Origin of the sequence: Micromonospora sp. NPDC048868, from assembly GCF_043198195.1 — a bacterium.
GTDB lineage: Bacteria > Actinomycetota > Actinomycetes > Mycobacteriales > Micromonosporaceae > Micromonospora > Micromonospora reichwaldensis.
On the sequence record NZ_JBICUN010000023.1, the window covers coordinates 1 to 55,345 of the forward strand.

Consider the following 55,345-nt stretch of genomic DNA (forward strand, 5'->3'; position numbering starts at 1 on the left):
GGGGGGGCCCCCCCGGCATCGCCCCCCCCCCCCAGCTTCCCCCCCCCCCGGCGGCTAAAACCGCCCCCCATCGTACGAACGGTGCGCTTTTCCCCCCCCCCGCGGGGGGCGCGGGGCGGGGGGCCCGGCCCCCGACGGGAGAGCGGAACGCGGAGGGGTTGGTCAGGAGGCGTGCGGGGTGCGGGGGCGGCGCGAGCGGCGGGGCCGCCCCGAGGCGCGGTGCGGAGCCCGGGCGCCCTCACCGGCGCGGCCGGCCGACCGGCCGCCGGCAGACCCGGCGGAGGCGGCCTGCGGCGCGGGCGGCGCGATCGTCACCGGCACGCCGGACGGCTCCCGGGCGCCGGTCACCCGGGCCAGGGCCTCGTCGCCGGGGCGCACCTGGACGGACTCGGGACGGATGCCGGCGGTCGACATCAGCCGGGACACGTCCCGGCGCTGCTCCGGCAGGACCAGGGTGACGACCGTGCCGGACTCCCCCGCCCGGGCGGTACGCCCACCACGGTGCAGGTAGTCCTTCGCCTCGGTGGGCGGGTCCACGTTGACCACCATGTCGAGCCCGTCGACGTGGATGCCCCGGGCCGCCACGTCGGTGGCGACCAGCGCCGTCACCTGCCCGGTGCGGAACTGCTCCAGGATCCGGGTGCGCTGCGGCTGCGACTTGCCGCCGTGCAGCGCGGCCGCGCGTACCCCCTTGGCCAGCAACTGGCGGGCGAGCCGGTCGGCGCGGTGCTTGGTGCCCATGAACAGGATGGTGCGGCCCTCGCGGGCGGCGATCCAGGTCAGCGCGGTGGGCTTGTCCACCGCGTCGACGTGCAGCACGTGGTGGGTCATCGCGGTCACCGTGGCGGTGCCCGGGTCGACCGAGTGCGAGACCGGGTTGCTGAGGAAGCGGCGCACCAGCTTGTCCACGCCGCCGTCGAGGGTGGCCGAGAAGAGCATCCGCTGCCCGTTCGGGGCGACCTGCTCCAGCAGCTTGGTGACCTGCGGCAGGAAGCCCATGTCGGCCATCTGGTCGGCCTCGTCGAGCACGGTGATGCCGACCTGGTCCAGCCGGGCGTCGCCGCGGTTGATCAGGTCGTGCAGCCGGCCGGGGGTGGCCACGACCAGTTCGGCGCCGGCGCGCAGGGCGTCCGCCTGGCGTTGCAGGGAGAGCCCGCCGACGACGGTGGCGCAGCGCAGCCCGACGGCGCGGGCGTACGGGTCGAGCGCGGTGGTGACCTGCTGGGCCAGCTCACGGGTGGGCACCAGCACCAGGGCCAGCGGTCGGCCCGGGCGGGCCCGGCGGCCGGCGATGCGGGACAGCAGGGGAAGCCCGAAGGCGAGCGTCTTGCCGGAGCCGGTGCGGCCCCGGCCGAGCACGTCCCGGCCGGCGAGCGAGTCCGGCAGGGTCGCCGACTGGATCGGGAACGGCTCGGTGATGCCCTGGGCGGTCAGCTCGGCGAGCAGCGCCGGGGCCAGCCCGGTGAGGGCGAAAGAGGGTACGACAGTGGTCATGCGGAAGCCTTCCTCGACGCGGCACGTGTCGAGGGAGGGCGCCGGAGGCGGCGCTGTCACCGGCGGACCAGCCGCGGGTGACTCACAAGCACGAACCGAAAGGGGTACGGGCCCCGGCCCGCCGCCGTTCGCCGCCTGCTCACGCAGGTCGACGGTGCGGCGGGCCGGTCCCGTCACCACACCCGGAGGGCGCGATGGGTGTTACTGGACGATCCGAAGATCAGAGCGGGCGGATGTTCTCCGCCTGCGGGCCCTTCTGGCCCTGGGTCACCTCGAACTCGACCCGCTGGTTCTCGTCCAGGCTCCGGTAGCCGGAGGACTGGATCGCCGAGAAGTGGGCGAAGACGTCGGCGCCGCCGCCGTCCGGGGTGATGAAGCCGAAGCCCTTGTCAGCGTTGAACCACTTGACGGTGCCAATAGCCATTTTTGTTTCGTCTCCTTGACGGAACGTCGAACCCGCACTTGTTGCGGGCTCGAAGAGGAGCGCGCCACGCGGAACTGCCTGGCTCGCTTGTCGCTTCTGGTCGCCCCGCCCGGAGAACTCCGGACACAACAAAGAGCGCCTGGGCCACAATCCTCCAGGCGCACACAGAGTCTCTGGGAACCATAACTGCAACGCGACCAACCTATCACGGATTCGTCCCGGCACCACCGTCTGCCGGGATTTCCGGTACGGAGGCGATCAGCGCGGTCAGCCCGTCCGCGTCGAGCAGGTCCGTCGGGCGGACCGTGACCCCGTCCCGCACGTAGTGGAACGCCGCGCCGACCCGCTCCACCGGCACGCCGGCCAGCTCCGCCCAGGCCAGCCGGTAGACCGCGAGCTGCACGGCGGCCACCTCGGCGGCGGCGCCGTCGGGCTGCCGGCCGGTCTTCCAGTCGACCACGTCGAACCGCCCGCCCGGCCGGGCGAAGACGGCGTCCATCCGCCCCCGGACCACCACTGCGGCGATCGCTGTGGCGAAGGGCACCTCCACCTCGACCGGCACCCGCTCGGCCCACTCGCTGGCCAGGAAGCGCTCCTGGAGCTCGGCCAACGCCTCGTCCGGCGCCGCGTCCGCGTCCGCCGCACCCGGCAGCTCGTCCAGGTCGAGCAGCCGGTCGGCGCCGAACCGCTGCTCCAGCCAGGTGTGGAAGGCGGTGCCCCGGCGGGCGTACGGATTGGGTTCGGTGGGCACCGGGCGGCGCAGCGCGCGGGCCAGCGCCGCCGGATCCCGGCGCAGCGCCACCAACTGGGTCACCGACAGCTGGCCGGGCAGGGCCACCTCGACGGCGCCGGACTGCCGGGTCAGCTCGGCCCGCTCGGCGAGCAGCAGGTCGGCCTCCCGCCGCCACCGCGCCACGTCCGCGTCGTCGGCCGTCGGGTCCGCGCCCACCCCGGCGGTGTCGTCGTCGCCGGACGGCGCCCGTTCGGCGGTCTCGCCGTCGGACAGCGGGCGGGCGGCCGGGTCGCCGTCGGTGAGGAAGCGGCGGACCAGGGCCGCCGCCTCGGCCAGCGCCGGCCGGCGGGCGCCCAGCGGGTCGGCCGGCCACTCGGCGCGCAGCACCACCTCGGTCGTCGGGTTGACCGCGTCGCCCGGCGGCTCCGGCGCCCACTCGTCCACCAGGTGCCCGGCGCGGGCGTCCAGGCAGGCGTCGTGCACCTCCCGCAGCAGCACCGACGGGCCGCGCGGCCGTTTGGTGCCCTCCCCCCACCAGTAGCCGGAGCAGAGCAGCAGCCGCCGGGGGCGGGTCACCGCCACGTACGCCAGCCGGCGCTCCTCCCGCTCGTCGTGCGCCCGCCAGGCGTCGGTGAAGTCCTCCAGCGCCCGGGCCACGCCCCGCTGGTCCTCGGCCTCGTCGAGGCCCAGCTCCGGCAGCCCGTCGGCGTCGCCGCGCAACGGGAACGGCAGCACGCCCAGCCCGCCGAGCCAGTGGTCGGAGTTGCGCACCGGCCCCGGCCAGACGCCCCGGCTCAGCCCGGCCACCGCGACCACGTCCCACTCCAGGCCCTTCGCGGCGTGCGCGGTGAGGATCTGCACCGCCCCCTCGACCACCTCCACCTCGCCCGGCGTGAGGCCGCGCTCCTCGTCCTCGGCGGCGGCCAGGTAGGCCAGGAACCCCGACAGGGTGGCGCCCGGCGTCTCCCCGCTGAACCGGGCGGCGACGTCGCCGAGCGCGTCCAGGTGGCCCCGCGCCAGGCCGGCGTCCCCGGCCCCGTCCCGGCCGGCCCGCACCGCCACCTCCACGTCCAGGCCGATCGTCCGCTCGATGTCCGCGATCAGCTCCGGCAGGGACTGGTCCAGCCGGTAGCGCAGCAGGCCCAGCTCCCGGGCGTACGCCCGCAGCCGCGCGTAGCCCTCCGCCGAGTACGCCTGCGCCGGGCCCAGGTCGGCCAGCGCCTCCACCAGGGTCGCCTCGTCGAGCAGGTCCGGGCTGATCTCCGGGGTGCCGTCGTCGGCGAGCCTGCGCCGGGCCGCCGCGATGGACTTCGCCCGGCGGTGCAGGGCCACCAGGTCACGGGGCCCGATCCGCCAGCGCGCGCCGGTCAGCAGCCGCAGCAGCGCGGCCCCGTCCGTCGGGTCGGCCAACACCCGCAGCGTGCACACCACGTCCCGCACCTCGGGGGTGTCCAGCAGACCGCCCAGGCCCACCACCTCGACCGGCAGGCCGCGCTCACGCAGCGCCGACTCGATCGCCGGGATCTGGCTGCGCAGCCGCACGAGCACGGCGGTCGTGGGCCGCAGCGGCACCGGGATGTGCTCGGGCAGCACGCCGGGCATCCCGGCCGCGCCGCGCCAGGCGTGCAGCACGCTGTCGGCGATCCAGTCGGCCTCGTCGGCGTACGTCCGCAGCAGGGCGCAGTGGACGGTGCCGCCGGCGGCGCCGCGGGCGCTGCGGTGCGGGACCGGCTCCTTGACGCTCATCGCCGCGCGCAGCTCCGGCACCCGGGCGCCGGCGGCCCGCAGCGGGGTGGCCAGCGCGTTGGCGACACCGAGGATCTCGGGCCGGTTGCGCCAGCTCGTGGTGAGGCCGAGCACCTCGGCCGGCGCACCGCCCGCGCGGGCGAACTCCGTGGGGAACCGGTCCAGGGTGCCGGCGCTCGCCCCGCGCCAGCCGTAGATCGACTGGCAGGGGTCGCCGACCGCCGTCACCGGGTGCCCGCCGCCGAAGAGCGCGTTGAGCAGCACCACCTGGGCGTGGCTGGTGTCCTGGTACTCGTCCAGCAGCACCACCCGGAACCGGTCCCGCTCGATCTCGCCGACGCCCGGATGGTCGCGGGCGACCCGGGCCGCCCGCGCGAGCTGGTCGGCGAAGTCCATCGCCTCGAAGTCCTCCTTGCGCCGGGCGTACGCGCGCACCAGCGGAAGCAGCTTCAGGCGGATCTGCTGGAGTTGCAGCGCCTTGCGCACGTCGGCGTAGACCCGGCCGGGACGCGCCTGCACCTCGGCGAAGAAGCGGCCCGTCCACGCGGCCAGCGCGTCGGGGTCGACCAGGTGCTCGTCGAGTTCCCCGGCGAGCGCCAGCACCGCGTCGGTGACGGTGCTCGGCATCCGGTCCACCTCGGACATGTCGCCGTCGTAGTTGCGCACCAGCAGGTCGACCAACTGCCAGCGGGACGCCTCGGTGAGCAGCCGGGTGGACGGCTCGTAACCGGCCCGCAGCCCGTGCTCGGTAACGATCCGGCCCGCGTACGAGTGGTAGGTGGAGACCGTCGGCTCCCCCGCCAGCGGATCGTCGAGCGGGTCGCGCCCCCGCCGCCCGAGCCGCCGCACCAACTGGTCCAGCCGCGTACGCACCCGGTGCGCCAGCTCTCCGGCGGCCTTGCGGGTGAAGGTGAGCCCGAGCACCTGCTCCGGCCGCACGTGCGAGTTGGCGACCAGCCAGACCACCCGGGCGGCCATCGTCTCCGTCTTGCCCGACCCGGCGCCCGCGACCACCAGCAGCGGCTCGACGGGCGCGGCGATGATCGCGGCCTGTTCCCGGGTCGGCGCGGGCAGCCGCAGCAGCTTCGCCAGCTCCACCGGCGTGTAGCGGGGGCCGGCGTCGGCGACCCGGGGCGTCGGGGTCGCGCTGCTGAACAGGGCGGGCTGCGTCACTGAGTGATCTCAGTTCGCGACTGCGGGGCTCGCAAGCTCACTCCTCACGCTCACGGGCGCTCCGGACGACGGGTGGTCGGCGGCTCGACCACCTGGCGGCCCTGCCCGGACACCGGGCAGCTCGTACGCACCGGGCAGACCCGGCACTTGGAGTTGGCGACCGCGGCGAAGGTGGCGGCGGCCATCGTATCCGCGGTGCGTCGCACCAGCGCGGTCGCCCAGCCGGCCTCCGGGCCCTCCCCCGCCGGCGCCTGGCTCTGCTCCTTCGCGTCCTTCGCGCCGGTGCCGAGCTGCACCAGGGCCGCGCCGCCGGACTCCTCGCCGAAGTCGGCGAAGGCCCCCGCCTCCACCGCCGCCTGGTAGGCGCCGAGCTGCGGGTGCTCGGCGAGGTCGTTGGCCGTGACGGCGGTGGACTTGCCGGTCTTCAGGTCGATGACGACCAGCCGGCCGTCCTCGTCGACCTCCAGCCGGTCCACCCGGCCGACCAGCTCGACCGGCCGGTGCGGGTCGTCGAGGCGTACCGCGAACTCGTGCTCGATGGCGAGCAGCCGGCGCGGATTCGCGGCCAGCCAGCGGAGCAGCTTGTCCACCATCGCCTCGGCGCGGCTGTGCTCCGGACCGACCATCCAGCGGGCGGCCAGCTCGATGACGTCGAACCGGGCGGCGACGTAGTCCAGCAGCGCGCCCCGGTCCGCACTGGCGTCCTCGGCGAGCATCGCGGCGGCGTGCACCAGGTTGCCGACGCCCTGGGCGGCGCTGGCCGGCGGGCTGCCGCCGTGCCGCTCCAGCAGCCAGCGCAGGCTGCACCGCAGCGCGCTCTCCATCGCCGACGGGGTGACCCGGACCGGTTCCCCCTCGTCGACCAGCGGGCGGTCGTCGGAGAGCTGCCGCAGCCCCCACCAGTCGTCCGGGTGCGCGCCGGCCACCCCGGCGGCGGCGAGCCGGGCCAGCTCGGCAGCCGCCGCCTGCCGCCGGGCGTAGGACACGGCCGGGTCGCTGACGGCGGTACGCAGCTCCGCCACCAGCGCCGGCAGGGTCAGCGCCCGGGGCGGCCGGCTCACCGGCAGGGCCCCCGGCCGATCCGGCTCCTCCTCGGCGGAGGGACCACCTTCCTCCGGACGCTGCGGCGCGTTCCCGTCCGGCCGCGCTGCGACGCCGGCCGGGCGTCGGCTCCCCGGAGGCGGTGGACCGTCACCCGGCACGGAAGGCGCGGTGGAGCCGGCGCGGCCGGTCGGGGCGGTGGGATCCGGCGGACCGGACGGGTCCGGCGGACCGGACGGGTCCGGCGGGCCGGACGGGTCGGTGGGGTCGGTGGGGTCGGTGGGGCCCAGCTCGTAGAGGAAGCGGCTCGGCTGCTCCTCGTGGTCGTCGCCGCCCACCGCGGCGGAGGCGACCGCGCTGACCAGCAGCCATCGCCGGGCCCGGGTGACCGCGACGTGGAACAGCCGGCGCTCCTCGTCGAGCAGCGCCGAGGTCTGCCCGACCAGGGCCGCCACCACGCCCGCGCCGGCCGTCCGGCCGGCGAGCACGTCGACCAGGCGCTCCGAGCCGAGCAGGCTGCCGCGCAGGCGCAGGTCGGGCCAGACGCCCTCCTGCACCCCGGCGACCGCCACGAGATCCCACTCCAGCCCCTTCGCGGCGTGGGCGGTGAGCAGCCGTACCGCCTCCCCCCGGTCGGCGGTCGGGGCGAGGGTGTCGGCCGGCAGGTCCTGGCCGAGGACGTGGTCGAGGAAGACCTCCGTACGCGCGCCGGGCAGCCGGTCGGTGAACCGGGCCGCCGCGTCGAAGAGGACCATCACGGCGTCGAGGTCGCGGTCGGCCGCCTCGGCGCGGCGGCGCCGCGCGACGTCGCCCTCGCCGGTCACCGTCTGGCCGCGGCCGGTCGCCGCGGACCACAGCTCGGCGAGCCCGCTGGCCCGCCACACCGCCCAGAGGACGTCCTCCGCCGTGGCGCCGGGCCGCGCGGCGGACTCCCGGGCCACGGCAAGCAGACCGGCCACCGTCTGCGCCGGCTCCGCCCAGTGCCGCTCGATCCCGGCCAACCCGGCCGGGTCGCGCAGCGCCTCCACGATCAGCTCGCCCGAGGGCCGGCGGTCGCCGCCGGCCAGCGCCAGCGCGCGCAGCCCCTGCCGCAGCCGCCGCTCGGCCAGCGGATCGGCGCCGCCGAGCGGCGAGTGCAGCAGCGCCACGGCGGCCTCCTCGTCGAGCCGCTCGGGCTCCAGGGCGCAGCGCAGCAGGAGCAGCAGCGGCGCGACCGCCGGTTGCAGGTGCAGCGGCAGGTCCTCGCCGTGCACGACGGTGGGCACCCCGGCGGCGTGCAGGGCACGTTGCAGCGAGGGCAGCTGCCGCCCGGTGGAGCGCACCAGCACGGCCATCTCCGACCAGGGCACGCCGCCGAGCAGGTGCGCCTCGCGCAGGGCGTGCGCCAGCCAGGCCGCCTCGCTGGTGGCCGAGCGGAAGGTGCGTACCTCGACCGCGCCGGGGGGCGCGTCGGGCAGCGGGTGCAGCCAACGGTGCGCCGCCGGGCCGCGCAGCCGCCGCGCCAGCCGGCCGGACGCGGCGAGCAGCCGGGCACCGGCCCGGTAGGACGTGGTGAGCACCACCTGCGCCGCGGGCGCACCCGAGGCGGTGCGGAAGCGGTGCGGGAACGTCGCCACCCCCGCCGGGTCGGCGCCCCGGAACGCGTACGTGGACGAATCCGGGTCGGCGAACGCGACCAGGGGCTTGCCACCCCCGGCCACCGTCGCGAGCAGGTCCTGCTGGGCCGGGTCGGTGTCGGCCAACTCGTCGACGTAGACGTACGCCAGCCGCCGGCGCTCGGCCGCGAGCAGCTCGGGGTCGTCGAGCAGCATCCCGGTGGCGGCGCGGACCAGCTCGGCCGGGTCGTACGCGACGGAGCCGCGGTTGCTGACGTCGCGCAGGGCGAGCACGGCCACGTACTCCCGCAGGAAACGCGCGGCGGCGGGCCAGTCGGCGCGGCCGAGCTTCTCGCCCAGCCGGGCCAGCTCGACGGGGCCGACGCCCCGCTCGGCGGCGCGCATCAGCAGGTCGCGCAGCTGCGCCGCGAAGGCCCGGGTGCGCAACGCGGGGCGCAGGTCCTCCGGCCAGCCGACCGGGTCGTCGTCGGGCGCCTCGCCGACCACGTCGAGCAGCTCGCGGATGATCAGATCCTGCTCCGGCCCGGTGAGCAGCCGGGGGGACGGCTCGCCGCGCTCGGCCGCCGCCCGCCGCAGCAGCCCGAAGGCGTACGCCGGAAGGGTGCGCACCAGCGGCTCGCGCAGCACGCGGTGCCCGCCCTCGGCGACGCGGGCCTCGATCCGCTGACGCAGCGCGGTGGCGCCCCGGCGGCCGAAGGTGAGCACCAGGATCCGCTCCGGGTCGACGCCCTCGGCCACCCGCGCGGCGACGGCCTCGACCAGCGTGGCGGTCTTGCCCGTGCCGGGACCGCCGAGCACCAGCATCGGCCCGTCGGTGTGCGCCACGATCTCGACCTGGCGCGGATCGGCCAGCCGCGCCGCCCCAGGGTGCGCGTCCCCGTCGGCCGGCCCCCCGGACCGCCGCTCACCCCCGGTCGGCCCCCCGGACCGACCGTCCCCCCGGGCCGGCCCGCCGGGCCGGTGGTCCCCCCGGACCGCCTCGGCAGGCCGGCGCACCAGCCGGTACGCCTGCATCCGTCCATCCCACCACGCCGGTACGACACCCCCGCCCCGCCACCCCGCCGGGGACCAACCCACACTCCCCCGTCAGAGGAGCTGGAGTTCCAGGGTGTCCAGGGCGGCGGGGACCGTGTCGGTCACGGTGAGCAGGCCCAGGCCGGCGGGCTTGAGGAAGGTCTGGTCGGCCAGCGCGCCCAGCCAGTCGAGCACCGGACGGTAGAAGCCGTCGGTGTCGACCAGCACCATCGGCTTGGCGTGCAGGGCCAGGGTGGCGGTCGTCCAGACCTCGAACAGCTCGTCGAGGGTGCCGAGCCCGCCCGGCAGGGTGAGGAACGCGTCCGACTTGTCGATCATGAGGGTCTTGCGGCTGGCCATCGAGTCGGTGACGAGCAACTCGTCCGACGCCAGGTCGGCGACCTCCAGGTCGACAAGCGACTGCGGGATCACCCCGACCGTCCGGCCGCCGGCCGCCCGCGCCCCGTCCGCCAGCGCGCCCATCATGCCGACGCACCCGCCGCCGCTGACGAGGGTGTGCCCGCGCCGGGCGATCTCCGCGCCCGTCTCGGCCGCGAGGTCCAGCCAGCGCTGGTCGAGGGTACGGGAGGAGGCGCAGAACACGCAGATCGCCGCCATGTCAGCGCTTCCGGTTCTCGTCGCCCGCCTCGGCGGCGGCCTGCTGGTCGGCGGCGGTGACGGCGACCGCCTCCTCGCGGACGGCCTCCTGCTCGACGTTGAGGGCGGCCTCGGCCTCCACGATGTGCCGGACCGCCGCGTCGACGTCGTCGGTCACGCAGATCAGCTCCAGGTCGACGGGGCCGATCTTCCCGTCGGCGGCCATCGTGTCGCGCAGCCAGTCGAGCAGGCCGCTCCAGTAGTCGGCGCCCATCAGCACCACGGGGAACCGGGTCACCTTGCCGGTCTGCACCAGGGTGAGCGCCTCGAAGAGCTCGTCCATGGTGCCGAACCCGCCGGGCAGCACGACGAACGCCTGGGCGTACTTGACGAACATGGTCTTGCGGGCGAAGAAGTAGCGGAAGTCGATGGCCAGGTCGACCCAGTCGTTGAGCCCCTGTTCGAAGGGGAGCTCGATGCCGAGGCCGACCGACAGCCCACCGGCCTCGCTGGCGCCCCGGTTGGCCGCCTCCATCACGCCCGGCCCGCCGCCGGTGATCACCGCGTAGCCGGCCCGGGCCAGGGCAGCGCCCACCGCCTCGGCCAGCTGGCACTCGGGGCTCTCCGGGTGGCTGCGGGCGGAACCGAACACGCTGACCGCCGAGGGCAGGTCGGCGAGGGTGTCGAAGCCCTCGACGAACTCGGAGAGGATGCGCAGCGCCCGCCAGGCGTCCTTGGTCTTCCAGTCCTCACGCCCCCGCGAATCGAGCAGGCGCTGGTCGGCGGTGCTGCCCGTCAACGCCTGCCGACGCAGCGTCACGGCCCCCCGGTGCCGTTCCTGTCCCGGCTCGCGGCCGGCCTCCCGCCCGTTGCTCTGACCCATGGGAGCAACCGTAGTGGAGCCGCACCCGCCAGGTGCACGCACCGTTAGCCGGGCCGCCGCAGGTGACGGCCAAGGCGACGAACGACACGCCCCCGGGCGGCGGAGGACGCGGCCCCGGGCGGCGGACGGCACGGCCTCGGGCGGCGGGCGGAGACGGGCCGGGCGACGATCGGAAATATTTTTCCGGATCTTGGGCAACTAATTCGGTCGCACGGGCGTCTTACTATTCACATACCGGGTATGCCCCGGCGCGCGCCTTCGGGGGAGGAGTCAGCGTGATCAGCAACAGCGAGATGATCCGGATCCGGCGGCAGATGCAGCGCCGCATCCGCGACGTGGTGGCCGAGCGCCGCCGCGCCCGCCTGATGGAACCGTCCACCGACCAGGGCAGCCAGACCGACGCCCGGCCCGCCGCCGACGCGTCCACCACCGTCTGACCGCACCGACGACACCGGGAACACCGGAAGGTCCGCGTCGTCCGACGCGGACCTTCCGTCATGCGGGGGGCGCCCCGCGCGGGAGCGTCAGGAGGAGGCGAGCCAGCGGCGCAGGGTGACGGCGCCCTCCCGGATCTTGCTGATCTCCACGTGCTCGTCCGGGTGGTGGGCCAGGTTGGGGTCGCCGGGGCCGAAGTTCAGCGCCGGGATGCCCATCGCGGCGAACCGGGCCACGTCCGTCCAGCCCAGCTTGCCGATCGGCGCGGCACCGACCGCGGCGAGGAACTCCTTGGCGGGTGCCGCGTCCAGCCCGGGCGGGGCGCCGGCGGCCGAATCGGTGACCCGCACGTCGAAGCCGGCGAAGACCTCGCGCAGGTGCGCCTCGGCCTCGGCCGGGGTCCGGTCCGGCGCGAACCGGTAGTTGACCTCGACCTCGCACCGGTCGGGCACCACGTTGCCGGCCACGCCGCCGTGGATACGGACCGCGTTCATCCCCTCCCGGTAGTCGCAGCCGTCGATGGTCACCCGCCGCGCCTCGTAGTTGGTCAGCCGGTCGAGCACCTCGCCGGCCGCGTGGATCGCGTTCACCCCGTGCCAGGAACGGGCCGAGTGGGCGCGTACGCCGGTGGTGGTCACGACCCCGCGCATGGTGCCCTGGCACCCCGCCTCGACGATGCCGTGCGTCGGCTCCAGCAGCAGCGCGAAGTCGGCCTCCAGCCACTGCGGGTACGCGTCGGCGACCAGGAAGAGGCCGTTGTACTTCGACTCGATCTCCTCCGCCTCGTAGAAGAAGTACGTCACGTCGTAGCGCGGGTCCGGCAGGCTCACCGCCAGGTTCAGCGCGAAGGCCACCCCGGACTTCATGTCCGAGGTGCCGCAGCCGTACATCAGGTCGCCGCGCATTGTCGACGGGAAGTTGTTGTTCAGCGGCACCGTGTCCAGGTGACCGGCGAGCACCACCCGCTGGTCGCGGCCCAGGTCCGTCCGCGCCATCACCGTGTTGCCGTGCCGGTACGTGGTCAGGTGCGGTACGCCCCTCAGCACCTCCTCCACGCAGTCGGCGATCGCCTTCTCGTTGAGGGACACGGACTCCATGTCGACCAGTGCGCGGGTCAGCGCCACCGGATCGGCCAGGACCTCGGGGGTCAGCGGGTTCTCCATGGTTCGCACGGTACCGTCAGATCCGGCGAGCGCGTGGAGCGAGCGTTCCGGGGCGGCCCGCGCGGGACGCGGGACGCGGAGGGCTCGCCGGCCCGCAGCACGAACGAGAGGTAGATCAGTGACGTCCGAATCCGCCTGGGGCATCGGCCTGGCCACCGTTACCGCTGACGACCAGGTGCTCGACACCTGGTATCCGACGGGCAAGCTGGGCCTCGGCGAGCTGCCGCTGGTCGCCGGCGAGGACGAGGCGGACGTGCTGGACCTGCCCCCGGGGGCGGTCGGCGACCGGGCGCTGCCCGGGCTGCGTACCGTCCAGGTGGTCACCGTGATCGGCTCGCTGGACGAGCCGATCAAGGACGCCGCCGACGCGTACCTGCGGCTGCACCTGCTCTCCCACCGCCTGGTGCGCCCCAACGAGCTCAACCTCGACGGCATCTTCGGCAAGCTGGCGAACGTGGCCTGGACCTCGGCCGGGCCGTGCCCCCCGGAGCGGGTCGACGAGCTGCGGGTCATCGAGCGGGCCGCCGGCCGCCACCTGGCCGTCTACGGGGTGGACAAGTTCCCCCGGATGACCGACTACGTGGTGCCGTCGGGCGTGCGGATCGCCGACGCCGACCGGGTGCGCCTCGGCGCGCACCTGGCGGCCGGCACCACCGTCATGCACGAGGGCTTCGTCAACTTCAACGCCGGCACGCTCGGCACCTCGATGGTCGAGGGCCGGATCGTGCAGGGCGTGGTCGTCGGCGACGGCTCCGACATCGGCGGCGGCGCCTCGATCATGGGCACCCTCTCCGGCGGTGGCACCGACCGGGTCCGCATCGGCGAGCGCAGCCTGGTCGGCGCGAACGCCGGTGTGGGCATCTCGCTCGGCGACGACTGCGTGGTGGAGGCCGGCTGCTACATCACCGCCGCCTCCAAGATCACCTTGCCGGACGGCCGGGTGGTCAAGGCCCGCGAGCTGTCCGGGGTGGACAACCTGCTGTTCTGGCGCAACTCGGTCACCGGTGCGCTGGAGGCGAAGCAGCGCAGCGGCAGGGGCATCGAGCTGAACGCCGCGCTGCACGCCAACGACTGACGGTCGCCCCGCCGGGCCCGCGGTCGGCCGCGGACCCGGCGGGGGTACGCCTCAGCGCAGGCGGTACGCCTGGATGACGCGCTGGGTGACCGTGTTACCGGCGGTGTCCCGGGCGGTGGCCCGCAGCGAGACGTGTCCGGTGCCGGCCGGGTGCTGCACGGTGGCCGTCCAGCCGTCCCCGCCGCCACGGATCCGAGCCCGCTGCCAGGTCTTCCCGCCGTCGTAGGAGACGTCGACGGTCAACGCGGCGACCCGGGCCGGGGGCGCGCCCGGCTGCCGCTGCACCGCCACCGGGATCACGAAGCTCCGGCCCGCCGGGGCGGCGTTGTCCCGGTCCAGTCGGGGCGCGAACCGGATCGCCGACGCCGGCAGCGCGGCCGGGTCGTCCCCGGCGACGTGCCGGGACCGGAACGTCCAGGTGGCCGACACCTCGGTCGAGAGGTCGGTGAAGCTCCGCTTCGACGAGGTCTCCAGCCGGTAGTCGGCCGCGCCCGGCGGCACGTCGAACCCGCCGTACGCCGGCTCCTCGTGCTCCCCTACCAGCTTCCCGTTTCGGTAGAGGGCGGTGCGGGCGGTGTCGGCGACCGAGCCGCCGGGGTGCCCCTCGGCGTCACTGTGCAGCGGCAGGCCCACCTCGATGCGGTCGCCCCGGCGGACGATCCCCGCCTCCGGGAACGACGGCCCGTACGGCGCGCTGTTCCAGCTCTCCCGGTAGTGCCGCCCGGCGCGCAGGCTCCGCTCCTCGGAGAACAGGATCGCCTTGGTGTCGAGCCAGCCGTCGTCGGTCGGCACCCCGAAGTCCAGCTCGGAGGACCAGCGCACGCCCCGGGTGTTGTAGTGCTCGACCCGTTGCCCGGGGGTGGCGGTGCGCAGGCCGACCGCCCAGCCGCCGAGGTCGGGTTCCCGGTGCGCGAAGACCAGGCGATCGGTGGCCAGCCCCGGGCTGCCGCCGTTGAACCGGTGGGTGACGGTGGCCAGGTCGCTCGCCCGGTAGTGCCGGACGAAGCCGGTCGGCATCCGGCCCGGCACGCCCTCACTCAAGGCGTAGAGGTAGGGGCTGCTCGCCGCCTTCAGGTCGGCCCACTGGCCGCTGACCGTGGCGACGAACCGCTCTGCGGGCACCGGCTTCCCGAGCCCTGCGGTGAAGAGACCGTCGAAGTCGGAGTCCAGCAGGCCGAAGGTGTAGCTGCCGTTCTCGGCGATGAAGCCGGCGTCGATGACGGCGAGCGCCGGGGTGGCCGAGCGCTGCGGGACGCTCATCCTGACCGGCTTGCCCCGTCGGGCGTCGAGGGTGATCCGCGTGTCCCCGCCGACCACCAACTCCGGCTGGACGAGCTGGGTGGCCGCGGTGTACTCGTCGCCGTCCACCTCGAACACGTAACTGACCAGCCCGTACCGGCCCTTGGGGACCCGCAGCTCGGCGGTGCCGTCCGGGTCGTACAGGTCGTACGGGTTCAGCTCGTCGAGGGAGACCAGCGTGGTGCTGTGCTCGCCGGCGGGCGCGCCGGCGCGGTTCAGGTGCCGGGCGGTCACCGTGTAGCTCTCCACCTCCCGGTGCACCGCCAGCGGGATGCCCGCCGGGAAGTTGTCGCCGCGGACCACGATCCGGCCGGTGTAGTGGCCGTCCGGGCCGTCGACACGGGTGTTGGCGGTGACGGTGGTGCTCGCCGTGCCGCCGGCCGGCACGCTGAGCCGGGTCGCGCCGAGAGTGAACATGCCGGCCGGGGCCGGCCTGCCGTCCGGGCCGGTCGCCTCGACGGCCAGCTCCAGGTCGGTCGCGGTCCCGCTGTCGTTACGCCAGGTCACCGTGCGGGTGACCGGGGCGTCGTCGCCGTGCGGCCAGAGCGTCCGCCCGAACGACACGCTCGGCGGGTCGTTGGTCAGCGACTGCCAGGTCGCCTTGGCCAGGTCGACCCGCCCGGCTCCCTGCTCGTATGCGGTCAGCTCGGGATCCGGCTTCGCCGAGGACATCAGGAGTGCCTTGATCTCGCCGGCCTTCGAGCCGGGCCGCATCTGGGCCATCAGTGCCGCCGCGCCGCTGACGTGCGGGGCCGCCATCGAGGTGCCCGACATCGCCACGTACCCGGTCCCGGCCGGGTCGCCGATCACCCCGTCGCGGCTGCGCGCCGCCACGATCCCCACCCCCGGGGCGGTGATGTCCGGCTTCAGCGCGTCGTCACCGGTGCGGGGACCACGGCTGGAGAAGTCGGCGAGGCTGTCGTCCCGGTCGACGGCGCCCACTGAGAGGGCGGCGTCGGCCGTGCTGGGGGAACTGACAGGCGCGAACCTGCCGGAGTTGCCGGCGCTGATCACGAACAGGGCGCCGGTCTGCGCGGTGAGCGTGTTGACGGCCGCCTCCAGCGGGTCGACCTCCGGGGTGTCGAAGCCGCCGAGACTGAGGTTGATCACGTGGGCCCGCTGCTCGACCGCGGCCCACTGCATGCCGGCGAGGATCGCCGACTCCGGGCAGCCGTACGTCTCGCAGACCTTGCCGTCGAGAAGTGTCGCGTCCGGGGCCACGCCCCGCATCCGGCCGCCGGAGCCGGCGCCGCTGCCGGCGATGGTCGAGGCGACGTGGGTGCCGTGCCCGACGACGTCGCCCGGCGCGGACTCCTCGGTGAAGTTGCGCACCTGCGCCACCCGACCGGCCAGGTCCGGGTGGGTCGCGTCGATCCCCGTGTCCAGCACGGCGACCCGGATGCCCCGGCCGGTCCAGCCGTTCCGGTGCGCCTCCGGCGCGCCGATCTGCGGCACGCTGCGGTCGAGCGTGAGCTGCCGCCGGCCGTCGAGCCAGATCCGGTCGGCGCCCCCTGCCGCGCCGACCCTCGCACCGGCGGCGGTGACCGCCGCCCAGACCTCGGCGGCCCGCCGCTTGCTCGCCGTGGCGGCGAGCCCGCCGGCGGCGGGCAGCTCACGGGTGACCGTCACCCCGGCGGGCACGGCGGAGCGCCGGGCCGCGCCGGCGCTGCCGGTGATCAGCAGGGGCAGGTCGTCGCGCCGGGCGTCGTCGTAGCCGGCGGCGACCAGTTCGGTGACGTCGAACAGCCGCCGGTCGATCCGCCCGTCCCGGATGGGCGCCACGGCGTCCTCGGGCACGACGGAGACGTGCCCCCGCTCCCGTCGGGTCAGGAAGCGGACGTCCTCGCGCCCGGGTGCGGGTCGCACACTGGCCCGGGTCCCGCTGACGGTGACCCGGTCGCCGGTGAGCAGGGTGACGGTGACCGGGCGGCTGACGTCACCCACCCGGGACGGCGGGGCCGCGTCGGGACGGACTGTCGGTTCGGTGGGCTTCTGGGCGACGGCCATGCCGGGGGCGCCGAGCACCATGCCGAGCACCAGACCGAGACCAACCAGTTTTCTTCTTCGCTGCAACGGATCCTCCTCGTCGGGCGTTACTACCTGTAGGGAGAGACGCATTGACAGTCATCAGAGTTGCATACCGAGTATGCAAAATGAAGTCCTAAAATTGACGGACCAGCCAACGAACGGGCCCGATCGTCGGCGATGATCGACCGGTGACATCCATGAAGGAACGCATGCTCGCCGGCGAGCCCTACATCGCCGACGATCCGGAGATCGCCGCCGACCTGGACCGGGCCGCGCGGCTGATGGAAGCCTTCAACACCAGTCCGGCCGCCGACCCCGAGGCCCGGCTCGCGGCCCTGCGCGACCTGCTCGGCGAGCTGGGCGAGGGCGCCTACGTCCGGCCACCGCTCTACGTCGACTACGGCTGGCAGGTCCGGATCGGGCCGCGCAGCTTCGTCAACTTCAACGCGGTCCTCCTCGACGTCGCCCCGATCACCATCGGCGCCGACGTCCAGATCGGACCGAACGTGCAGCTGCTCACCCCCACCCACCCCGTCGAACCCGGGCCCCGCCGCGACAAGTGGGAGGGGGCCAAGCCGATCACGATCGGCGACAACGTCTGGCTCGGCGGTGGGGCCATCGTGCTCGCCGGCGTCACCGTCGGGGAGAACACGGTCGTCGGCGCAGGCGCCGTGGTGACGAAGGACCTGCCGGCGAACGTGGTCGCCGTGGGCAACCCGGCCCGCGTCGTACGCCAGCTCGGCTGACAGCGTCAGTCCGCCGGACAGCCTGCCGAGGGCCGACCCCTCAGAGCGGCGGCGGCTCGGCGAGCCGGACGACCAGGTCGGCGCGGTGCGCGGTGGGGGCCACCAGGGTGGCGTTGGCCTCGTCGCTGCCCGTCGCCCACGCCCGGGCCTGTTCCGCCGACCGCCCGTACGACTCGTGCCGGGCGGTCAGCCGGCGCAGCCGCAGCTCGGCGTCCAGGTCGAGGAACCACGCCTCGTGCAGCAGCGGCCGTATCTCGTCCCAGGGCGTGGCGGCCACCAGCAGGTAGTTGCCCTCGGTGACCACCAGCCGCACCGACGGCGGCACCTCGATCGACCCGGCCACCGGCTCCTCCAGGTCCCGGCGGAACGCCGGCGCGTAGACCGCCGTCGGTTCCAGCCGGTGCAGGCGGCGCAGCAGCGAGACGTAGCCGTTGGCGTCGAAGGTGTCGACGGCACCCTTGCGCTCCGCCCGGCCCAACCGGCGCAGCTCGGCCTGCGCGAGGTGGAAGCCGTCCATCGGCACCAGCCGGGCGGTGGGGCCGACCGCCTCGACGATCCGCTCCGCCAGCGTCGACTTGCCCGCGCCGGGCGCCCCGGCGATGCCGAGCAGCTGCCGCGGGCCGGCCCCGGCGAGGGCCCGCGCCCGCGCCACCAGCTCGTCGGTGCCGACGACCCGGGCGCCGGTCATCAGCCGAGTACCGGCTCGCTGATCGCGAACCGCGCCTGCACCGCGGCGTGCACGGTCTGCGGCTGCGGGTCGAGTTCCAGCTCCGGCGGGCCGCTCTCCGCGCCGTCGCCCATCGCGTACGCCATCCGGCTCATCATCGGCTGCTCCGCCGCGCCCGCGTCGGCCAGCTCGATCAGGGCGGTCACGTGGGCGCCGAGGGCCTCCGCGTACTCGCGGGCGCGCAGCAGGGCGTCGGCGAGCGCGGCATGCCGGGCCTCACGGTGGGCCGGGCTGTCCGGCCGCAGCGACCACCACGGCCCGGCCACCTCGATCTGGTCCTGGTCGGCGAGGCGCAGCATCAGCTCGCCGAGCGCGGTGAAGTCGCTGACCGTCACGGTGGTGGTCACGCTGCCGCTGTACGCCACCACCCGCTCGCCGGAGCGCCGGGTCTCCGGCCTGACCTGGAGCTCGCCGGTCTCCCGCCGGTCGATGCCGGGGCCCTCGCCGTCGAGCAGCACCCGGACGGCGGCGGCCCGCTCGGCCAGCCGAGTCAGGGTGGCCTCGCGGTCCCGGTCGCGCGCCCTGGCCGTCACCGTGAACCGGGCGATCTCCGGAGCCACCTCCCGGTACGCCTCGCCGCGCACCGCCACCACCGGCCCGTCCACCATGCCCTCACCCTAACGGCATGCCCGTCCGCCGTCGCCTGTCTCGCACCATGCCGTAAGGGCCTGAGTCTCGACCTGGAGAGCCGCTCAGGCTTGTTCGGGATTCGCCGGGAGGTGTGCGACGTACGAGACCGTGCCGGCACGGACACGGCACCCACTCAGGTATCCGCCGGCCGCCCCGAGTCCCCACAGGTAAGCGACCTCAGCAGCGACGTCGCCAGCGACGGAGGAGTTGTGCTCCCCGGCGACGAACCGGCGCCCGGACAGCGCGGCCCGCGCCGACGCCGCCTTCCGGTATTGCAAGGCGAGCGCCTCGACGTCGCCCGCCCGAACCGCCTCGGCAAGACCTTCGAGGAACGCGGTGACCCGAGCCAATTCCTCAATCACGCGCTCCTGGTTACTGAGCAGCATGTTGGCAGTGCGCTCGGCGGGTGCGGCAGCGACCCGGCTGCCATCACGGAAGCTGCCGGCGGCCAAACCCAGGACTGCGTCGCGCAGGGGCGCCTCCTGCACCGCCCCCGCCAGCGCTCCGGCCAGCAGATGCGGCACGTGCGAGGAGAGCGCGACCACCGTGTCGTGCTGTGCCGGTGACATCGGCACCAACCTGGCCCGGAACGCCTCGATGATCAGCGGAGCGAGTCGACGGAACGCCGCCATCCCTGACGGGTCCGGGCAGAGTACCCAGGCGGCCCGGTCGAGCAGCGCCGCGCTTGCCGAGGTGATGCCGGCCCGGTCCGCGCCGGCCATGGGATGTCCAGGGACGAACCGATGCCCGAAGCCCTGCGCGGTGGCGAAGGCGGCCAACTCCAACTTCGTGCTGCCAACGTCGGTCAGTACGCATTCCTCGGCAGTGGCGACACCCACCCGGCACAGCATTTCAGGCAGGGTGGGCAGCGGGCCGCAAAGGAAGACGACATCGCGGTCCGTGACCGCCTCCTCGACGGTGTCCGGGCACGCGAAGCCCTGTTCCTGGAGGTACCTCCGGGTTGTCGGATCCGGATCCCACGCGTTGACATCGAGCCCGGCGTCCCGCAGCCGGAGCAGGACCGAGCCGCCGATCAGACCGGTGCCGACCACCCCAGCCCGTGCCATGCCACCGATCCCGTGCACCATCGGCCACCTCGGCGTTCACTGTAGGCGAGGGGCACGCCCACCCCGCGTCGATCCGGGGCCGAGAATATCGCCCGGTCCGATCAGTCTCAGCTTCCGGTCACCCAGTTCCGCCACTGCAGGAACGGGGTGCCCGGGTCGTCACCGTCGAGGTACGCCCAGGGCGACCGGGTCACCAAGTCGCCGATGATCCGGAACTGTTCAGCCGCCGCAGGCCGGTCGCCACCCAGTGCGAAGCACATCGCGAAGTCGTTGTGCGGTGCGGGCCACCCCGGGTACCGCCCGTGCTCGACGTGGCGCACCGAACGATCTGCGGCCAGGTGCAGTTCGTCGAGCACCTCCGGCTGTTCCAGATACTGATCGTCCTCGTCCTCCGGCAGCCTGAGCCACATCTCCAGATGTGCCGTCGCCACGAGGTGTGCCAGCCCCGTCCCGGGCGGCGCCTCCTCCGCCACGGCACGGGCGAAGCCGAACATCTCCTCGTGGCTGCCGAACCACTTCGCGCACCGGTACTGGAGCATCTGGACATGCGCCAGCCGGTGCCAGGGGTGCCTCGCCACCACCTCGTCGAACCGCCGCTGCGATTCCTTCCGGTCCACCTGTAGTCCGCGTGCGGTGGTGACCAGGAACGCTCGGGCAGTCGTGTCGTCAGGGTCCCGCGCGGCCACCTCTCTCAGGCATTCCTCGGCCAGCGCCAGCCGCAGATGGAACTCCCGGAACTGGGCCCGGCTGGTCTGGGAGGCCGACGCGCCGCCACGCGCCTCCCACGCCCAGTCCACCGCGTGCGTTCCGCGCACCAACAGGGGGAGGGTGGATCGTGGCTCGGCATCCAGCCACTCGCCAATCCAGTCCTGCACGTTCGGCACGCGGCAGGCGGCCCAGAGGCAGAAGGCATGGTGATCCGGGTCTGTGACCGGGATCAGCACGTCCCGCGCGGTCCGCCAGTCCTGCCGTCGCAGTGCCTCGCACAGCGCTTGGGCGGTGGGGTCACCCATCGCCCAATCCACCGGCGGTACCCACTCGTGCCGCCGCGTCCTACGCCGAAGCACCCGCATCTCGTTGTGTTCCTCTCGCCGCAGCACCGCCGCAGATCGTAGAGGTCCACCTGTGGCCGCGGAAGAGAGGCGGCCGAGCCCTTGATCGGCTGCCGAGACCGGTCAGGCGCGCAGCCGGCCGGCGACCGCCGCCACGTGCTCGTCGGACTCGGTAAGCGCCACCCGGACGTGCTGCCGGCCGCCCGGGCCGTAGAAGACGCCCGCAGCCGCGAGGATGCCCCGCCGGGCCAGCCAGTCGACCGTCTCCCAGCAGTCCTCGCCCCGGGTCAGCCAGAGGTAGAGCCCGGCCTCGGAGTGCTCGACGGTGAAGCCGGCGTCGGTGAACGCGGCGTGCAGGGTGTCCCGCCGGGCCCGGTAGCGCTCCCGCTGCTCGTCGGCGTGCCGCTCGTCGCGCAGCGCGGCCACCATCGCCGCCTGCACCGGCGCCGGCACGATCATCCCGGCGTGCTTGCGGACCTTGAGCAGCTCCGCCACCAGTGCCGGGTCGCCCGCCACGAATCCCGCCCGGTAGCCGGCCAGGTTGGACCGCTTGGAGAGCGAGTGCACGGCCAGTACCCCGTCGTACGAGCCGCCGCAGACTTCGGGCGAGAGCACCGAGACGGGCTCGGCGGCCCAGCCCAGCGGCAGGTAGCACTCGTCGCTGGCGACCACCGCGCCGCGCTCCCGGGCCCAGTCGACCACCTTGCGCAGGTGGGCCGCCGGCAGCACCCGGCCGGTCGGGTTGCCCGGCGAGTTGACCCAGACCAGGCGCACCCGGGACGTGGGCCCGACGGCGGTCAGCGAGTCGGCACGCACGACGGTGGCGCCGGCGAGCCGGACCCCGTCCTCGTACGTCGGGTAGGCGATCGAGGGCACCACGACGACGTCGCCGGGACCGATCCCGAGCAGGGTCGGCAGCCAGGCGACGAGTTCCTTGGAGCCGATCGTCGGCAGCACGCCGAGGCCGTCGACGCCGGCGCCGCAGGCCCGTGCCACCCAGGCCGCGATCGTCTCGCGCAGCACCGGCGTGCCAGCGGTCAGCGGATAGCCCGGCGCGTTGGACGCGTCGGCCAGCGCCCGCCGGATCACCTCGGGCACCGGGTCGACCGGCGTACCCATGGAGAGGTTTATCAGGCCCTCAGGATGCGCCGCGGCCAGTGCGGCCGCGGCGTCCAGGGTGTCCCAGGTGAACTCCGGCAGCCGCGAGGAGACCGGCGCGGGCCGGTTCAGTGGCCCTCGCCGCGCGGCGGCTGCGCGGCGACGAAGGTCGCGTCCTTCTCCACCTTGCCGATCTTCGAGGCGCCGCCGGGCGAGCCCAGCTCCTCGAAGAACTCGTAGTTGGCGCCGGTGTAGTCCTTCCACTGCTCCGGGACGTCGTCCTCGTAGAAGATCGCCTCGACCGGGCAGACCGGCTCACAGGCCCCACAGTCGACGCACTCGTCGGGGTGGATGTAGAGCATCCGGTTGCCCTCGTAAATGCAGTCGACCGGGCATTCCTCGATGCAAGCCTTGTCGAGCACATCCACGCACGGTTCGGCGATGATGTAGGTCACCGGTCTTCTCCTCCGCAAGACACGCCGCGATCACCCGCGACGGTTAGAGCCTAGTATCTCGCCGGGGAGGGGGTCGATCGTGCTCCGACAGCAGGATGTGGGACACCGGATCGTGGTGCGCCGAATCGTGGGCATTCGCGAAGGTCGCCCGCTCTTCTCGGACGCCCTCGGCGAGCTGGTCGAGCTGAGCGAAACCCATCTCACACTCGCCACCGCGCAGGGCCGGCTCCAGGTCCCCGTGGCCGAGGTGCACCGGGCCAAGCGGGTACCGCCGGCCCGCCGACCCACCGCGGCGGCCGTGGTCGAGCTGGAACTGGCCGCCGACGAGGCGTGGCCCGCCGCCGTACGGGGACGGCTCGGCGACTGGCGGCTGCGCGCCGCCGACGGCTGGACCGGCCGGGCCAACTCGGCGCTGCCCGTGGGCGACCCGGACCGGCCCCTGCCGGCCGCGCTCGACGCGGTGGAACGCTGGTACGCCGACCTCGGTCGACCGCCGATGGTCAACACCCCGCTGCCGCTCGCCGCCCCGGTGGGCGCGGAGCTGGACGCCCGGGGCTGGGTCGGCAGGCCGCCCGTGCTGGTGCAGACGGTGCCGCTGGCGGGGCTGCCGCCGGCCGCGCCGGAGCGCGCCGGAGCGCCGCCGGTCGAGCTGACCGCCGAGCCGTCGGACGACTGGCTCACCGTCGCCGCCGGCCGCAAGGGCGGCCTGCCGGACGCCGCCCGGCACGTGCTCACCGCCGTGGACCAGGTCCGCTTCGCCCACGTGTACGCCGACGGCACGCTGCTCGCCATCGGCCGGGGCACGGTCACCGGGCAGGGCCGCTGGCTCGGGCTCAGCCTGATCGAGGTGCTGCCCGAGGCGAGGCGACAGGGCCTGGCGGGCCGGATCATCCGCGCGCTGGCCGACTGGGGCGCCGCGACCGGCGCCTCCCGCGCCTTCCTCCAGGTCGAGCAGCGCAACACCCCGGCGGTGACCCTCTACCGCGCCCTGGGCTTCACCACCCACCACACCTACCTGACCCGCACCCCACCCCCCTGACCGCGCCCTCCGCGCCGTCCGCCGCCCCCGCCGCGCGGCGCCGTCGCCCGCCGCAGCGTTGATCATGAAGTTGTTGCCACCGGAAAGCGCTTACAGCGGCAACAACTTCATGATCAACGAGGTCAGAGGGGTGGGGCGGGTCAGCGGCGGACTACTCGGCGGGGCTTGGTGGCCCTCAGTTCGGCGTAGCGCTTGAGGGACTGCGAGCGGTAGTCGAGGCCCAGCGCCGTGAGGAGCAGGTAGCCGAGCAGCACGCCCACGCCGGCCGCCGCGAGGTAGAGCCAGATCTGGGCGAAGAAGGTGCCCGCGCCCCCGCCGAACGGGTTGTCGCCGACCAGCAGCGGCCCGACCAGCACCGTCAGCAGCAGCGCGATCCCGACCGCGGCGGCCAGGTCCGCGCCCCAGGCCGAGACGGGGCGACGCCTGCCCCACACGAAGGCGACCGCCGCCAGGGCCAGCCCGATCACCACGAACATCCCCAGCGACACCCGGTCGGCGGCGGCCGTGTCGTCGCCGTCGAAGCCGAACCGGGTGATCAGCCGGGCGACCACGTTGACCGCGAACAACGCGACCGCGAGAACTCCGATCGCGCGCCACCGCTCACTCATCGCACGCCTCCCGCCGTACCGCCCGCCGGAGCGGCGGGCCTCCTGGCAGGAATGTCTACCATCGGAACCTGTGCGCCGTCAGTCCCCCGACCGGACCGGTGGCGGTGCCAGGATCTGCCGGAAACCCATCACCGCGAAGGTCATCGCGCCGGCCACGATCATCGCCAGGCCGACCCAGTTGTCGCCGGTGACGAGCAGGTCCCCCTCCGCGGTGCGGACCGCCGCCACCGACATCAGGACGAACCAGGGCGTCGCGGGCAGCGCCACGGCCCACCGGCGACCGACGGCCTCGTGCGCGAACCAGCTCAGCGCGATGTTCGCGGCGATCGCGACGAGCACCGAGACGCCGATCAGGTGCCCACCGACCCGAACCGTGGCCAGCAGCAGCTCCAGCACCGCCGTGAGCGTCCCAGCGAGGACGGCGACCAGCCCGCCGGCCACCCGCAGGGCGAGGTCGAGCAGCCGCCGGGACTGCCCGGACGGCGGCGGGACGCTCTCCTGCGGGGCGGTCGACATCGACGCGACGGGCAGGGTCACCGGTTACCGGCCGCCGAGACCGGGGACCGGTCCGGACCGTCGGCGACGTCCAGCCCTGCGAAGAGGTCGTCCTCCCAGCCGTACGGGCCGCTGCCCGGTCCCCGCCCGCCCACCGCGAGGGTGTAGTACTCCACGCCCATGAACTCGCTGCCGAAGTTGCCGGCGATCGAGTAGAGCCAGGAGGCGTCGGGGATCTGGGTGGCGTGCGCGCGCATCGCCGCCTCCTTGGCGGCGTGCTGGTCCGTGGCGTCGATCCGGGCGGCGATCTGCGCGTCCGGGGTGCCGAAGGGCAGCTCCGAGATGTCCTGGATGCCGGCGAAGGGGTTGTCCGCCGACTCGGCGAAGTGGGTCAGGCCGGCCTCCAGCACGCTGAGCGGCATCGCCGTCCAGTAGACCTTCGCCGGGGCGAAGCCCTCCGCGTCGGCCAGCTCGAACGCGCGCATCGCCACCCGGTGCGCCTGGATGTGGTCCGGGTGCCCGTAGAAGCCGTTGTCGTCGTACGTGACCATGACCTGCGGGCGTACCTCCCGCATGATCTCCACCAGGTGCCCGGCGGCCTCGTCGAGGTCGGCCTGCCAGAAGGCGCGGGGGTGCTCGTTGGTGGCGAGGCCCATCATGCCGGAGTCGCGGTAACGGCCGGCGCCGCCGAGGAAGCGGTGGTCGGTGACGCCGAGCGCGGCGCAGGCGGCGGTCAGCTCGGCGATCCGCCAGCCGCCGAGCTGGTCGGCCTCGGCCGCGGCGAGCTGGGCGAGCGCCGGCACGTGGATCTCGCCCTCCTCGCCGAGGGTGCAGGTCACCAGGGTGACGTGAGCGCCGGCGGCGGCGTAGTGCGCCATCGTCGAGCCGGTGCCGATGGACTCGTCGTCGGGGTGCGCGTGGACCAGCAGGAGGCGGCGGTCAGGCAGCGTCGTCACGCCGGTCACTCTATCCGGCGGTTCTCCTCCGCCGACCCCGACGCGTCCGCGCAGGTCGGCCACATCACCCCCGGTCCCCGCTCTACGATCTGGACTGTGGACTTTCCGGAGCTGGCCGCCCGCACCCGCCGGTTCAGCCGCGGAGCGCCGCGGGCGGTCACCGTGGCCGACGACGGCTCCCGGGTGGTCTTCCTGCGTTCGGCCGGCCCGGAGGACCCGGCCGACGCGCTCTGGCAGCTCGACGTGGCGACCGGCGAGGAGCGGCTCGTCGCCGATCCGGCGGCGCTGCTCGGGGCCGACGCCGACGCCGGCGCGCTGAGCCCGGGCGAGCGCGCGCTGCGCGAGCGGCTGCGGCTGAGCGCCTCCGGCATCGGCTCCTACACGCTTGACGGCGCCGGCCGGGTGGCGGTCTTCGCGCTGGCCGGGCGGCTGTTCCGGGCCGACCTGGTGCACGGCGACGTGGTCGAGGTGGCCACCGTCGGCCCGGTGCTCGACCCCCGGCCCGATCCCACGGGGCAGCGCCTGGCGTACGTCACCGACGCCGCCGAGGGGGTCCGGCGGGGGCAGCTGCGGGTGGTCGAGCACGACGGCACGGACACCCTGCTGGCCGGCGAGGACTCCGGGGTGACCTGGGGGCTGGCCGAGCACATCGCGGCCGAGGAGTTCGACCGCTACCGCGGCTACTGGTGGGCGCCGGACGGTCGTTCGGTGCTGGCCGCCCGGGTGGACGAGTCCCGCGTGGAGCGCTGGCACCTGCACGACCCGGCCGACCCGGCGAGCCCGCCGACCACCGTCGCGTACCCCCGGGCGGGCACCGCGAACGCCGAGGTCAGCCTGCACCTGCTGGATCTCGACGACGGCTGGGTCGACGTGCACTGGGACCGGGAGACCTACCCGTACCTGACGGCCGTGCACTGGGCCGACGGGGGCCCGCTGATCACCGTGCTGCGCCGCTCCCAGCAGCACGGCCTGGTGCTCGCCGTCGACCCGCGCACCGGCGAGACCCAGGTGCACGCCGAGCTGGCCGACCCGCGCTGGGTGGAGCCGATCCCGGGCACCCCGGCGCACCTGCCGGACGGCCGGGTGCTCGTCGGCGGCGAACTCGCCCACGACGGGTACGACGCCCGCTGCCTCTTCGCCGACGGCACCCTGCTCACCCCGCCCTCGCTCTACGTGCGGCGGGTGGTGGGGCGGCTGCCGGGCGGCAGCGGCCCGGCCGACCTGCTGGTGGAGGCGAGCGACGGCGAGCCGAGCGAACGGCACCTGTTCCGGGTGCGCACCACCATCGGCGGCGGCGTGGACGCCCGCCGGATCACCACCGACCCGGGCTGGCACACCGCCGCCGTGGGCGGGGACGTGCTGGTGGTGGGGTGCGCCTCGCTCGACCACCCGGGCGTCCGGTGGACGGTGCGTCGGGGCGAGCAGGAGGTGGCCGTGCTGCGTTCGCTCGCCGCCACCCCGCCGTACGCGCCGCTGCCGCTGCTGGAGCGGGTCACCGACCGGCGGCTGCCGACGGCCGTGCTCTACCCGGACAACTACGTCACCGGCCGGCGGCTGCCGGTGCTGCTGGACGTCTACGGCGGGCCGGGGCACCAGGAGGTGCTCGCGGCCCGCGCGGCGTGGCTGGAGCGGCAGTGGTGGGCCGACGCCGGCTTCGCGGTCGTCACCATCGACAACCGGGGTACGCCGGGGGTGGCCCCCTCCTTCGAGAAGGCGATCCACCGGCGGATGGCCGACGTCGTCCTGCTCGACCAGGTGGACGCGCTCACCGCGTTGGCCGGCAAGCACCCCGACCTGGACCTGGAGCGGGTGGCGGTGCGGGGCTGGTCGTTCGGCGGCTGGCTGGCCGGGCTGGCGGTGCTGCGGCACCCGGAGCTGTTCCGGTGCGGCATCGTGGGGGCGCCGGTCACCGACTGGGCGCTGTACGACACGGCCTACACGGAGCGCTACCTGGGCCTGCCGGACGACGGCACGGACATCTACGCGCACCACTCGCTGGTGGAGCTGGCCGGCGAGCCCGTGCCGGCCGGGGAGGCGGCCCGGCCGCTGCTGCTGGTGCACGGCCTGGTCGACGACAACGTGGTGGCCGCGCACACGCTGCGGCTGTCGGCGGCGCTGCTGGCGACCGGCCGGCCGCACTCCGTGCTCCCGCTGACCGGGGCCACCCACATGGCCGCCGGCGGCATCGCCGAACGCCTGCTCAGGCTGGAACTCGACTTCGTCCGCCGGCACCTCTAGCCGCGCCCCGGCGCGGCCGTCCCCGCCGCCACGGGCCGCCCGGGTGGCGGGCCCGCCGAGCAGTCGCGGGTCGGTCGGGCGGTGGCGTCGCCGAGCAGTCGCGGGCAGCCCACCGACACGGCGACCCCCGGCCGACGTCGTTGTCGACCGGGGGTCGGTCCGTGCGTGTCACCGCTGGGGTGTCAGCGCGTCACGGGTGTTGTCACTGCTTGACGTACGCGTCCACGAAGCTCGGCCAGCCGAAGATGCTGCCGATGAAGATGCCGCCGGCCTTCTCGCCGTGCGCGATGGAGACCACCTCGACGTAGAGCGGCACCGCCGGCGCCGTCTCCTTCATCAGCCGCTCGTCGATCTTGCTCCACTCGTCGGCCTGCTTGGCCGGGTCGAGCGCGAGGATCCGGTCGAACTCCGCGTTGAGCGCCTCGTTGTTGAGCTGCGAGGTGTTGCTGTTGCCCTCGGCCTTGATGCCACGGCCGTCGAAGAGCACCGGCAGGATCGACGCGCCGCTGGGCCAGTCCGCCGCCCACGAGTCGACCCAGAGGTCGTACGGGTTGTCCTTCTTCTTCACCGTGTCGAGGTAGCCGTCCTCGGGGATCGTCTTGATCGTGACGGTGAAGCCGGCCTTCTCCAGCGCGTTCTTGATCTGGGTGGCCCGCTCCTGGGAGCTGGTCACGTCGGAGGTGAGCAGCACCAGGTTCTGCGTCTTGCCGGCGAGCAGCTCCTTGGCCTTCTCCGGGTTGCCGCCGTCGCCGGCCGGGTACGCGTCGAACTGCTTGTAGCCGAGCGTGGTGGGCGGCAGCAGCGTGGTCATCGGCACGGCGCCGTAGGGGCCGCCGAGGTTCTTGGTGATGCTGGTGCGGTCGATCGCGTGGTTGATCGCCTGCCGCACCGACAGGTCGGTGACCCGGGCGGTGTTGATGCTCAGGCGGTACGCGTTCGGCGTGGCCGCGACGATCATCCGCTCCTTGAGCTTGGGGTCGCCGGTGACCTTGGCGAGCAGCTCCGACGGGACACCGCCGGTGGCGACCGCCGCGGCGTCGTTGCCGGTGCCGGCGAGCACCCGGTTGGTCTGGGCGGCCTGGTCCGCGCCCAGCGACCAGACGAACTTGTCCGGGTACTGGTGGCGCACGGCGTCGGTGGCCGGGTCCCAGTGCTCGTTGCGCTCGAGCACGATCTCGACGCCCGGGGTGTGCTTGGTGAACTTGTACGGGCCCGAGGAGAACGGCTGGTTGTCCAGGTTGACGCCGGTGTCCTTGTCGGCCGGCAGCGGCGCGGTGGCCGGCAGCGAGACGGCGAACGGCAGGTCACAGCGGGGCTTGTTGAACTCGAAGCGCAGGGTCTTCTCGTCGGGCGTGGTCAGCCCCGGCGGCAGCGAGGTCTTGTTGGCCTTGAAGTCCCACTTGGTGTCGTACTGCGGGCTGTCGACCAGCCACTCCTGGAGGTAGGTCGGGCCGCCGGTGAGGTCCGGGTCGAAGGACCGGGCGATGCCGTACGCGATCTCCTTGCTGGTGATCGGCCGGCCGTCCTCGAACTTCACCCCCTGCTTGACCTTGAACTCCCAGACCTTGCAGTCGTTGTTGACGTTGGTGCCGGGGGTCTCGGCCAGGTCGCCGACCAGGGTGACGTTGCCCTTGCCGTCGTCCTTGAACGTGGTGAGGAAGCGGGCGTAGAGCTGGCTTCCCATCAGGCCGGCGAACGAGTAGATCCGCTGGGGGTCCATGTGGGAGATCTTGTTCTCCCGCAGGATGTAGAACGTGCCGCCCTTGGCCGCGCCGGGCACCTCCGGCGCCGGGCCGAGAGAGTCCTTGGGGTCGGTCGCGATGGCACCGGTGCGCGGCTTGGTGGTGTCCACCCCGCCGGTGTCGTCACCGGTGTTCTCGCTGCACGCACCGAGGGAAACCATCAGTGCGATCGCACCGCCCAGGGCGGTGACGCGTCTTGCTCGCATACTCACTCCTCCGGATCGCCGATGAAGGAAAGCTTCGCCTAGCCTTCAATGACGGTAAATTTCGAGCAGATAACGGGGCTACAACGATCGGCACCCGGCACGCCTCGGGTCAGCCGAGGCGCACCCGGGGGTCGATGAACGCGTAGAGCAGGTCGACGAGCATGTTGGCGACGACCACGAACAGCGCGGCGATCAGCACCGTCCCCATGATGGTCGGCAGGTCCCCCTGGCTGACCGCCTCCACCGCCGTACGCCCCAGCCCCTGGATGCCGAAGGTGGTCTCGGTGATCACCGTGCCGCCGAGCGCCGTGCCCACGTCGAGACCGGCGATGGTGACGATCGGCGTGATCGCCGCCCGCAGCGCATGCTTGCCGTACACCTGCCGTTTCGGCATGCCCTTCGCCCGGGCCGTACGCACGTAGTCCTCGGAGAGCGTCTCCAGCATCTGGGCCCGGGACAACCGGGCGTAGATCGCGGAGAAGAGCAGCGCCAGGGTGACCCAGGCCAGCACCAGCCCCCGCGCCCACTCCACGGGATTCTCGAACAGCGACGTGTACCGCGGTGTGGGCAGGATCCGCAGGGTGTAGACGAAGATCAGCAACAGGACCGCGCCGACGAAGTAGAGCTGGAGCGAGGCGAAGGTCAGGGTGAGGCCGATCGAGATCCGGTCCAGCAGCGAGCCGCGCCGCAGGGCCGAGACCATGCCGAGCCCGACCCCGATGGCGAGCCACAGCACCGCCGCGGGCAGGACGATGCTCAACGTCACCGGCAGCACCCGGGCGAAGGTGTCGGTGACCGCCTCGCTGTTGACGTACGAGTAGCCGAGGCAGGGCGCCGCGCACTCGCCGCCCTGGGCGCTGCCCAGGTCGCGGCCGACGAAGATGCCCTTCATGTAGTCGGCGTACTGCTGCACCTTCGGCTCGTTGAGCCCCAACTCCGTCCGCACCCGCTCCAGACGCTCGGCGTTGCAGTTCTTCGGGCACATGCCGGTCACCGGGTCGGCGGGCAGCGCGAAGAACAGCAGGAAGCTGACCACACTCACCGCGAACAGCACCGAGATCGCCAGCAGCACCCGCTTCACCAGGAAGCGCACCATGCGCAGTACCCCTTACCGTGACGACTTCGGGTCGAGCGCGTCACGCAACGCGTCGCCGAAGAGGTTGAACGCCAGCACGAGCGCGAAGATCGTGATGCCGGGGAAGAAGACGTAGGCCGGGTCGGTCTGCAGGTAGTCGATGCTCCGGTAGATCATCCGGCCGAAGCTGGGTACCGACTCGGGTAGCCCGACGCCGAGGAAGGACAGCGCCGCCTCGCTGGTCACGTACGACGGCACCAGCAGCGAGAACGACACCAGGATCGGGGCCCAGATGTTCGGCAGCAGCTGCCGGAAGAGCATGTGCCCCAGCCCCGCGCCGCTGGCCTTGGCCGCCTCCACGAACTCGCGTTCGCGCAGCGACACCACCTGGCCGCGTACCAGCCGCGCCGTGCTGGTCCAGCCGAACGCGGTGAAGACCACGATCAGCGTGGTGACCGCGAACCAGGTCGGCACCTCGTCGCGCGGACCGTAGAAGCGCAGCGAGAACGTCGGCACCACGGCCAGCGCGAAGATCAGGAACGGCATCGCCAGCGCCACGTCGGTGATCCAGCTGATCACCGCGTCGACCACCCCGCCGAGGTAGCCGGCGAGGATCCCGAGGACCACGCCGATCGTCGTGGTGATCAGGGCCGCGCCGAGCGCGATCAGCAGCGAGGTGCGGATGCCGTAGATCATCCGCATGAAGATGTCCCGGCCCAGGCCGGGCTCCAGACCGAACCAGTGGTCGCCGCTGATCCCACCGACGTATCCCAGCGGCATCCCCGTGCTGTCCAGCAGCTCGCCGAACTGCTCGTTCGGGGTCACCCCGTAGAGCCGCTGGACCAGGGGCGCACCCACCGCCAGCAGCACGAAGAAGACCAGCACCACGCCGCTCACCAGGGCGGTGCGGTCGCTGCGCAGCCGGCTGCGGACGAGCTGGCCCGGCGAGCGGCCGACCAGCGTCTTACCCTCGCCGGCGTCGCCGCCGGATTCGATCTCGGCCAGCGCCGTGCCCTCGACCGGGGACAAGCTCACTTCGCCACCTCCTCGGCGGTCGTGCCGACCCCGGCCGTCCCGGGGTCCACCGGCCGCGCGTCGTCGCCGGCCGGTCCCGTGGTGGCGCCGACCGGCCCCGTCTCGGGGAAGTGGCAGGCGGTGGCCTGTGCGCCGCCGTCGCGCGACACCAGCGCCGGCTCCTCGGTGGCGCACCGCTCCTGCGCCTTCCAGCACCGGGTGCGGAAGCGGCAACCCGACGGCGGGTCCAGCGGCGTCGGAACGTCCCCGGAGAGCCGGATCCGACCCGCCGCGCCGAGCTGGGTGACGTCGGGGATGGCCGAGAGCAGGGCCCGGGTGTACGGATGCTGCGGGCGTTCGTAGATGTCGTCCCGGTCGCCGATCTCGACGACCTTGCCGAGGTACATGACGGCGACCCGCTGGCAGAAGTGCCGCACCACGGCCAGGTCGTGGGCGATGAAGACGAACGCCAGACCGAGGTCGCGTTGCAGGTCGCGCAGCAGGTTGACCACCTGCGCCTGGATCGACACGTCCAGGGCGGAGACCGGCTCGTCGGCGACGATCAGCTTGGGTTGCAGGGCGAGCGCGCGGGCGATGCCGATGCGCTGCCGCTGGCCGCCGGAGAACTCGTGCGGGTAGCGGTTGTAGTGCTCCGGGTTCAGCCCGACCAGCTCCAGCAGCTCCTGAACCCGCTTCTTCACCCCGCCCGGCGGGGTGATCCCGTTGACCTGCAACGGCATCGCCACGATCCGGCCCACCGTGTGCCGGGGGTTCAGCGACGCGTACGGGTCCTGGAAGATGATCTGGAGGTCCTGCCGCAGCGCCCGCAGCTCGCGGCGGCCCGCGTGGGTGATGTCCCGCCCCGCGAACTCGATGCTGCCCGCCGAGGGCTCCAGCAGGCGCACCAACATCCGCCCGGTGGTCGTCTTGCCGCAGCCGGACTCGCCCACCAGGCCGAGCGTCTCGCCCGGGCGCACGTCGAAGTCCAGCCCGTCCACGGCCCGGACCAGGCCGCTGCGCCGCAGCCCGTTGCGCACCGGAAAGTGCTTGGCCAGCCCGCGCACCCGCAGCAGCGGCTCCACCGGCTCCTTGATCTCCACATTCATCGGGCCACTCCCACCTGGGCGATGTCCTCCGCGTACAGCCGGGTCCGGTCGTCGGCGGAGAGGTGGCACGCCACCAGGTGGCCGGGCGCGCCCGCCGGGCGCAGCTCCGGGACCTCGGTGCGGGACCGGTCGCCGTTGCGGTCGGCGTAGCGGCAGCGCGGGTGGAAGGCACAGCCGGACGGCAGGTTGATCAGGCTCGGCGGGTTGCCCTTGATCGGCACCAGGTCCGCGTCCGCGTCGCCGTGCAGCGAGGGCACGCTGGAGAGCAGACCCCAGGTGTACGGGTGCTGCGGCCGGCGGAGCACCTGCTCGACGCTGCCGTGCTCGACGGCCCGCCCGCCGTACATGACCAGCACCTCGTCCGCGACCTGGCTGACCACGCCCAGGTCGTGGGTGATCAGGATGATCGCGGAGTTGAACTCGGCCTGGAGGTCGGCCAGCAGGTCGAGGATCTGCGCCTGCACCGTCACGTCCAGGGCGGTGGTCGGCTCGTCGGCGATCAGCAGGTCCGGGTCGTTGACCAGTGCCATGGCGATCATCGCCCGCTGCCGCATGCCGCCGGAGAACTCGTGCGGGTACTGGTCGAAGCGGCGGGCCGGCTGCGGGATGCCGACCCGGCCCAGCATGTCCACCGCGCGCTGGCGGGCCTCGCGCTTGCCGGCCTTCGGGTGGTGCACCCGGTACGCCTCGGCGATCTGCCGGCCCACCGTGTAGTACGGGTGCAGCGCGGACAGCGGATCCTGGAAGATCATCGCCATGTCCCGGCCGCGCAGCCGGCGTACCTCCTCGTCCGGCAGGCCGACGAGCTGGCGGCCGCCGACGGAGATCTCCCCGGTGATGCTGGTCCGCTTGGCACTGTGCAGCCCGAGGATGGCCAGCGAGGTGACGCTCTTGCCCGAGCCGGACTCACCGACGATGCCGAGGGTGCGTCCCCGGGCCACCTCGAACGACACCCCGTCGACGGCGCGCACCACGCCGTCCTCGGTGTCGAACCGGACCCGCAGGTCGCTCACCCGCAGGTAGGGGTCCTGGCCGGAGCGCTGCTCCGGCACGTTGGGGCGGTCCGGTTTCCCGGACGGCGCCGACTCCGGCCTGTCCACGACCGCCTCCCTCAGCGACGAAGAGAACTTACAGGAAAGCACTGAGGGTGAAAATAAGCTACATAACCGGAGCTGTCAGCGGGCCACAGCGTAACGACTCTGCAACGGGCGTGAACAGCCCTCACCTCGGCATTCACCGGCGTTGACCTCACGCCCCCGGACAGCGGGTGCGACGATGGGCCCGGCAGTCCCGCAACGATGTCCCCCGACACGAGGTGGAGGTGACGATGACCGCGGCGGTGTTCGGCCACGACGGCCCGTGGAGTGAAGAGGAGTACCTCGCCCTCGACGAGACGCAGCAGCGCGTCGAACTCTTCGACGGGAGCCTTCACGTGACCCCAGCCCCCACGCCCCGCCACCAGAACATCTCCGGTGAGCTGCGGGCCGCCTTGCGAGGACCGACGCGGGAAGCCGGCTTCCGCGTCCTGGAAGCGGTGAACGTCCGGCTCCGGCCGGGGCGCATCCCCATCCCGGACCTCGTCGTCACGGCCCCGATCGACCTCGACGACCCCTGGATCGAGGCGGCCGACGTGAAGCTGGTCTGCGAGATCATTTCGCCGGGCAACGCGGCCACCGACAAGGTGCTCAAGATGCACTACTACGCGGCGGCCGGCATCGAGTGGTATCTCCTGGTGGAGCAGGAGACGCTGACCGTGCACGTCTACCAGCGGCAGGGCGCCCACTACGTCGAGCGGTCGGTGACCAAGGCCGGCGAGACGCTGGAGCTGACCGAGCCGGTCCGGGCCACGATCCGGCCGGCGGACCTGCTCGCCTGACGGGCCACCGCCCCGGGACGCTTTTCGGGTGAGCCGCTCCGGTACGCCGGACAGGCGCCGGGTGAGGTTCTTAACATCCGGACATCGATCACCGTGCGGGGCTTTCCACCGGCCGGGACACACGGGACACTGCCTTGCGCGGACGGCTCGCGAAGATCGGCGTAACGTGTGTCACTTAGCTGCGCCGTATCGTCGGCGCGGTCGTTGGTGTGCGCATGACGTGGCAAGCGGGTGCGGGTCTGCCGGTCCGCGTTGCCGACCGGAACTTGATCCGCCCGTGAGGGTCCTGTCAGGGAGACGACTCTAATGACATCAACGGCAACGAGGCCGCGGGGAGCGCGGGCGCGCGCCGCCATCGCGGCGAAGACGTTGCGAACCGACCGCTGGTGGCTCGCCCCGCTGATCACCGTGATCGGGCTCAGCGCGTGGGTGGCGTACGCGACGGTCCGGGTCTTCATGCACAAGTGGTACTGGGTCGAGGACTTCCACTACCTGACCCCGTTCTACTCGCCCTGCGTGACCGAGCGGTGCGTGGAGGGCGCCTCCCACTTCGGACGGTTCCTGCCCGGCTGGTGGATCATCCCGGACGCGGCGCTGACGCTGCCGTTCCTGCTGCTGTTCCGCCTCACCTGCTACTACTACCGCAAGGCCTACTACCGGTCGTTCTGGCTGTCGCCGCCCGCCTGCGCGGTCCCCGACGGGCACAAGTCCTACGGCGGCGAGACCCGGTTCCCGCTGCTCGGCCAGAACCTGCACCGCTACTTCTTCTACGCCGCCGCGATCATCTCGCTGATCAACACCTGGGACGCGGTCCTGGCCTTCCACTCCCCCAAGGGCTTCGGGTTCGGGCTGGGCAACATCGTCCTGCTCGTCAACGTGGTGATGCTCTGGGCGTACACGATCTCCTGCCACTCGTGCCGGCACATCATCGGCGGGCGGCTCAAGCACTTCTCCAAGCACCCGGTGCGCTACCGGGCCTGGAGCTTCGTCTCCGCCCTGAACGTCCGGCACATGCAGCTCGCCTGGATCACCCTCGGCACGCTGGCCCTGACGGACTTCTACGTCATGGCGGTCGCGGCCGGCTGGTTCAACGACCTGCGGTTCATCAACTAGAGGGCCCCTGACATGACCAACACAACGCGAATCGAACGACACCACTACGACGTCGTCGTGATCGGGGCCGGTGGCGCCGGCCTGCGCGCGGCGATCGAGGCCCGCCTCGCCGGCAAGAAGACCGCGATCATCTCCAAGTCGCTGTTCGGCAAGGCACACACGGTGATGGCCGAGGGCGGCGCCGCCGCCGCGATGGGGAACGTGAACAGCCGGGACAACTGGCAGGTGCACTTCCGCGACACGATGCGCGGCGGCAAGTTCCTCAACAACTTCCGGATGGCCGAGCTGCACGCGAAGGAGTCGCCGCAGCGCATCTGGGAGCTGGAGACGTACGGTGCGCTCTTCGACCGCACCAAGGACGGGAAGATCTCGCAGCGCAACTTCGGTGGCCACGAGTACCCCCGCCTGGCGCACGTCGGCGACCGGACCGGCCTGGAGCTGATCCGCACCCTCCAGCAGAAGATCGTGTCGCTCCAGCAGGAGGACAAGCGCGACCACGGCTCGTACGACGCCCGGATCAAGGTCTTCTCCGAGACCACGATCACCGAGCTGCTGCTCGACGGCGACCGGGTCGCCGGCGCGTTCGGCTACTACCGGGAGTCCGGCGAGTTCGTCCTCTTCGAGGCGCCCGCGGTGGTGCTGGCGACCGGCGGCGTCGGCCGCTCCTACAAGGTCACCTCGAACTCCTGGGAGTACACGGGTGACGGGCACGCGCTCGCGCTGCGGGCCGGCGCGACGCTGATCAACATGGAGTTCCTCCAGTTCCACCCGACCGGCATGGTCTGGCCGCCCTCGGTGAAGGGCATCCTGGTCACCGAGTCGGTGCGCGGCGACGGCGGCGTGCTGAAGAACTCCGACGGCAAGCGGTTCATGTTCGACTACGTCCCCGACGTCTTCCGCAAGCAGTACGCGGAGACCGAGGAGGAGGCGGACCGCTGGTACACCGACCCGGACAACAACCGGCGCCCGCCGGAGCTGCTGCCGCGTGACGAGGTGGCCCGGGCGATCAACAGCGAGGTCAAGGCCGGGCGGGGCACGCCGGCGGGCGGGGTCTACCTGGACATCGCCTCCCGCAAGCCGGCGGAGGAGATCCGCCGCCGCCTGCCGTCGATGTACCACCAGTTCAAGGAGCTGGCCGACGTCGACATCACGAAGGAGCCGATGGAGGTCGGGCCCACCTGTCACTACGTGATGGGCGGCGTCGAGGTCGACCCGGACAGCGGGGCCGCGTTCGGCCACGTGCGGGGGCTCTTCGCCGCGGGCGAGGTGTCCGGCGGCATGCACGGCTCCAACCGGCTCGGCGGCAACTCCCTGTCCGACCTGCTGGTGTTCGGCAAGCGCGCGGGCGGCCACGCCGCCACGTACGCCGACAGCCTCCCCGCGCGCCCGAAGGTGGGCGTCGCCGCCGTGGAGGCCGCGGTGGAGACGGCCCTGGCCCCGTTGCAGCGGGACACCGGCGAGAGCCCGTACACCCTCCAGCAGGACCTCCAGGCGGTGATGGGCGACCTGGTCGGCATCATCCGGCGCGAGGGCGAGCTGGTCGACGCGCTGGGCAGGCTGGCGGAGCTGCGGGAGCGGGTGGCGAAGGTCAGCGCGAGCGGCGGCCGGCGCTACAACCCGGGCTGGCACCTGGCGCTCGACCTGCGCAACATGCTGGTGGTCTCGGAGTGCACCGCGAAGGCGGCGCTGGAGCGGCGGGAGTCGCGCGGCGGGCACACCCGGGAGGACCACCCGGCCATGGATCCGGCGTGGCGTCGGGTCAACCTGGTCTGCTCCCTCGACGGCGACACGGTGCGCCTGGAGCGCAAGCCGCTGCCGAGGATGCGCCCGGAGCTGATCGGCCTCTTCGACCGCGCGGAGCTGGCCAAGTACCTCACGGACGAGGAACTCGCCGAGTTCGACGCCCAGGTCGCCGACGTCGAGACCGAGAAGGAGCGCTGACGCATGGGTAACCAGAACCCCCAGGGGCCCGGGAAGCCGGGCGCGAAGCGCCAGTTCCGCATCTGGCGCGGCGACGAGAACGGCGGCGACCTCCAGGACTACATGGTGGAGGTCAACGAGGGCGAGGTCGTCCTCGACGTCATCCACCGGCTCCAGGCGACCGACGCCCCCGACCTGGCCTGCCGCTGGAACTGCAAGGCCGGCAAGTGCGGCTCCTGCTCGATGGAGATCAACGGCAAGCCGCGGCTGAGCTGCATGACCCGGATGTCCACCTTCACGGAGGACGAGACGGTCACGGTCACCCCGCTGCGCACCTTCCCGGTGATCCGGGACCTGGTCACCGACGTCTCGTTCAACTACGAGAAGGCGCGGGAGACGCCGGCGTTCGCGCCGCCGGCCGACCTGGCGCCCGGCGAGTACCGGATGCAGCAGGTCGACGTGGAGCGCTCGCAGGAGTTCCGCAAGTGCATCGAGTGCTTCCTGTGCCAGAACGTCTGCCACGTGATCCGCGACCACGAGGAGAACAAGCAGGCGTTCTCGGGGCCGCGGTACTTCATCCGGGCGGCCGAGCTGGACATGCACCCGCTGGACGCGAAGAGCGACCGCAAGGAGTACGCGCAGGCCGAGCAGGGCCTCGGATTCTGCAACATCACCAAGTGCTGCACCGAGGTCTGCCCCGAGCACATCAAGATCACCGACAACGGGATCATCCCCATGAAGGAACGGGTCGTCGACCGCAGGTACGATCCCCTCGTGTGGCTTGGTAGCAAGATCTTCCGGAGGGGTCAGGTGCCTCAGACCATCGTGACCAGCGAACACGCCAGCGGCGCGGTGCGCGGCAGCGCGGCCCACGGGGGCGTGCACTCGCACGCGGGCGGCTCCCACGACCCGCGGGCCGAGGTGCAGGCGCAGCGCGGCGTCAACTGGGACCGCGAGGTGCCGAGGCCGACCGCGCCCGCCGTCGACGACCACGGCCGGCTGCCGCTGACGGAGCTCACGTTCGACCGGGCGGCGGCGCCGTCGCCGTTCGGCGACGACGTGACCTTCCCGCTGCCGCCGGAGCACCTGAACTTCGCCCACCCGGAGCAGGACAAGCACTGACGTGCGCTGACGACGACGGGGGCCGCGGCTGACGCCGCCGGCCCCCGTCCTCTTTCGGCTCGGATGTCCGCTTCCGCTCAGGCGGCCAGGATGGGCCGGAGGGCCGCGACGATGGGCGCGTCGGCCGGGAGCCAGGTGACGCTGTCCAACTCGTCGGCGGAGAGCCAGCGCAGCGCCGAGTGTTCGAGGGCCTGCGGCTGGTCGTCGTGCAGCAGGCGGGCCGCGTACACCTTGAGCACCGAGCGGCCGTGGGCCATCCGGACGTTGCGGCCGACCCGGTCGCCGATCTCCACGCGCACGGCCAGCTCCTCGGCGCACTCGCGGGCGAGCGCGGCGGTCTCGCTCTCGCCCGGCTCCACCTTGCCGCCGGGGAACTCCCACATGCCCGCCACCTCGGGCGGGGCGGAGCGGGCGCAGGCGAGCACCCGGCCGTCCCTGATGATCGCCGCCCCGACGATCACCCTGAGGTCCCGTCGCTCGGCCTGCCCGCCGCCATTCGCCCGTTCGGTCCGCACGGGCGTCCAGCGTGCCAGATCAATCGGCGGTTTGGGTAGCGTGGCCGACCGTCAGGGCAGGAGAACCCGGAAGTGTGGGCGTGGACACACCCAGCATGCGAGGACAGACTAGAGGGCACCGACAAGACACGGGACGGCGACGATTTGGCCACAAGCCGGCAACGGCGCCTGGGAGGTGCGGTGATGCGCGCGCTGTTCAGCAGTCGATCCAAGCACGACTACCTCGACGACGCTCTCACCCTGCTCCCCGGCTGGATCCGCGAGGGTGAGCAGATCCGACGCACCCTCGTCATCGACGACTCGCAGCACGCCGCCCTCACCGAGCGGGTGAAGGTGGTCGCCGACGCGCTGCACCTGCGTCCGGAGATCAGCCGCCGGGCCGACCAGACCCGGATCCGGGTGGGGCACGGCAACGCGCCGCTGACCGAGGGGGAGGTCCTGCTGGCCGCCCGCATCGAGGACGCCTACCGCGCCGTCACCCAGCCCTGACCCCGTTCCGCTCGGAGCCCTGGCCCGGGCCGTCGGCCGCTCAGGCGGCGTCCTGGGGGTACCAGCGCAGCTCGACGGCGTTGCCGTCCGGATCCCGCACGTAGAGCGAGGTGGCGCTGCCCCGCGCGCCGAACCGGCCCACCGGCCCCTCGATCACCGTGAAGGCATCCGACGCGACGACCTCCGCCCAGTCCAGCGGCTCCACCACCAGACAGAAGTGGTCGACGTTGGATTCGCCCCGGTCCCGGCGCACGAGGTCGATGATGGTCCCCGCGTCGATGCGTACCGAGGGGAACGGGACCGCGCCGGCCCGCCACTCGTCGACCCGCACCGGGGCCAGGCCGAGCAGCCCGCAGTAGAAGTCCAGCGCGCGCTCCACGTCGGTCACGTTGAGCACCAGATGGTCGAAGCCCGTGACCCGCACCGCGCTCACCTGACCTCCAGCGCGTGGGCCTGGCGCAGCCAGTCGGTGAACAGGGCGGGGTCGAGATCGGCCAGGTAGTCGGTGACTGTCGTCGTTTCCATGCCCCTCACGATCCGCCGGCCGGCCACGTCGACCAAGACGCGATCGCACTACCATCGTTGAGCCGGATTCAACGATGGGGCGGGACGTGCTGGAACGACACGAGCTGGAGACCTTCCTGACCCTCGCCGAGGAGTTGCACTTCGGCCGGACGGCGGAGCGCCTGCGGGTGACCACCGGGCGGATCAGCCAGGTGGTCAAGAAGTTGGAACGCCGCGTCGGCGCCCCGCTCTTCGCCCGCACCAGCCGGGTCGTCCAGCTCACCCCGACCGGGCGGCAGCTCGCCGAGGACCTGGAGCCGCTGGTCGCCGGCATCGACGACGCCGTACGCCGGGCCGTCGACGCGGGACGGGGCGTGACCGGGCGGCTGCGGGTCGCCTTCCTCGGCGAGTGGACCGCCCCGACGCTGCTCAAGGGCGTCGCCCTGTTCTCCCAGCGCCACCCCGACTGCCAGGTCGAGGTGCGGGAGGTGCAGCTCTTCAACTCCCGGCAGAGCCTGCTCGACGGTTCCGTCGACGTCCTGATGGCCGCGTACCCCTTCGACGGGATGGCCTGCGGGCCGGCGCTGCTGGAGGAGCGACGGTTGCTCGCGGTGACCGCCGGGCACCCGTTGACCCGGGAGGCGTCGGCCTCCCTGGAGACGCTCGGCGACCACCCGGTGGTGCAGTACCCGGCCGTGACCTCGACGGAGTTCAAGCGCGACCGCACCCCCGAGCAGACCCCGTCGGGGCGGCCGGTGCCGAAGGGGCCGGCGGGCAACACGTTCTCGGAGATGCTGACGCTGGTCGCGATGGGACGGGGGGTGCTGCCGGTGGGCGAGCACACGCGCCGCTACTACCCGCGCCCCGACGTGGCGTACGTGCCGATCCGGGACGCGCCACCGATCCGGCGGGGCCTGGTCTGGCGGGAGAGCAACGGCACGGCCCGCGTCCACGAGTTCGTGCGGGCCGCGACCGACGCGAACACGACCTGACGGGTCCCGCGCCGGGGGTGATCTTCGGTTGGCGCGCGCGGCCTACCGTGGGGGCATGGCGAACGCGACGTACGACCGCAAGGAGCAGTTCCAGCAGATCCAGAGCGGCCTGCTCCACGGAGAACAGATCATCGCCGTCTACGACGCCGTCGGCACCGGCACCGGCTTCATCGGCCTGACCGACCGGCGCGTCATCATCCAGGACCGCTCCTTCGTCGGAAAGCGGTACGCCATCACCAGCATCCCGTACTCGAAGATCACCAGCGTCAGCGTGGTCAGCAACAAGTCGTGGGGCGGCTCGTTCTTCTCCACCGGGGCCATCGCGATCCACGTCGGCACGCACACCTACGAGGTGGAGTTCCGGGGCGCCGACAAGAGCCACCACGTGCACAACGTGATCCTGCACCACATCAGCTGAGCTGGTCGGCGCGGTCCAGCAGGGCGCGGCGCTCCGCCCCGCGGTGGGCGTCGGCGGCCCGCCGGAACAGCGCGGCGGCCCGCTCGCGGTCGCCCTGCCGGGCGGTCAGTTCGGCCTCGGCGGCGACGGCGAGCGGGTAGCCGTCCAGCGCCCCGCCGGCCCGGGCGGCGGCCAGCAGCGCCAGCCCCGCCGCCGGCCCGTGCGCGTAGCCGTGCGCGACGGCGCGGTTCAGCTCGACCACCGGCGACGGCTGCCACCCGGCGAGCCGGTCGTACGCCTCGGCGATCGCGCCCCAGTCGGTGGCCTCGGCGGACGCGGCGGTGGCGTGGCAGGCGGCGATCCGGGCCTGGAGGGCGTACGGGCCGTCCGCCGGGACCCTCGCGAGGATGCCGACGCCCTCGGCGATCGCGGCGTGGTCCCAGCGGGCGCGGTCCTGCCGGTCGAGGGTGAGCAGGTTGCCGTCGCGGTCGCGGCGGGCGTTGCGCCGGGAGTGCTGGAGGAGAAAGAGGGCCAGCAGGGCGGCCACCTCGGGCTGGCCCGGCATCAGCCGGTCGAGCAGCCGGGCCAGGCGGATCGCCTCGTCGGCGAAGGCGGGCTCGCCGTCGGCGTCGTAGCCCCGGGTGAAGAGCAGGTACAGCACGGCCAGGACGCCGGGGAGCCGCTCCGCGAGCATCGGGCCGGTCGGCACCCGGTACGGAATGCCGGCGGCGGCGATCTTCGCCTTGGCCCGGGTGAGCCGCCGGGTCATGGTCGACTCGGTGACCAGGAAGGCCCGCGCGATGTCGGCGGTCGACACCCCGCAGACCGTACGCAGCGTCAGGGCGACCCGCGCCTCCAGCGCCAGGGCCGGGTGACAGCAGGTGAAGACGAGCCGCAGCCGGTCGTCCACGATCTCCCCCTCCCCCGCCGTTCCCGGCGCGGGCTCCGGTCCGGTCAGCGTGAGGACGGCCAGCTCACGCAGCTTTCGCCGCTCGACCGAGGATCGCCGGAGCACGTCGATCGCGCGGTTGCGGGCCACCGTCATCAGCCAGCCGCCCGGGTTGGCGGGCACGCCCTCCACCGGCCATCGGGCCAGCGCGAGCGCCGACGCCTCCTGGGCGCAGTCCTCGGCCAGGGTCCAGTCGCCGGTCACCCGGATCAGCGTCGCGACGATCCGGGCGTACGACCCGGTGCTCGCGGTGGCGACGGCGTCGGCCACCGCGAGCCGGTCGGTGGGGCCGTCAGCCACCCAGGCTGACGATCGGGCGTAGTTCGAGCCGGCCCTCGCGCGCCATCGGGTGGGCGCGCGCCACCTCGATCGCCTCGTCCAGGTCGGCGCACTCCAGCAGGTCGAAGCCCACGATGACCTCCTTGGTCTCGGCGAACGGGCCGTCGGAGACCAGCAACTCCCCGTTGCGGACGCGGACCGTGGTGGCCGCCGTCGTCTCCGCGAGGGCGTCGCCAGTCAGCCGCCGGCCCCGCGCGTCGTTCTCCGCCACCCATGCCTGGATGTCCGGCCAGTCGGCCCGGTCGGTGTCCGGCTCGCTGTCGGTGCAGACGAACATCAGGTATTTCATGTCGCTCCTCGATGTCGGGTACTCACCAGGGTGACGAACGGGCGACCCGGTTCCGGACGACGTGCGACCGGCGATCTCAGAATCTCGCGGGGCGGCGGGTGCACGGGCCGTCGTGGTCAGCCCGCAGCAGGCAGCGCCGGCCCTCAGGCAGCAGCGTGTCACAGAAGACCCGGTGCCGCAGGTGCTGCGCGTCCTCGGCGGAGACCGTGGTCTCGCCGGGGTCGGTCTGCGCGAGCACGCTCGCCCACCGCGCCACGACCCGCGCCAGGCGTACGGCGGAGAGCAGGTCCCTCGTGACGACCGGCAGGTGGATGACGAAACGCTCCCGGGCGGCTCTCATCAGTGTTGACCTCCAGCGAGTAGGAGGGGACGTCGACGGGCGACCGAAGGTGACGGAGGATTTCTCGTCCGAGCACTCAACGTCACTGGAACTATACGCACAGGGGCTCAGGGGCACAACCAGACCTACCGACGGGGGAACAAGGCTGAAGCGCCATGACGATCGATCCGCGCTCGCACACCCCGGTCTACGTGCAGCTCGCCGACCTGCTCCGGCAGCGCATCGAGTCGGGCGAGTTCGGTCCCGGAACGACCTTGCCGAGCGAGACGCGACTGACGCAGGAGTATGGGATCGGCCGCGAAGCCGTGCGCATGGCGACCTCGTTGCTCCGGTCCGAGGGGCTGGTCAGCACGGTGCGGGGCCACGGCACCCACGTGCGGGAGACGCCGGTGCGCCGGCCGGTCGAAGTGCCTCCCGGCGCGACGGTGGTCGCGCGGATGCCCACGGGCGAGGAGCGGCGGAGCATGCAACTCGACGAGGGCGTGCCGGTGCTGGAGGTTCGCCACCCGGAGGGCACCACGGAGGTGCTGGCCGGCGACCAGGTCGAACTGACCCGTCCCACCCACTGACCCGCCCCACCGCTGGCCCGCCCCACCCGCTGACCGCCACCAACGCCCGGCCGCACGTCCTGCTGCACCGCGAGTGGAACACCATGTACGTCAAAACGCCTGTTTGACACCCGTGGCGTTCCACTCGTCCCGGCGGCTGCGGGCTAGCGGGGCGTTCGGGCAACGTCGGGCGGCGGGCAACGTCGTGGGCGGCGGGCGGCGGAGCGGGTCGGGGCGCGTCGGGGCGCGTCGGCGCGGGGCGGGTCGGCGTGGAGCAGGTCGGTGGCGGCAGCGGTCACTGCTGGTCTAGCAGGAACGGGGTGTCCGGGCAGCTCAGGCACACGAAGATGCGCAGCGCGCCGTGCCGGCCGACGACGACCCCGGTCGGCTCGTACGGGTCGTGGTCGGGCTCGCCGTCCGGCCGTGTCGGCTGCCACCGGCCGGTGCCCCGCTCGGATGAGGCGACGACGAGGGTCAGCGTGGTGGGGCCGGCGCAGCGGGGGCACGGTGTCGGGCGCAGGTCGGTGAGGCTCCAGTCGGCGTAGCCGCCGACCTTCCAGCCGGGCGCCATGACGGTGTCGACGTAGTTGTCGTCGTCGTACTCGCACTCCTCGTCCTGCTCGTCGACCAGCGTCCGCAGGGCCTCCGGCAGTTCCTGCGGGTACGGGTACTCGACGACCTGCTCCGGGTGCAGCCGGCACGGCCGGGGCACGTACCCGTCGTTCCCGATCTCGCCGCGCGGCGGCTGACCGAGGAGATCGGTCACGTCCGCCTCCCGCCGCCAGCGCAGCTCCACCGTCGGCCCCCACGGGCCCTCGGCGTGCTCGAACGGGCACCACAGCACCTGCAACAGGTCCGCTCCGCCGGGGCGCGGCAGGTCGGGGACGTCCTGCGCGCGCAGTTGCGCCAGGGGGACCATCGGGTTCGGCACGGGGTGCGGTCGTGGCACGTACCGGTGGCCGACGACCGGGCCGCCACCGCGCGAGCCCCAGCCGACGAAACCCGGGCCGATCAGGGCGGCGATCTCGTCGCGCAGCTCGACCTCGCCCTCGGCCAGGACGTGGGACTGCGTGCGCCGGCGCTCGGCCGCCCGCATCCGCTCCACCAGCTCGGCCGGGACCGGCACCTCCTCGTGCACCATGTGCGGCGCCTCGCAGGTGGGCCAGGGCTCGTCGGCGGGCCAGAGCAGCGGCCCGCCGACGTGGCTCCCGGCGGCCGTGACCGCCCCGGGGCGCGGGTGCAGGCGGGTCGCCGTGCGCCCCAACTTTTCCAGGCCGGGGTAGCGGGCGAGCACGTCGGGCGGGATGGGCGGGGTGATCATGGCGAGATCGTAGGTGGTCGACGGTCGACCGATCAGCCGCCGCCGACCACGTCGCAGGGGTGGGTGTCGCCCGGGTCGTACGGCGTGTCCGCCAACTCGACGGCCTGGGAGTGCTCCAGGGCGAAGTAGACGTGGGCGCAGCGCGGCTCCACCGTGGCCGCGTCACCCGCCTCGATCGTCAGCTCGGTCCGCTCGCCGGAGTCCAGGTCGCGGAACACCGCCCGGAGCCGCCCGCTGATCACGTACAGCGTCTCCGTCCTGTGGGCGTGGTAGTGGTTGCCGCGCGGCCGGGCGGCGTCCGGCCGGAACTCCAGGTACGCCAGGAAGCGGTAGGTGCCGCCGTTGACGATCTGGGCCAGCTCGCCGGCCGGCGACTGGATCCGACCGCCACCTTCCGGGATCGGCGGTGACGTCACCGGAAGCCGGCGGAGGCGTACCTTCTGCACCGCCCGATCGTAGGTCCGGCCCGGCGCCGCCCGGCCCGCGACGCGCGCAACCCGCACCGGCGGCGTCAGCGGTGCCGCCTGCCCAGCCGCCAGCCCGCCGCCGTCCAGCACGCCCCCCAGAGCAGGAAGAACGGCGACCACAGCAGCAGGTCCCACCACGCCAGGTCGCGGGCCAGGGCGGCGTGCCCGACCGGCGGCGGCCGGACGCCGGTCAGCAGCAGCGCGTCACCGACGAGGCCGTGCCCCAGCACGCCGACCGACCGGGCGATCATCAGGATGCCGAGCGTCCAGGCGACCGCCAGCAGCAGCCTGCGCGGGAGGGCCGCCGGCCAGGGGCGCAGGGTGGCCAGCGCGACCACGACACCGACGACCGCGGCGGCGGCCAGCGCCCAGTGGCTCGCCACGAACAGCGGGTCGCGGGCGAGCAGCCGTTCGCGCAGCTCCGGCGGGAGCGGATCCTTGTCGGCCAGCGCGTTGGCCCCCAGCGCCTGCGCGAGCTTCATCGCCCCGTAGGCCGAGGCGCACGCCGCCGCGCCGTACGCGCCCACCCGCGCCCGGTCAGTGCGCGGCACGTCTCGTCGCCACCACGTAGGACCGGATCGTCGCCACGAGCAGCCCGATCACGACGAGTCCGAGGACCCCGTGGTACCACTGCCAGCCCACGCCGAGGCCCACGAACCCGTCCACCACCATGATCGTCGCGCCGGCCCCGACGGCCAGCAGCATGCCCGCCAGCGCCAGCAGCATCAGGGGCCTCGGCACCCGCCGCCCCGGCGCCGTGACCGTGGCGAGGGCGAGGCAGGCGCCCGCCACCCCCGACGCGGTCGCCGACCACTGCGCGGTCGCCACGCCCATCACGTCGCGGGCGTAGCGTTCGTGCTCGGCGGCCGGGACGACCGGGCCGCCCGGGAAACCGAGCCGGGATTCGAGGGCGAAGGCGGCCTTGCCCACGGCGTACGCGAGGAAGAGCACCACCAACGCGTAGGCCGGCCAGCGCCGCGCACCGGAAGAAGCATCCATGCTCCCGACGCTAGGCCCGGCGGACCGCGCGCCGACTCCCGAGCGCGAGGGGACCGCCCTCCCCCGTGGGAGGGAGCGCGGCGCGGCAGGCCGTGCACGGCCAACGCCCATTCACGGCCCGCGTCTCGCGCCGGTCCGCAGGGTTACCGTCGAGACATGGACATTCATGGTTCTGCGGCGGAGGCCGCCTGGGTGCCGGACGCGTGCACGCTGCCGACGGCCGCGCGGCCGCTGCGGCTCGCCGAGTTCGACCGGCTCTTCCGCGACGCGGTACGCGACGTCACGCGGCTCTCCGCGCGGCACCTGCGGTTGCGGCTCGCCGGCACGGCGCAGACGGAGCAGACGGTACGGGACCTGACGGCGCGCGAGTCGACGTGCTGCTCGTTCTTCACGTTCGACCTGTCCCGATCCGGGCCGGACGCGCTGACGCTGGACATCCGGGTACCGGCGGCACACGTCGCCGTGCTCGACGGCCTCACCGACCAGGCGGCGACAGCGGCGGGCGGACGGTGACCGGGCCGGCCGCGCGGCCGCGGCGGCGGTGACGGCAGGGGCGGCGGTGACGGCAAGGGCTGGCCGGTAGTCACGTGCGGGCGCGCCCCCACCGGTGATCATCGCGGCGTGGAGGCGCGCCCTACCGACGGCGTCGGCCGTGGAGCGGATCCCGTGCGACCCGCTCCAGTTGCCAATATTCCGCAGTTGCCAAGACTTTGCAATAAGGCATACTGATCGGAAGATCGTCCACTCGCGAAAGGGTCCCCATGGCCGTCTACAAGCTCCCCGACATGCCCTACGACTACGGGGCGCTGGAACCCGCCATGAGCGGTCAGATCCTGGAGCTGCACCACAGCAAGCACCACGCCGCGTACGTCAAGGGCAGCAACGACGCCCTCGACCAGCTCGCCGAGGCCCGCGACAAGGGCGACTACTCGGCGCTTGTCGGCCTGGAGAAGACCCTGGCCTTCAACCTCTCCGGGCACGTCCTGCACTCGATCTTCTGGAACAACCTCTCCCCCGATGGCGGCGACCGCCCGGACGGCGAGCTGGCCGCCGCCATCGGCGAACACTTCGGCTCGTTCGACGGCTTCGCCGGCCAGCTCTCCGCCGCCACGAAGAGCGTGCAGGGCTCCGGGTGGGGCGTCCTGGCGTGGGAGCCGCTGGCGCAGCGCCTCATCATCGAACAGGTCTACGACCACCACGGCAACGTCGGCCACGGCTCCACGCCGATCCTGGTCTTCGACGCCTGGGAGCACGCCTACTACCTGCAGTACAAGAACGTCCGCCCGGACTACGTCGACCGCCTCTGGGACCTGGTCTCCTGGGCCGACGTCACCCGACGCTTCGACGCCGCGCGCGCCGCCGGCAACCCGCTCACCGCGACGCCCTGATCCGGCCGACCGCTCACCGGGTCGTGCCCCCGCTACCGTTCCCACCATGACGGTGGTGCGCTCGATCCTGCTGTTCCTGCTCGCCGCGCTCGCCGAGATCGGCGGGGCCTGGCTCGTGTGGCAGGGCTGGCGCGAGCACCGGGGGCTGCTGTGGGTGGCGGCGGGGGTCGTCGCCCTCGGCCTCTACGGCTTCGTCGCCACCTTCCAGCCCGACCCGAACTTCGGCCGGATCCTGGCCGCCTACGGCGGCGTCTTCGTCGCCGGCTCCCTCGCCTGGGGCATGGTGGTCGACAAGTTCCGCCCCGACCGCTACGACGTCGTCGGCGCGGCCATCTGCCTGGTCGGGGTCGCCATCATCATGTACGCCCCACGCAGCGGCTGAGCCGCGCTCCCGCGGCCGGGGAACGGATGACGCCGGCTGCTACCTTCGGCACCCATGGACGACTCGCCCCCGTGGTACCGGCCGGCGCCCGACGTGCTGCTCATGTTCGGCACCAGCATCACCCTGCTCGGGTACCTGACCCCCTGGTTCCGGATCAGCGAGAGGTACCTGTGGTCGTATTCGGGCTGGGCCTACCTGGAAGTCGGAGGCGGCTGGACCTGGTGGGTGGTGGTTCTCCTCCTGACCGCCCTCGGTGCCAGCTTCTGGGCCCGCCGGGCGGCGGGGTTCGCTCTGCTCACCGTTGGCGCGGCGGTGGCCGGGATGTTCCTCGCCAGCGCCGTGGTCGCGGTGAGCCTGGGTTCCCTGCCGGAACGCAGCAACATCAACTGGGTCGGTGAACTGCCCTTCGGGTGGGGCCTGCCGCTGATGGCAATCGGCTTCGGAACCGTCGTCGCCGGAGCCATGGCCGCCGTGCGCCGTTGACGGGGCACGTACGCCATCGCCCTGCCCCGCCTCACATGGCGACCTCACGCGGCCCACCGGTCTGCCGACCGAACAGGTAGCGTCCGGCCATGCGCCTGAGGTTCGGCCGCCCCGACATCGACGCCCATGCCGACCGGCTCGACGTCCCGGCTGCGGCCGAGGGCTTCAGCGTCACGTTCCTCGGCACCGCCAGCCTGCTGTTCGACGACGGTGACACCGCGGTGCTGACCGACGGGTTCTTCTCCCGGCCGTCCCTGCTCAGGGTCGCTCTCCGCAAGCTCGCCCCCGACGACGCACGCATCGACTCCGCGCTCGCCCGGCTGGGACTGGAGCACGACGAGGGCGGACGCCGGCTGGCCGCCGTGGTCCCGGTGCACACCCACTTCGATCACGTCCTGGACTCCGCGACCGTCGCGCTCCGCACCGGTGCGGTGCTCACCGGTGGCCGGTCCGCGGCCTGGGTCGGTCGAGGGGCCGGCCTCACCGACGACCGCATCCAGGTCGTCACGCCGCGCGAGCCGGTGATCCGGGGCCCCTTCACCCTCACGTTCGTCAAGTCCACGCACTGCCCACCGGATCGCTTCCCCGGTGCCATCACCGCACCCGTGGTGCCCCCTGCCAGGGCCAGCGCCTACAGGTGCGGTGAGGCGTGGTCCGTGCTCGTCGCGCACACGAGCGGCCGGACGGCGCTGGTCCAGGGCAGCGCCGGCTACCTGCCCGGAGCACTGGACGGGTGCCGGGCCGACGTGGTCTATCTGGCCGTCGGCCAGCTCGGCGTGCAGGACGAGCAGTACCTCCGCGCCTACTGGAACCAGACCGTACGGGCCGTCGGAGCCCGGCGCGTGGTCCTCGTCCACTGGGACGACTTCTTCCGCCCGCTCGACCAGCGGCTACGCGCCCTGCCGTACGCGGGCGACGACCTCGACCGCACCATGCGCGTCCTCGTCCGGCTGGCCGACCACGACCGGATCCCGCTGCGCCTGCCGATGGTGTGGCGTCGGGAGGATCCCTGGGCGGGACTCGGCTGACATCCCACCCCGCCAGGGTGTGCGGCTCAGTACGGCTGACCGCACACCTTCCAGGCGCCGTCCTCCTTCACCAGCATAAACATGTGCTGGTCGGTGAAGCCGCTGTCCAGTTGCAGCGCCATGCGTACGGTCGCCGTGGTGCGGCCGTTGACGCTCTGCACGTTCACGCCGTTCACCTTGTGACCGCGGATCTTCGGCTCCTTGGCGACACCCTGGACGAACGCCTCCCTCGGGTACCCGGCGCGCGTGTCGCCGCACAACAGCTCGTACGCCGCGTCCGGATCGCCCGCCTCCAGGTGGCTGACGAACGACTCGGCGGCCTGCCGCGCCGGATCAGTCGCGCCCTTGACCCCCTTGTACAGGAAGAAGCCGCCGATACCGGCGCCACCGCAGCACAGCACGAGGACCACGCCGACGACGATCAACACGGTACGCAGCGTGCGCTTCTTCGGCGGTTGGGGCGGCTGGGGCATCTGGTGCTGATAGGCCATGGCTAGGGAGGGTAGGCGACGCGAGCAATCCTCCGACGCGCTGGATTCGGACGGACCAGGTACCGCCGGGCATCGAGGTCGACCGGGAGATCACGATTCGACTCGACAGATGGAATCGTCCCGAGCCCGATCTTCTGGCCACGAGGGCGCCCTACGATCCGTCCCGGACCGTCTACACGCCTGAGGTCCACACCTACGAACTCGATGAGCCCGCCCGGTCGTACGTGCCGACCGCGATTCATCGCCACGTGCTGCGCACCACGACACCGTTCACGATCAAGCTCGATCTGGACGGGCTGGTGCCCGGTCGCAAGAGCTGAGCCGGGCGCCGCCGCCGTCAGAGGTCGCTCAAAACGTGACTACCCGTTGAATCGGATCGTCACTACACGTTGAAGCGGAACTCCACGACGTCACCGTCCTGCATGACGTACTCCTTGCCCTCGATCCGGACCTTGCCGGCGGCCTTGGCCGCCGCCATCGAACCGGCCGCGACCAGGTCGCCGAAGGAGACCACCTCGGCCTTGATGAAGCCGCGCTGGAAGTCGGAGTGGATGACGCCCGCGGCCTCCGGCGCGGTCGCGCCGACCGGGACGGTCCAGGCGCGCGCCTCCTTGGGGCCGGCGGTGAGGTACGTCTGGAGTCCGAGCGTGCGGAACCCGACGCGGACGAGCTGGTCCAGGCCCGGCTCGTTCTGCCCGATCGACTCCAGCAGCTCGCGGGCCTCCTCGTCGGGCAGGTCCACCAGCTCGGACTCGATCTTGGCGTCCATGAAGACGGCCTCGGCCGGGGCGACCAGGGCGCGCAGTTCGTCGAGGAACTCGGCGTTGCCCAGCTCGGCCTCGTCGACGTTGAAGACGTAGAGGAAGGGCTTGGTGGTGAGCAGGTGCAGCTCGCGCAGGTGCTCCAGCTCGATGCCCGCGTCCTTGGCGCCCGCGTAGAGGGTGACGCCGGTGTCGAGCAGCTCGACGGCCTGCTTGGCGGCGGTGACGGCGGCGGCCCGGTCCTTGCGGAGCTTGGCCTCCTTCTCCAGCCGGGGCAGGGCCTTCTCCAGGGTCTGGAGGTCGGCGAGGATCAGCTCGGTGTTGATCGTCTCGATGTCGTCGGCCGGGGAGACCTTGCCGTCGACGTGCACCACGTTCGGGTCGGAGAAGGCCCGGACGACCTGGCAGATCGCCGAGGCGTCGCGGATGTTCGCCAGGAACGCGTTGCCCCGGCCCTGCCCCTTGGAGGCGCCGCGCACCAGGCCGGCGATGTCGACGAACGACACCGGGGCGGGCAGCACCTTCTGCGAGCTGAAGATCTCGGCGAGCGTGTGCAGCCGCTCGTCCGGCAGCCCGACGACGCCGACGTTGGGCTCGATGGTGGCGAACGGGTAGTTCGCCGCGAGCACGTCGTTCTTGGTCAGCGCGTTGAACAGGGTGCTCTTGCCGACGTTGGGCAGGCCGACGATGCCGATGGTGAGACTCACGACGAGCCAGCTTACGCCGACGCCCCACACCCCGGTTCAGGCAGGCCGGCGCAAGGGGCCACGCCCGACCGATCTTGGTACGGAACGGCCCCTCCAGGGGCGCTCCCGTACCAAGATCGGCACGGAGGACCGGACCGGCCCGGAGGGTCGGGCCGGGTTCGCGCGGCTCGGGCCGGTCAGGCGAGCAGGCGGGGGGTGATCCGGGTCTCCCGGGCGGTGCCGTCGTCGGCGCGGCTGACCTCGTACGCCGAGGGGCCCTCGCGGTCCGCGACCGCCTCGACCAGGCGGGTGCCCCGGTAGAGCAGGCCGGTGCCGTCGTCGGTGCAGTGCGCGGTCGGCAGCGTGCCGTCGGCGACCAGCTTGTGCATCAGCGGGCGGCGCTGCTCCTCGCTGTCGTAGTGCACGCCGTTGCCGTAGGGCAGCCAGCCCAGCCCGTCGGTGAAGCCGCGCAGGGTGGTGCCGAAGCTGTCGGTGGCCCCGCCTGCGTGCCAGCAGATCGAGCCGGCGGAGACGCCGCCGAGCACCACGCCGGCCTCCCAGCACTCGCGCAGGATCTCGCCGAGGCCGTGCACCCGCCAGACCGCGCAGAGGTTGGCGACGCTGCCGCCGCCGACCCAGATCACGTCCTGGGCGAGCAGGTGGGCGCGGACGTCGTCGACGTTCGGCATCGGGAAGAGCGCCAGGTGCGTCATCCGGAACCGGCTGCCGGCGAACGCCTCGTAGACCCGGGCGAGCGTGGTCGGCTGGTCCCCCTCGGCCTGGTTGAGGAAGCAGATCCTGGGCTCCGGCCCGGCCTCGGCCAGCTCGGCGGCGAGGTCGAAGACGGGGTTGACCCGCCGGGGCCCGCCCTCGTGGCGCGGCGCGTAGATGCCCATGCTGGTGGCGAGGATGGTCGGTTCACTGGCGGGCACGGTCGTCCTTCCGTCGGGGTCGACGGTGCCCATCCTGCCCGAGGCCGCTCCCCCGCCGCTCAGCGCCCGCCACGCGGGCCCGCCCGGGCCGGTCGCCGGCCCGGGGCTGCCGCCCGTCGCCGCCAGGGTCAGCGCCGCCCGTCGCCGCCAGGTCAGCGCCGCCGGTCGCCGGCCCGGGGCTGCCGTCCGTCGGCCGCCAAGGTCCGCGGCGCCGGTCAGCGTCCGCTGTCGGTGACCGCGCCCAGCAGCGTACGCAGCAGGTCGGCGAGGCGCCGCTGGTCCTCGGCGGGCAGCGCGTCGAGCAGGCGGCGCTGGACGGCCAGCCCCGCCTCGGCGGCCTCCTCCACCAGCTCGAGGCCGGCCGGGGTGAGGGTGACCTGGAGCCCGCGCCGGTCCGCCGGGTCGGGTGCGCGGCGGAGCAGTCCGGCGCGTTCCAGCCGGTCGAGTCGGCCGGTCATCCCGCCGGAGGTGAGCATCAGCGAGGCGGTGAGCGCCTTCGGCGCCAGCGTGTAGGGGGTGCCGGCGCGGCGCAGGGCGGCCAGCACGTCGAACTCGCCCCGGCTGATCGACCAGCGGGCGTAGGTGCGCTCCTGCTCGTCGCCGACGAGCCGGGCCAGCCGGTAGATCCGGCCGAAGACCGCCATCGGCTCGGGGCGCATTCCGGGCCGCTCGCGCTGCCACTGCTCGACGATGCCGTCGACGTCGTCCCGCTCGGTCACCCCCGGATTGTGCCGCACCTCGCACTCCCGCTTTTACTCGCCACGAAGTAGCTTAGTAGCAAGATACTTAGCAACAAGAGTTAGCGAGGAACCGTGGACCGACGCCGGCTCGACATCCTGCTCACCGCCGCCGCGCCGACCGCGTGGGGCACGACGTACCTGGTCACCAGCGAACTGCTGCCGCCCGACCGGCCACTCTGGTCCGGCGCGATCCGGGCCCTCCCCGCCGGCCTGCTGCTGCTCGCGCTGACCCGGCACCGCCCGCACGGCACCTGGTGGTGGCGCGCGGCCGTGCTCGGCGCGCTGAACATCGGGGCGTTCTTCCCGCTGCTCTTCTTCGCCGCGTACCACCTACCCGGCGGCGCCGCCGCGGTGCTCGGCGCCACCCAGCCGCTGCTGGTGGCGGGGCTGACGGTGCTCGTGCTGCACGAACGGCCCCAACCCCGGGCGCTGCCCGCCGCGCTCGCGGCGCTCGCCGGGGTCACCCTGGTCGTGCTGCGCCCCGACGCGGGCCTCGACCCGACGGGCGTCGCCGCCGGGCTGACCGCCACCGCCGCGATGGGCGCGGGCCTGGTGCTGACCCGTCGCTGGGGCCGTCCGCCGGGCGTCGGCACGCTCACCGCCACCGGCTGGCAGCTCACCGCCGGCGGGCTGATGGTGGTGCCGGCCGCCCTGCTGGTCGAGGGGACACCGCCCGTGCCCGACCCGCCGGCACTGGCCGGCTACGCGTGGCTGACGCTGGTCGGGACGGCGCTGGCGTACGCGCTGTGGTTCCGGGGCGCGGCCCGGCTGCCGGTCACCCAGGTGTCGCTGCTCGGGGCGCTCAGCCCGCTGACGGCCGCCGCGCTCGGCTGGGCCGTGCTCGGGCAGGCGATGACCGGCTGGCAGCTCGCCGGCTTCGCCGTGGCGGTCGGCGCCACCGTGGCCGGGCAGCTGCCGGGACGCCGGCCCGGACCGGCGGGCACCGCGCCCGGCGGGCCACCCTGGCATCGGTCGCGGGGCCCGGCGGGTCGGTCGCCCGGGGCGGCGGGTCAGTCGCGGGGACCGGCCTGGCGGGGAACCACGGCCTCGATCGGCAGGGCGCCTGGAGCCAGCTCCCCGGCGGCGGCCAGCGGCAGGGTGAAGCGGGCCTCGGCGGCGGGACCGGCCGCGTACGACTCGCGGAGCATCCAGCGCACCTCGTCGGCCGTCCAGCCCAGCCCGGCGCGGCCGGCGATCTCCCGGACCAGGCGCAGCGCCACCCGGGTGTCGTCGTCGTAGAACCGCATGCACCAGTGGTGCACCCACATGCCCAGCGCGCGGAGCCCGTCGGCGTCGAGC

54 protein-coding genes and 1 pseudogene (1 of these 55 cut by a window edge) are annotated in these 55,345 nt (G+C 73.3%); 19 read left to right on the forward strand and 36 right to left on the reverse strand.

Going from position 1 to position 55,345, the window contains the following annotated elements:
* Positions 1-162: 162 nt before the first annotated feature.
* The 6 genes from ACGFNF_RS26595 to ACGFNF_RS26620 form a co-directional block, all read right to left on the reverse strand.
* Positions 163-1,494: a DEAD/DEAH box helicase gene (locus ACGFNF_RS26595; RefSeq protein ID WP_393171419.1), complete on the reverse strand. Its 1,332-nt coding sequence runs from the start codon at positions 1,492-1,494 to the stop codon at positions 163-165.
* Positions 1,495-1,714: 220 nt separating this feature from the next.
* The gene (locus ACGFNF_RS26600; protein WP_007464836.1) at positions 1,715-1,918 is read right to left on the reverse strand and encodes a cold-shock protein; all 204 of its coding nucleotides are present in this window, start codon (positions 1,916-1,918) and stop codon (positions 1,715-1,717) included.
* A 205-nt stretch (positions 1,919-2,123) separates the two neighbouring features.
* Positions 2,124-5,570, reverse strand: a complete 3,447-nt coding sequence (locus tag ACGFNF_RS26605) for an ATP-dependent helicase (RefSeq protein WP_393171421.1) — start codon at positions 5,568-5,570, stop codon at positions 2,124-2,126.
* 50 nt (positions 5,571-5,620) lie between these two features.
* Positions 5,621-9,241 (reverse strand): ATP-dependent helicase, encoded by a 3,621-nt coding sequence (locus tag ACGFNF_RS26610; protein ID WP_393171423.1) that lies wholly within the window; start codon positions 9,239-9,241, stop codon positions 5,621-5,623.
* A 72-nt stretch (positions 9,242-9,313) separates the two neighbouring features.
* On the reverse strand, positions 9,314-9,859 hold the full coding sequence (locus tag ACGFNF_RS26615; protein ID WP_132231057.1) for a TIGR00730 family Rossman fold protein: 546 nt from the start codon (positions 9,857-9,859) through the stop codon (positions 9,314-9,316).
* Position 9,860: 1 nt separating this feature from the next.
* Complete coding sequence (locus ACGFNF_RS26620) at positions 9,861-10,721, reverse strand: TIGR00730 family Rossman fold protein (RefSeq protein WP_357577793.1); 861 nt, start codon at positions 10,719-10,721, stop codon at positions 9,861-9,863.
* A 275-nt stretch (positions 10,722-10,996) separates the two neighbouring features.
* On the opposite strand from ACGFNF_RS26620, the gene ACGFNF_RS26625 reads away from it, so the two are divergent.
* Positions 10,997-11,158, forward strand: a complete 162-nt coding sequence (locus ACGFNF_RS26625) for a hypothetical protein (protein ID WP_311414872.1) — start codon at positions 10,997-10,999, stop codon at positions 11,156-11,158.
* 87 nt (positions 11,159-11,245) lie between these two features.
* On the opposite strand, the gene dapE is transcribed toward ACGFNF_RS26625, so the two are convergent.
* Positions 11,246-12,319: a succinyl-diaminopimelate desuccinylase gene (dapE, locus tag ACGFNF_RS26630; protein WP_393171426.1), complete on the reverse strand. Its 1,074-nt coding sequence runs from the start codon at positions 12,317-12,319 to the stop codon at positions 11,246-11,248.
* A gap of 118 nt (positions 12,320-12,437) precedes the next feature.
* On the opposite strand from dapE, the gene dapD reads away from it, so the two are divergent.
* Positions 12,438-13,394: a 2,3,4,5-tetrahydropyridine-2,6-dicarboxylate N-succinyltransferase gene (gene dapD / locus ACGFNF_RS26635; protein WP_151456225.1), complete on the forward strand. Its 957-nt coding sequence runs from the start codon at positions 12,438-12,440 to the stop codon at positions 13,392-13,394.
* Positions 13,395-13,445: 51 nt separating this feature from the next.
* Here dapD and ACGFNF_RS26640 read toward each other — a convergent pair whose 3' ends face one another.
* Positions 13,446-16,811, reverse strand: a complete 3,366-nt coding sequence (locus tag ACGFNF_RS26640) for a S8 family serine peptidase (RefSeq protein ID WP_393171428.1) — start codon at positions 16,809-16,811, stop codon at positions 13,446-13,448.
* Positions 16,812-16,909: 98 nt separating this feature from the next.
* On the opposite strand from ACGFNF_RS26640, the gene ACGFNF_RS26645 reads away from it, so the two are divergent.
* Complete coding sequence (locus tag ACGFNF_RS26645) at positions 16,910-17,467, forward strand: sugar O-acetyltransferase (RefSeq protein WP_393171430.1); 558 nt, start codon at positions 16,910-16,912, stop codon at positions 17,465-17,467.
* A gap of 40 nt (positions 17,468-17,507) precedes the next feature.
* Here ACGFNF_RS26645 and ACGFNF_RS26650 read toward each other — a convergent pair whose 3' ends face one another.
* From ACGFNF_RS26650 to fdxA, 6 genes are all read right to left on the reverse strand, one after another.
* The gene (locus ACGFNF_RS26650; RefSeq protein ID WP_393171432.1) at positions 17,508-18,155 is read right to left on the reverse strand and encodes a nucleoside/nucleotide kinase family protein; all 648 of its coding nucleotides are present in this window, start codon (positions 18,153-18,155) and stop codon (positions 17,508-17,510) included.
* Positions 18,155-18,802, reverse strand: coding sequence for an SIMPL domain-containing protein (locus ACGFNF_RS26655; protein ID WP_393171434.1), 648 nt, complete (start codon positions 18,800-18,802; stop codon positions 18,155-18,157). Before ACGFNF_RS26655 ends, ACGFNF_RS26650 begins: the two co-directional genes overlap by 1 nt.
* 84 nt (positions 18,803-18,886) lie before the next feature.
* Positions 18,887-19,912, reverse strand: a complete 1,026-nt coding sequence (locus tag ACGFNF_RS26660) for a prephenate dehydrogenase (RefSeq protein WP_393171436.1) — start codon at positions 19,910-19,912, stop codon at positions 18,887-18,889.
* A gap of 86 nt (positions 19,913-19,998) precedes the next feature.
* Positions 19,999-20,904 carry a DUF4034 domain-containing protein gene (locus tag ACGFNF_RS26665; RefSeq protein WP_393171438.1) on the reverse strand — a complete coding sequence of 302 codons (906 nt, stop codon included), beginning with the start codon at positions 20,902-20,904 and terminating at the stop codon, positions 19,999-20,001.
* Between the two features lie 162 nt (positions 20,905-21,066).
* A complete protein-coding gene (dapC, locus tag ACGFNF_RS26670) occupies positions 21,067-22,173 on the reverse strand; it encodes a succinyldiaminopimelate transaminase (protein WP_357577850.1) in 1,107 nt (368 codons plus the stop codon).
* Positions 22,170-22,496 carry a ferredoxin gene (gene fdxA, locus ACGFNF_RS26675; RefSeq protein WP_091422126.1) on the reverse strand — a complete coding sequence of 109 codons (327 nt, stop codon included), beginning with the start codon at positions 22,494-22,496 and terminating at the stop codon, positions 22,170-22,172. The genes dapC and fdxA overlap by 4 nt, the downstream gene beginning before the upstream one ends.
* A gap of 79 nt (positions 22,497-22,575) precedes the next feature.
* Here fdxA and ACGFNF_RS26680 point away from each other — a divergent pair, with 79 nt between their 5' ends.
* A complete protein-coding gene (locus ACGFNF_RS26680) occupies positions 22,576-23,535 on the forward strand; it encodes a GNAT family N-acetyltransferase (RefSeq protein ID WP_393171440.1) in 960 nt (319 codons plus the stop codon).
* Between the two features lie 140 nt (positions 23,536-23,675).
* On the opposite strand, the gene ACGFNF_RS26685 is transcribed toward ACGFNF_RS26680, so the two are convergent.
* From ACGFNF_RS26685 to mshB, 3 genes are all read right to left on the reverse strand, one after another.
* Positions 23,676-24,143, reverse strand: a complete 468-nt coding sequence (locus ACGFNF_RS26685) for a hypothetical protein (protein WP_393171442.1) — start codon at positions 24,141-24,143, stop codon at positions 23,676-23,678.
* Between the two features lie 78 nt (positions 24,144-24,221).
* Positions 24,222-24,659 (reverse strand): hypothetical protein, encoded by a 438-nt coding sequence (locus ACGFNF_RS26690; protein ID WP_393171526.1) that lies wholly within the window; start codon positions 24,657-24,659, stop codon positions 24,222-24,224.
* Between the two features lie 17 nt (positions 24,660-24,676).
* On the reverse strand, positions 24,677-25,603 hold the full coding sequence (gene mshB / locus ACGFNF_RS26695; protein WP_393171444.1) for an N-acetyl-1-D-myo-inositol-2-amino-2-deoxy-alpha-D-glucopyranoside deacetylase: 927 nt from the start codon (positions 25,601-25,603) through the stop codon (positions 24,677-24,679).
* 87 nt (positions 25,604-25,690) lie between these two features.
* On the opposite strand from mshB, the gene ACGFNF_RS26700 reads away from it, so the two are divergent.
* Positions 25,691-27,832 carry a prolyl oligopeptidase family serine peptidase gene (locus ACGFNF_RS26700; RefSeq protein WP_393171446.1) on the forward strand — a complete coding sequence of 714 codons (2,142 nt, stop codon included), beginning with the start codon at positions 25,691-25,693 and terminating at the stop codon, positions 27,830-27,832.
* A 202-nt stretch (positions 27,833-28,034) separates the two neighbouring features.
* On the opposite strand, the gene ACGFNF_RS26705 is transcribed toward ACGFNF_RS26700, so the two are convergent.
* From ACGFNF_RS26705 to ACGFNF_RS26725, 5 genes are all read right to left on the reverse strand, one after another.
* On the reverse strand, positions 28,035-29,780 hold the full coding sequence (locus tag ACGFNF_RS26705) for an ABC transporter substrate-binding protein (protein WP_311410706.1): 1,746 nt from the start codon (positions 29,778-29,780) through the stop codon (positions 28,035-28,037).
* A 109-nt stretch (positions 29,781-29,889) separates the two neighbouring features.
* Positions 29,890-30,876: an ABC transporter permease gene (locus ACGFNF_RS26710; RefSeq protein ID WP_151455020.1), complete on the reverse strand. Its 987-nt coding sequence runs from the start codon at positions 30,874-30,876 to the stop codon at positions 29,890-29,892.
* A gap of 12 nt (positions 30,877-30,888) precedes the next feature.
* Positions 30,889-31,890 carry an ABC transporter permease gene (locus ACGFNF_RS26715; protein WP_151455021.1) on the reverse strand — a complete coding sequence of 334 codons (1,002 nt, stop codon included), beginning with the start codon at positions 31,888-31,890 and terminating at the stop codon, positions 30,889-30,891.
* Complete coding sequence (locus tag ACGFNF_RS26720; protein ID WP_357577807.1) at positions 31,887-32,975, reverse strand: dipeptide ABC transporter ATP-binding protein; 1,089 nt, start codon at positions 32,973-32,975, stop codon at positions 31,887-31,889. The genes ACGFNF_RS26715 and ACGFNF_RS26720 overlap by 4 nt, the downstream gene beginning before the upstream one ends.
* Positions 32,972-34,027, reverse strand: coding sequence for an ABC transporter ATP-binding protein (locus ACGFNF_RS26725; RefSeq protein ID WP_393171528.1), 1,056 nt, complete (start codon positions 34,025-34,027; stop codon positions 32,972-32,974). The genes ACGFNF_RS26720 and ACGFNF_RS26725 overlap by 4 nt, the downstream gene beginning before the upstream one ends.
* Positions 34,028-34,302: 275 nt before the next feature.
* Here ACGFNF_RS26725 and ACGFNF_RS26730 point away from each other — a divergent pair, with 275 nt between their 5' ends.
* The 4 genes from ACGFNF_RS26730 (at position 34,303) to ACGFNF_RS26745 (ending at position 39,006) form a co-directional block, all read left to right on the forward strand.
* Complete coding sequence (locus tag ACGFNF_RS26730) at positions 34,303-34,851, forward strand: Uma2 family endonuclease (RefSeq protein ID WP_393171449.1); 549 nt, start codon at positions 34,303-34,305, stop codon at positions 34,849-34,851.
* Positions 34,852-35,157: 306 nt separating this feature from the next.
* On the forward strand, positions 35,158-35,964 hold the full coding sequence (locus ACGFNF_RS26735) for a hypothetical protein (protein ID WP_393171451.1): 807 nt from the start codon (positions 35,158-35,160) through the stop codon (positions 35,962-35,964).
* Positions 35,965-35,976: 12 nt separating this feature from the next.
* Positions 35,977-37,905 (forward strand): fumarate reductase/succinate dehydrogenase flavoprotein subunit, encoded by a 1,929-nt coding sequence (locus tag ACGFNF_RS26740; RefSeq protein ID WP_311410711.1) that lies wholly within the window; start codon positions 35,977-35,979, stop codon positions 37,903-37,905.
* 3 nt (positions 37,906-37,908) lie between these two features.
* Positions 37,909-39,006 (forward strand): succinate dehydrogenase/fumarate reductase iron-sulfur subunit, encoded by a 1,098-nt coding sequence (locus ACGFNF_RS26745; RefSeq protein ID WP_151455027.1) that lies wholly within the window; start codon positions 37,909-37,911, stop codon positions 39,004-39,006.
* Positions 39,007-39,083: 77 nt separating this feature from the next.
* On the opposite strand, the gene ACGFNF_RS26750 is transcribed toward ACGFNF_RS26745, so the two are convergent.
* Positions 39,084-39,521: a (deoxy)nucleoside triphosphate pyrophosphohydrolase gene (locus ACGFNF_RS26750; RefSeq protein ID WP_132231036.1), complete on the reverse strand. Its 438-nt coding sequence runs from the start codon at positions 39,519-39,521 to the stop codon at positions 39,084-39,086.
* 183 nt (positions 39,522-39,704) lie between these two features.
* On the opposite strand from ACGFNF_RS26750, the gene ACGFNF_RS26755 reads away from it, so the two are divergent.
* The gene (locus ACGFNF_RS26755; RefSeq protein ID WP_132231035.1) at positions 39,705-40,010 is read left to right on the forward strand and encodes a 4a-hydroxytetrahydrobiopterin dehydratase; all 306 of its coding nucleotides are present in this window, start codon (positions 39,705-39,707) and stop codon (positions 40,008-40,010) included.
* A 40-nt stretch (positions 40,011-40,050) separates the two neighbouring features.
* Here ACGFNF_RS26755 and ACGFNF_RS26760 read toward each other — a convergent pair whose 3' ends face one another.
* Entirely contained in the window at positions 40,051-40,443 is a 393-nt protein-coding gene (locus tag ACGFNF_RS26760; protein WP_393171454.1) for a VOC family protein, read from the reverse strand.
* Positions 40,444-40,621: 178 nt separating this feature from the next.
* On the opposite strand from ACGFNF_RS26760, the gene ACGFNF_RS26765 reads away from it, so the two are divergent.
* Positions 40,622-41,506, forward strand: coding sequence for a LysR family transcriptional regulator (locus ACGFNF_RS26765; protein ID WP_393171455.1), 885 nt, complete (start codon positions 40,622-40,624; stop codon positions 41,504-41,506).
* A gap of 55 nt (positions 41,507-41,561) precedes the next feature.
* Entirely contained in the window at positions 41,562-41,924 is a 363-nt protein-coding gene (locus tag ACGFNF_RS26770; protein ID WP_088998502.1) for a PH domain-containing protein, read from the forward strand.
* Here ACGFNF_RS26770 and ACGFNF_RS26775 read toward each other — a convergent pair.
* From ACGFNF_RS26775 to ACGFNF_RS26785, 3 genes are all read right to left on the reverse strand, one after another.
* Positions 41,917-43,152 (reverse strand): RNA polymerase sigma factor, encoded by a 1,236-nt coding sequence (locus tag ACGFNF_RS26775; protein ID WP_393171457.1) that lies wholly within the window; start codon positions 43,150-43,152, stop codon positions 41,917-41,919. The genes ACGFNF_RS26770 and ACGFNF_RS26775 overlap by 8 nt on opposite strands.
* Positions 43,145-43,480, reverse strand: a complete 336-nt coding sequence (locus ACGFNF_RS26780) for a YciI family protein (RefSeq protein ID WP_393171459.1) — start codon at positions 43,478-43,480, stop codon at positions 43,145-43,147. The genes ACGFNF_RS26775 and ACGFNF_RS26780 overlap by 8 nt, the downstream gene beginning before the upstream one ends.
* A 76-nt stretch (positions 43,481-43,556) precedes the next feature.
* The gene (locus tag ACGFNF_RS26785; RefSeq protein WP_311410715.1) at positions 43,557-43,820 is read right to left on the reverse strand and encodes a hypothetical protein; all 264 of its coding nucleotides are present in this window, start codon (positions 43,818-43,820) and stop codon (positions 43,557-43,559) included.
* Between the two features lie 155 nt (positions 43,821-43,975).
* On the opposite strand from ACGFNF_RS26785, the gene ACGFNF_RS26790 reads away from it, so the two are divergent.
* Positions 43,976-44,389: a GntR family transcriptional regulator gene (locus ACGFNF_RS26790; RefSeq protein ID WP_393171461.1), complete on the forward strand. Its 414-nt coding sequence runs from the start codon at positions 43,976-43,978 to the stop codon at positions 44,387-44,389.
* A gap of 274 nt (positions 44,390-44,663) precedes the next feature.
* Here the strand turns inward: ACGFNF_RS26790 and ACGFNF_RS26795 are convergent, their stop codons facing one another.
* The 4 genes from ACGFNF_RS26795 to ACGFNF_RS26810 form a co-directional block, all read right to left on the reverse strand.
* Positions 44,664-45,689: a hypothetical protein gene (locus tag ACGFNF_RS26795; RefSeq protein WP_393171463.1), complete on the reverse strand. Its 1,026-nt coding sequence runs from the start codon at positions 45,687-45,689 to the stop codon at positions 44,664-44,666.
* Positions 45,690-45,721: 32 nt separating this feature from the next.
* Entirely contained in the window at positions 45,722-46,135 is a 414-nt protein-coding gene (locus tag ACGFNF_RS26800) for a cupin domain-containing protein (RefSeq protein ID WP_393171465.1), read from the reverse strand.
* A gap of 65 nt (positions 46,136-46,200) precedes the next feature.
* Positions 46,201-46,707: a DUF3995 domain-containing protein gene (locus tag ACGFNF_RS26805; protein WP_393171467.1), complete on the reverse strand. Its 507-nt coding sequence runs from the start codon at positions 46,705-46,707 to the stop codon at positions 46,201-46,203.
* Positions 46,694-47,155: a hypothetical protein gene (locus ACGFNF_RS26810; protein ID WP_357577821.1), complete on the reverse strand. Its 462-nt coding sequence runs from the start codon at positions 47,153-47,155 to the stop codon at positions 46,694-46,696. Before ACGFNF_RS26810 ends, ACGFNF_RS26805 begins: the two co-directional genes overlap by 14 nt.
* Before the next feature lie 156 nt (positions 47,156-47,311).
* On the opposite strand from ACGFNF_RS26810, the gene ACGFNF_RS26815 reads away from it, so the two are divergent.
* From ACGFNF_RS26815 to ACGFNF_RS26835, 5 genes are all read left to right on the forward strand, one after another.
* On the forward strand, positions 47,312-47,668 hold the full coding sequence (locus ACGFNF_RS26815; RefSeq protein ID WP_393171469.1) for a hypothetical protein: 357 nt from the start codon (positions 47,312-47,314) through the stop codon (positions 47,666-47,668).
* Between the two features lie 248 nt (positions 47,669-47,916).
* Positions 47,917-48,543: a superoxide dismutase gene (locus ACGFNF_RS26820; protein WP_393171471.1), complete on the forward strand. Its 627-nt coding sequence runs from the start codon at positions 47,917-47,919 to the stop codon at positions 48,541-48,543.
* Between the two features lie 46 nt (positions 48,544-48,589).
* Positions 48,590-48,925 carry a YnfA family protein gene (locus tag ACGFNF_RS26825; RefSeq protein WP_151456642.1) on the forward strand — a complete coding sequence of 112 codons (336 nt, stop codon included), beginning with the start codon at positions 48,590-48,592 and terminating at the stop codon, positions 48,923-48,925.
* 54 nt (positions 48,926-48,979) lie between these two features.
* Complete coding sequence (locus ACGFNF_RS26830) at positions 48,980-49,408, forward strand: hypothetical protein (RefSeq protein ID WP_357577825.1); 429 nt, start codon at positions 48,980-48,982, stop codon at positions 49,406-49,408.
* Between the two features lie 89 nt (positions 49,409-49,497).
* Positions 49,498-50,436 carry an MBL fold metallo-hydrolase gene (locus ACGFNF_RS26835; RefSeq protein ID WP_393171474.1) on the forward strand — a complete coding sequence of 313 codons (939 nt, stop codon included), beginning with the start codon at positions 49,498-49,500 and terminating at the stop codon, positions 50,434-50,436.
* A 26-nt stretch (positions 50,437-50,462) separates the two neighbouring features.
* Here the strand turns inward: ACGFNF_RS26835 and ACGFNF_RS26840 are convergent, their stop codons facing one another.
* The 4 genes from ACGFNF_RS26840 to ACGFNF_RS26855 all read right to left on the reverse strand — a co-directional run bounded on the left by ACGFNF_RS26840 (position 50,463) and on the right by ACGFNF_RS26855 (position 54,025).
* Positions 50,463-50,927: a DUF4878 domain-containing protein gene (locus ACGFNF_RS26840; RefSeq protein WP_357577827.1), complete on the reverse strand. Its 465-nt coding sequence runs from the start codon at positions 50,925-50,927 to the stop codon at positions 50,463-50,465.
* A gap of 382 nt (positions 50,928-51,309) precedes the next feature.
* Entirely contained in the window at positions 51,310-52,395 is a 1,086-nt protein-coding gene (gene ychF, locus ACGFNF_RS26845; RefSeq protein WP_357577828.1) for a redox-regulated ATPase YchF, read from the reverse strand.
* A 176-nt stretch (positions 52,396-52,571) separates the two neighbouring features.
* On the reverse strand, positions 52,572-53,306 hold the full coding sequence (locus ACGFNF_RS26850; protein ID WP_357577829.1) for a peptidase E: 735 nt from the start codon (positions 53,304-53,306) through the stop codon (positions 52,572-52,574).
* A gap of 215 nt (positions 53,307-53,521) precedes the next feature.
* Positions 53,522-54,025 carry a MarR family transcriptional regulator gene (locus ACGFNF_RS26855; RefSeq protein WP_358117630.1) on the reverse strand — a complete coding sequence of 168 codons (504 nt, stop codon included), beginning with the start codon at positions 54,023-54,025 and terminating at the stop codon, positions 53,522-53,524.
* A 93-nt stretch (positions 54,026-54,118) separates the two neighbouring features.
* Between ACGFNF_RS26855 and ACGFNF_RS26860 the strand changes: the two are divergent.
* Positions 54,119-54,886, forward strand: a pseudogene (locus ACGFNF_RS26860) (EamA family transporter); the annotation flags it as partial.
* Positions 54,887-55,056: 170 nt separating this feature from the next.
* Here ACGFNF_RS26860 and ACGFNF_RS26865 read toward each other — a convergent pair.
* Positions 55,057-55,345, reverse strand: partial view of a hypothetical protein gene (locus ACGFNF_RS26865; protein WP_225852416.1) — the 3' portion only. It continues 194 nt past the right edge of the window; 289 of the gene's 483 nt are visible here — the last part of the coding sequence; its start codon lies beyond the right edge, outside the window; its stop codon occupies positions 55,057-55,059.

What these genes read in the sequence shown, in the direction of transcription:
- ACGFNF_RS26780 (WP_393171459.1), bottom strand. Translation starts at nt 43,480, where the DNA reads ATGAAATACCTGATGTTCGTCTGCACCGACAGCGAGCCGGACACCGAC.
- ACGFNF_RS26815 (WP_393171469.1), top strand. Translation starts at nt 47,312, where the DNA reads ATGGACATTCATGGTTCTGCGGCGGAGGCCGCCTGGGTGCCGGACGCG.
- ACGFNF_RS26755 (WP_132231035.1), top strand. Translation starts at nt 39,705, where the DNA reads ATGCGCGCGCTGTTCAGCAGTCGATCCAAGCACGACTACCTCGACGAC.
- ACGFNF_RS26730 (WP_393171449.1), top strand. Translation starts at nt 34,303, where the DNA reads ATGACCGCGGCGGTGTTCGGCCACGACGGCCCGTGGAGTGAAGAGGAG.
- ACGFNF_RS26650 (WP_393171432.1), bottom strand. Translation starts at nt 18,155, where the DNA reads ATGACCGGCGCCCGGGTCGTCGGCACCGACGAGCTGGTGGCGCGGGCG.
- ACGFNF_RS26840 (WP_357577827.1), bottom strand. Translation starts at nt 50,927, where the DNA reads ATGGCCTATCAGCACCAGATGCCCCAGCCGCCCCAACCGCCGAAGAAG.
- ACGFNF_RS26710 (WP_151455020.1), bottom strand. Translation starts at nt 30,876, where the DNA reads ATGGTGCGCTTCCTGGTGAAGCGGGTGCTGCTGGCGATCTCGGTGCTG.
- ACGFNF_RS26620 (WP_357577793.1), bottom strand. Translation starts at nt 10,721, where the DNA reads ATGGGTCAGAGCAACGGGCGGGAGGCCGGCCGCGAGCCGGGACAGGAA.
- ACGFNF_RS26820 (WP_393171471.1), top strand. Translation starts at nt 47,917, where the DNA reads ATGGCCGTCTACAAGCTCCCCGACATGCCCTACGACTACGGGGCGCTG.
- ACGFNF_RS26810 (WP_357577821.1), bottom strand. Translation starts at nt 47,155, where the DNA reads ATGGATGCTTCTTCCGGTGCGCGGCGCTGGCCGGCCTACGCGTTGGTG.
- ACGFNF_RS26720 (WP_357577807.1), bottom strand. Translation starts at nt 32,975, where the DNA reads ATGAATGTGGAGATCAAGGAGCCGGTGGAGCCGCTGCTGCGGGTGCGC.
- ACGFNF_RS26770 (WP_088998502.1), top strand. Translation starts at nt 41,562, where the DNA reads ATGGCGAACGCGACGTACGACCGCAAGGAGCAGTTCCAGCAGATCCAG.
- ACGFNF_RS26690 (WP_393171526.1), bottom strand. Translation starts at nt 24,659, where the DNA reads ATGTCGACCGCCCCGCAGGAGAGCGTCCCGCCGCCGTCCGGGCAGTCC.
- ACGFNF_RS26655 (WP_393171434.1), bottom strand. Translation starts at nt 18,802, where the DNA reads ATGGTGGACGGGCCGGTGGTGGCGGTGCGCGGCGAGGCGTACCGGGAG.
- ACGFNF_RS26785 (WP_311410715.1), bottom strand. Translation starts at nt 43,820, where the DNA reads ATGAGAGCCGCCCGGGAGCGTTTCGTCATCCACCTGCCGGTCGTCACG.
- ACGFNF_RS26740 (WP_311410711.1), top strand. Translation starts at nt 35,977, where the DNA reads ATGACCAACACAACGCGAATCGAACGACACCACTACGACGTCGTCGTG.
- ACGFNF_RS26735 (WP_393171451.1), top strand. Translation starts at nt 35,158, where the DNA reads ATGACATCAACGGCAACGAGGCCGCGGGGAGCGCGGGCGCGCGCCGCC.
- ACGFNF_RS26705 (WP_311410706.1), bottom strand. Translation starts at nt 29,780, where the DNA reads ATGCGAGCAAGACGCGTCACCGCCCTGGGCGGTGCGATCGCACTGATG.
- ACGFNF_RS26835 (WP_393171474.1), top strand. Translation starts at nt 49,498, where the DNA reads ATGCGCCTGAGGTTCGGCCGCCCCGACATCGACGCCCATGCCGACCGG.
- ACGFNF_RS26790 (WP_393171461.1), top strand. Translation starts at nt 43,976, where the DNA reads ATGACGATCGATCCGCGCTCGCACACCCCGGTCTACGTGCAGCTCGCC.
- ACGFNF_RS26795 (WP_393171463.1), bottom strand. Translation starts at nt 45,689, where the DNA reads ATGATCACCCCGCCCATCCCGCCCGACGTGCTCGCCCGCTACCCCGGC.
- ACGFNF_RS26825 (WP_151456642.1), top strand. Translation starts at nt 48,590, where the DNA reads ATGACGGTGGTGCGCTCGATCCTGCTGTTCCTGCTCGCCGCGCTCGCC.
- ACGFNF_RS26640 (WP_393171428.1), bottom strand. Translation starts at nt 16,811, where the DNA reads ATGCGTCTCTCCCTACAGGTAGTAACGCCCGACGAGGAGGATCCGTTG.
- ACGFNF_RS26685 (WP_393171442.1), bottom strand. Translation starts at nt 24,143, where the DNA reads ATGAGTGAGCGGTGGCGCGCGATCGGAGTTCTCGCGGTCGCGTTGTTC.
- ACGFNF_RS26665 (WP_393171438.1), bottom strand. Translation starts at nt 20,904, where the DNA reads ATGGGTGACCCCACCGCCCAAGCGCTGTGCGAGGCACTGCGACGGCAG.
- ACGFNF_RS26745 (WP_151455027.1), top strand. Translation starts at nt 37,909, where the DNA reads ATGGGTAACCAGAACCCCCAGGGGCCCGGGAAGCCGGGCGCGAAGCGC.
- ACGFNF_RS26615 (WP_132231057.1), bottom strand. Translation starts at nt 9,859, where the DNA reads ATGGCGGCGATCTGCGTGTTCTGCGCCTCCTCCCGTACCCTCGACCAG.
- ACGFNF_RS26600 (WP_007464836.1), bottom strand. Translation starts at nt 1,918, where the DNA reads ATGGCTATTGGCACCGTCAAGTGGTTCAACGCTGACAAGGGCTTCGGC.
- ACGFNF_RS26610 (WP_393171423.1), bottom strand. Translation starts at nt 9,241, where the DNA reads ATGCAGGCGTACCGGCTGGTGCGCCGGCCTGCCGAGGCGGTCCGGGGG.
- dapE (WP_393171426.1), bottom strand. Translation starts at nt 12,319, where the DNA reads ATGGAGAACCCGCTGACCCCCGAGGTCCTGGCCGATCCGGTGGCGCTG.
- ACGFNF_RS26595 (WP_393171419.1), bottom strand. Translation starts at nt 1,494, where the DNA reads ATGACCACTGTCGTACCCTCTTTCGCCCTCACCGGGCTGGCCCCGGCG.
- ACGFNF_RS26660 (WP_393171436.1), bottom strand. Translation starts at nt 19,912, where the DNA reads ATGGTGCACGGGATCGGTGGCATGGCACGGGCTGGGGTGGTCGGCACC.
- ACGFNF_RS26830 (WP_357577825.1), top strand. Translation starts at nt 48,980, where the DNA reads ATGGACGACTCGCCCCCGTGGTACCGGCCGGCGCCCGACGTGCTGCTC.